We start from the raw sequence: 55,644 nt of genomic DNA, 5'->3' as shown, positions 1-55,644 counted from the left end.
TCCAGGTTGGAGTTACCCCGCGCGATCAGTTGCAACACCTCCAGCTCCCGCTGACTCAACGGGTTGGCCCCTGGCGCCGCCACTGCCTCCTGAGGCTCAAGCCCCAACTCACTGAGCAGCCCCGGCTGGCGCAAGCGCAGTTCACGCACGGCCTGCTGCACCTGGCAGCGCGCCGCCAGGGCAAGCCCGGTTTGCAGCGAGCGCACCGCCAGGACTTTTTCCCCTTGTTGCTAGGCCACCTCGCCCAACACCAGGTGCAACTCCACCTCCAGGCACTGCATGCCCCGCTCGCGGGCGGTATCGAGCAAGGCTATGAGGCGCTGGATGGGTTGCTCGGCCCGGTGCAGTCTGACCTGGGCCAGTACCAGCAGGTATTCCAGGCGGGGGATCAGCTCCAGGGTCGCCGGCGGCGCCTGCTTGGCCTGGGGGCCGTGATAGTGGCGCAGCACTCGGCTGAGCGCTTCCAGGGTCAGTTCGGCACGCCCCTGTTGCAGCCAGAAATGCCCGCTGAGCAACAGCAACACCGCCCGATACACGGTGTCGGGCACCTGCCGGCGCTGCATCAGGCGCTCGGCGTCGCGCAACTGGATAAACGCCTGGGCGTAGTCACCGCGGTTGGCCGCCAGCATCGCCAACCCGAGGAAGCCGTAGAGCACGCGCTTGTCCTGGCTGTGCAGGCACATGCCCAGGCCGGCTTCGAGGCACTCGGTGGCCAGGGCATCATGCCCCTGGCGCAAAGCCAGGTGCCCACGGCGCAGAGCAATCCGCCCCATCAACGGCCCGGCCTTGAGACGTTGCTGGATCAACATGGCCTGTACACTTTCCAACAGGCTCTGGGCCCGATACGGTGCGCCCCGCTGTTCCAGCAATTGCGCATGATCAAGCTCCAGCAGCGCCTCCAGCAGCAACGAACCATGGGCCCGCGCCAGGCACAGCGCCTCGCGGTTCAGGGCCTGGGCCACCTCCAGTTCGCCGCGCAACAGCGCTTGCTGGGTCAGCCCGGACAGGCACATCAGGCGCGATGTCCAGGCGCTGTCCGGCAAATCATTCAGTGCCTCCAGAAAATGCTCACGCGCAGGCACCGCGTCCCCCCCAAGATGCAACAACCACCCCCACTGCGCCTGCCAACGCGCCAACAGGTGCCGTTGCAAGGCGGCCGTGGGTTGCGGGGTGAAGCGCGCCAGTTGATCGATGCATTGCGCGGCCTGGTCGAAACGCCCGGCAAACAGCAAGGCAGCCGTGACCAGCCCCACTAGTTGCGCCGAGCCGAGCATCAACTCGTCGCCATGTTGCTCATGCAGGCGCAACAACAGCACGGCGTTCTGCTGACGGAACAGGTCTTCAAAACTGAAGTGTTCCAACAGGCTGACCGCCACTTCGTACTCCTCGGCGAGCAACGCCTGCTCGAACGCCGCCTGCCAATCCTGCTGCGCGGTAAACCATTGGCAGGCGCGCCGGTGCCAGGAGCGTCGGGCCGGCCACGGTTCATCGCGCAGCAGCTGGGCCAGGGGCGCGAAGACCTGCAGCCAGTCCGGCGAATCTTCCCAGGGCTCGATAAACGCGCCCAGGGCCTGAAGATCGCGCAGGTAGTCGGCGCCATCGCCAAACCCGAACAGGTGCTCGCACAGCCCAGGGTTGAAGCGTGGCAGGTGCGCCAGTACCCGCCAGGCTTCCTCCAGCTCGCTGGGCAAGGTGCTGAACAGTTCGTGTTGCAGGTAATCGAGCAGGGTCTGGGAGCGCCCATGCCAGGCGCCGCTGTCGGGATGGCTGTCACCTTCGAGCAGGGCGATACGCACGCCGGCGCACCAGCCGGCGCAGAACTGCAAGACCTTGTCGGCGGTCTGCATGCCCACGGCGTGATGATCGAGCAATTGCTGGACCTCGCGCTGATCGAACGCCAACTCGGTGCCGCCGCACTCCCACAACTCATCGTCGAGCAACAGCCTTGGCCAATTGCAGGCCGGCCGGCGCCGCGCGCCCAGCCACCAGATCAAGGCCGGGCTGCTGGCCGCCAGCACCCGATCGAGCAAGGCATCCAGGGCTGGCGCCGATACCCGGCAATAGTCATCGAGAAACAACCAGGCCGGCCCTTGCCAGCGGCTCAGGTCGAGCAACAAGCTGGCTTCATCGACAAACGCCAGCCCCAGGCTTTGGGCCAGGCGCTGGCACAAATCCAGGGGGGCCAAGGCTGCACCGTTGAGTGGCAGCCAATACACCTGGCAGCTCGCCGGGGCCTGCAGGGCGCATTCGGCCAACAAGGCACTCTTGCCACTGCCGGCCGGCGCGCACAGCAACCGAACCCGCGCCTCCGCCCCCCGCAACGGTTCGGCCAGGCGTGGGCGCAGCACATGGTGGGAAGACAGACGTGGCATGAATCCAGGGCGATCCAGGCGACGGGGCATGGCGGTCATTACAGCGTCCCTTTTTTATTGTTATGCGGCGTGCGATCTACCGTAGTCCTGTCAATGGGCGTTGTTGAAGAAGTATTCAGCGGGCTGATTGCCGGGCATAAAAAAGCCGGGCTTCATTTGAGCCCGGCACAGGATTGACAGGTTAAAACACGCCCTATGTGGGAGCTGGCTTGCCTGCGATGGCGGTGGGTCAGGTTGATGGGTTTTGCCTGGTCCACCGCCATCGCAGGCAAGCCAGCTCCCACAGTGATTGGGTTTACAACCTTAGATCAGCGTACGCCCGAGGCGCGCAAGGCCGCCGGAGTGTAGTCCGCCGCCTTGGCGTTGAAGCCGAACACGAAGCTGCTCTTCTCTTCGTTCTTCATGCCCAGGGCGATGTAGCGGCCGGCGATGAGGTCGTACAGGGTCTCGACGGTGTAGGCCGGGGTCTGGTGGTGGTAGTAGAACTGCGCATGGCCTTCGGCCACGCGCCACAGTTGGCCACGGCCGTCATAGTGGTCCACCAGCGCCACCTGCCAGCTGTCTTCGTCGAGGTACATGTGGCGCTTGGCGTAGATGTGCCGTTCGCTGGGCTTGACCGTGCCCACCACTTCCCAGACCCGGTGCAGCTCGTAGCGGGTCAGGTCCTGGTTGATGTGGCCGGCCTTGATGATGTCGTCGTACTTGAGGGACGGCGAATCAAGCTTGTAGGCGTTGTAGGGAATGTACATTTCCTTCTTGCCCACCAGTTTCCAGTCGTAGTGGTCTGGCGCGCCGGAGAACATGTCGAAGTTATCCGAGGTGCGCAGGCCGTCGGAGGCGGTGCCCGGCCCGTCGTAGGCCACTTGCGGTGCACGGCGCACGCGGCGTTGGCCGGCGTTGTAGATCCACGCCAGGCGCGGCTCCTTCACCTGGTCGAGGGTTTCGTGCACCAGCAGCACGTTACCCGCCAGGCGCGCGGGCGCGGTGACCGACTGCTTGAAGAAGGTCAGCACGTTGGCGCCCTTGGCCGGGTCCATATCCGGGATCAGCTGCGGCACCGCCACTTCTTCCTCGAAGCGGATCGGCGTGTAGCTGCCGTTGGTCTGCGGTGTGGCCTGAGTGATGATGCGCCGCAGGTTGCCGCCGTGGTAGCGGGTGATGTGGTTCCACAACACCTCGACGCCATTCTTCGGAATCGGGAAGGCGTAGTAGCGGTTGCCGGTGAAGTTCTCCAGGCCGTTGCCGTCGTTGATCGCCTTGACGTTCAGCGCGCTGCGCTTGATCGATTCGTAGATAGCGTCGGGCAGGTTGACCGTGCGGTGGGTGGGGTAGACCGGGATTTTATAGGTCTCGGGGTAGCGTTTGAACATCGCCACCTGGCCATCCGACAGTTTGTCCTTGTACTTGTCGACCGTGGCCGCGGTGATCACGAACAGCGGTTTTTCATTGGCGAACGGGTCGGCCAAAAAGCCCTTGCTGTCCACCGCGCCGGCGTTTTTCGGGAGGCCACCGGTCCAGGCCGGGATCGAGCCATCGGCATTGCCGGCCTTCTCGGCGCCCACCGGGGTCAGGGTGGTGCCGAGCTTGGCGGCTTCCTCCACAGACACCGCGGCCATCACGTTGGCGGCCAACAGGCTGAGGGCCAGTACGCCGCACTGCAAAATCACTTTACGCATGGTTGTTGTCCTTCTTTTTAAGCCAAATCAGAAGTTCACGCCGAAGCTGAGGGCGAGGAAGTCACGGTCGGTCAGGGTGTTGTAGTCACCGCCAAAAAAGTCGGTGTAGCTCAGGCTCGCGGTGTAGGTGTTGCGGTAGTCCGCATCGACCCCGACGCTGAGGGCCTTGGCCCCTTCGTTGAACAGGCCGTTGGGGCCATAACCCTTGACGTCATGGGACCAGGACAGGTTGGGCTTGAGGTTGATCCCGGCGATCACGTTGTTGTAGTCGAGGATCGCCCGGGCGCGATAACCCCAGGAGGTGGCCGTGACGAAACCGTCGGTGTCTCCGCCAAAGCCGTATTGGCCGTAGACCGAATCGCGGCCGTAGCGCAGCTTGGTTTTGTTCTCCAGCCCGCCCACCCGCACGATGGCCGCCTCGCCCACCACGGTCAGGCGTTCGGCGCCCAGCACCTGGTCGAAAAACTGCGTCATGGTGGTCTGGAACTGGGTGATTTCCTTGCGCCGGTAGCCGGCGTTGTCGGCACCGAATGAGCTTTTGATCGGCGACGCGGCGTTGCCGGCTATCGGGTTGACCAGGGCCAGGGTCAGGTCGGTGGTGTTGAGTTGCACCGGGGCGTTGGGGCGGTAGCTGATTTCCCCGGTCCAGGCCGTGCCGGTGGGCAGGGTCGTGGCGAAGCTGGCGCCGTACAGGCGGATATCTTCCGGGTAATCCAGGTAATACTGGCCGCGCCCGAGCATCACGCTCTGCGCCAGGCCCGCGCCACTGCCGGGGGCAATGCCGTTGGCCGCATTGATGATATTGCCAATGGTCGCCAGGTTGGTGTTGGCCGTAAGGGTGCCCACGGTCGGCGTGCGGCTGTGGTAGTTCATGAAGTACAGGCCGTACTCGGTGTCATCGCCCAGCCAGCGCAAGGCCATGCCGAACTGCCCGGAATCCCGTGCGTCACGGTCGGCGGCGCGGCGTACGATCACCCCCTCGTTGGCGACGCCAAAACCCTGGCCGAACGCGGCGGCCACCGGTTGCAGCGGGCGGATCGCCGGGCTGCCGACGGTGTAGTTGTCGGTGCAGCCATCGGCCGCCACGTCGCCACCAAAGTAGGTGCCGCAGTTGTCCAGCACGGTCTGGTCCCATTCCAACTGGTAGAAACCTTCCACTGTCAGTTGGTTGGTCAGGCCCTGGGAGGCGAACAGCATGTTGACTGGAATCAGGCCTTCCTTGATCTCGGCGCCCGGTCGGCGGAAGGCCGAGACGTCGATGGGGTTGATGCTGTTGATGGAGTTGCCGATGAAGGTACTTTCGCCCCAGCTGACCACCTGTTTACCGGCACGCACGGTGCCCGGCAGGTCGCCCAGGGAATAGTTGTGATAGACGAAGGCATCGAGGATCTGCGCCCCGCTGGACTTGGCGCCTTCCTTGCGGTTGTGGTCGCTGATCGGCTTGAACTCGCGGTCTTCGTCCTTGAGCTCGAAGTCGTACCAGTATTTGCCCCGCACAAACACACCGGTATCGCCGTACTTGAGCTCCAGGTCGTGCAGGCCCTTGAAGATTTTCGAGAAGGTCTCGCCCTTCTTGAAGTTCAGGCGCCCGTCATCCCCGGTAGAGGCCTGGCCACTGCCGCCATTGACCGTGCCCACCAGCTTGCGGTCGGCATCGCGCATGCCCCAACTGGCCCCGACCGACAGCGACGAATCGAATTGCCCCTCGATCTCGCCAATATTGAATGAAACAGCCTGCGCCTGGACGCAGCACCCCAAAGCAACCGCAGCGGCCAGCGCCTGTGGCCTGAAGATGGCGCGCATTGTTGTTTTTGTCATGCGTCTTCCCCGGTGGTGTGACAGAAGGCCCCACCCTACTGCCCGCCATCAGGAGCGATAAGCGCACCAAGGAGGTATTCGTTGTGTCGCTCGAAAGGATTAACACAGGCTCTAGCGTGGGTATTGGCGGGGCTATCGACACAGTGGATAGAGCGCCATCAAGCGAATGGATACCCCCGCGCCTACAGGGGCAGGTACTGTTGTTGATTTGGTAACAGTCCTTGTCCTGAATCAGTATTCTCTATTCCGTTACAAGGGACTATTCTTACCGGGCTTTCAGGACAATCCTACTGATTACCTGAAGCCACTTTTTGCTGGATTGAAGCGTATTTTCAGTCTGTTACCGGTGTTCACTGACGTTGATTTGTAGCTCCTTGATCCAACGTCTTACTTCGGCCGCTGCGTATGCAGCGGCCTTTTTTATGCCTGAAATACAGCGGGGCGCCATCAGCGCCCCGCAGGATTGACTGTTTTTCAGGTAATGATCAGAGGCTGTATTTGTGCAGGTTGTCCATCATCTCCTTCAAGGCTTCGATATTGTCCTTGGGATGGGCCGCCCCTTCAAAGTTGCAGATCTGCTGCCAGTGCGCCGCCACATCCTCTGGCGAGAAGCCCGCCTCGGGATCAAACCCCACGCCCAGGCTGCGCTCCCAGCGGGTCTTGCCGATCCAGCCGCCGCCCACTTCAAACAGCCCCGAGGTTTCCTGGCAGGCCTCGCTGCCCAGGTACACCACCAGCGGGCTGACCAGCTCGGGCTTGAGGCGCTCGAACACCTGTGGCGGGATCAGGCCTTCGGTCATGCGCGTACCGCCCGTGGGCGCGATGGCATTGACCAGGATGTTGTTCTTGCGCCCTTCCAGCGCCAGGGTGCGGGTCAGGCCATACAGGCCGAGCTTGGCCATGCCATAGTTGGACTGGCCGAAGTTGCCGTAGATGCCCGACGTGGAGGCGGTGAAAATCACCCGGCCATAGCCTTGCTCGCGCAGATGCGGCCAGGCGGCGCGGGTCACTTTGTAGGCACCTTCGACGTGCACGCGGTACACCAGGTCCCAGTCGCCGTCCTCCATTTTATGGAAGGTCTTGTCACGCAGGATCCCGGCGTTGTTCACCACCACGTCGATGCGGCCAAACACGTCGAGAGCGTGCTGCACGATCTTTTCGCCATCGGTCACCGAATCGTGGTTGGCCTCGGCAATCCCACCGGCCTCGCGGATCTCGGCCACCACGCGGTCGGCCGCCGAGGCATTGGCGCCTTCGCCCTGAGTCGAGCCGCCAAGGTCGTTGACCAGCACCCTGGCCCCGTGCCTGGCGAACAGCAGCGCATGGGCACGCCCCAAGCCACCCCCGGCCCCGGTGACGATCACGACTTTATCTTGGAACTGCACAGACTCACTCATAGGGAACTCCAGCGAAGACAGTGGACGATGGGTTGAGTGTCAGGCACGGGGCTTGTGGTCACAATAAATACGGGCGGGGGTGAATGGTGCGCAATAAGGCACAGGGATGATCGGACAGGTCATAGAGGCTGGTTGGTGTGGGAACTGGCTTGTGTGGGAGCTGGCTTGCCTGCGATTGCATCACCTCGGTACAACTGATTTACCGAGGTGTGCCCATCGCAGGCAAGCCAGCTCCTACACAAGCCAGTTCCCATAGGCGATCTTGGTTGCTTTCAATGCCCTCGCGAAACGCCAGGTAATGCTTGAGCACCTGCACCGGCGCTTCGATCTGTGGGTAGTGGCCGATCTTGGCCAGCAACACCGTGTCGGCATCCGCTATCAACTCGCGGTAACGCGCGACCATGTGCGCGCCGGAGATCGGGTCGACTTCGCCATCGATCACCCGCAACGGCACTTCGCCGCGCTGCATGGCCGCCACCCAGCGCTCGCGTTGGCGGCGGCGCTGGGGGATGTAGGCGATGAGTTTATGCAGGATCCGCGGGCCATCGTTGTTTTCGATCAGGCTCCAGAAGTCATCCAGCGCGCTTTCGCTGGGGCGGGTGTCGGGGCCGAAGATCTGCTTGAAGCTGTCGGCCAGGGCGTTGCGCCCGAATGCACGGCCGATCATCCACCCCAAGGGGCTGAGCAACAGTTTTTGCACCAGCGCCGCGCGATGGGTCTCGGGGAACAGCCCGCCATTGAGAAACACACAACTGGCCAGCTGGAACCGCCCCTCGTAGTGCCGGGCGAGCAGTTCCTGGGCCACGCTGTCACCGTAGTCATGGGCCATGACATGCACCGGCTGCTGGATCCGCAGATGGGCCAGCAGGGCTTCTTGCAGGTCGGCCTGTTCCAACAGGCAATAGGTGTGGTCCAGAGGCTTGGCCGAGTCGCCGAAGCCGAGCATGTCGCAGGCGATCACCTGATAACGCTGGGCCAGGGGCTGCCACAGGTAATGCCAGTCCCAACTGGCGCTGGGAAAGCCGTGGATCAGCAGCAAGGGTTGACCCTGCCCCGCCACCCAGTAACGGATGGTCTGCCCGCGAAACACAAAACTCTGCCCACGCTTGCGCCAGGCACTCAGGGGGATTTCGGCCAGTGGCATCAGAGTCGGTATCCAGGGTCGTGTTGATCGAGCTTGCGCAGCAGCGCCGGCCAGGCCAATGCGCCGCCCATGCCTTGGGCGCTCTTGGTCACGCCGGCAATCATCGCCTTGGCCCCCGCCAGAATCTGCGGTTCGATGGCGATCAATTCGGCCCCGCCGTTTTGCGCCAGCACCTGGATGTCGCAGGCGCGCTGGAAGGTGAACATCATCAGGAAGGTATCGGCGATGGTCGAGCCGCAGGTCAGCAGGCCATGGTTGTGCAGCATCAGGAAATGGTTCGGCCCCAGGTCGGCTTGCAGGCGGGCCTTTTCCTCGTGGTTCAGCGCCACGCCTTCGTAGGCGTGATAGGCCAGGCTCGACAGCACGAACAGCGACTGCTGGCTAATGGGCAGCACGCCCTGCTTCTGCGCCGATACGGCCACGCCGGCTGCGGTATGGGTGTGCAGCACGCAGGCCACGTCGTGGCGTACTTCGTGGACCGCGCTGTGGATGGTGTAGCCCGCCGGGTTGATGTCGTAGGGGCTGTCCATCAGCTTGTTGCCGGCCTGATCGACCTTGACCAGGCTGGAGGCGGTGATTTCGTGGAACATCAGCCCGAACGGGTTGATCAGGAAGTCTTCGGTGCCCGGCACCTTGGCCGAGATATGGGTGAAAATCAGATCATCCCAGCCATGCATGGCCACCAGGCGATAGCAGGCGGCCAGGTCGATACGGGCCTGCCATTCGGCGGCGCTGACCTGGTCTTTTACACTCTGTGTCGATTGAACGGGGGCTAGGCTCACGGCAAGGACCTCGACGCGGTGGTGTTCTTATTGTTTTTTGGGCTGAGGGGCCAGTCTAGTCAGAGCTCGGGCCTGCTGTAGTTGCGTTGGCAGCCAGCTTGATGACCGAGCGGGTCAATTGTGAGGATAGTTCGGATTCGTACAATGTGGTGTCAGAGAAGCAACGCCAATAAAGGCGCGGCAAACAGGTTGAGCAAGCCGGTCAGGACCATCACCAGCCCGGCCACCGAGCCTTCTTCGCCGCCCACTTCATGGGCGCGGCTGACACCGGCCCCGTGGGCGCCCACCCCAAACAATGCACCGCGCGCCAGGGCACTGCGCAACGGCAACCACTTGAGCAGCACCCCGCCGAGCATGGCGCCGAACACGCCGGTGAACATCACGAACACCGCCGTCAGTTCCGGCACGCCCCCCAGGTCGTGGGCCAGGGGCATGGCAAAGGGCGTGGTGATCGAGCGCGGCACCAACGACATCGTCACCGCGCTGTCCAGGGCCAACGCCCTGGCCAGGCCGAAGGAGGTGCCGATGGACGCGGCGCTACCGGCCAGCATCCCCAGGAGCAACGCCGACCAGTGCCGCATCAACAGTTGGCGCTGCTGCCAGATCGGGATGGCGAATGCCACCGTGACCGGGCCCAATACCTGCATCAGCCAATGGGTGTCGGTGGCGTACTCGGCATAGGCGGTGTTCAGCGGCACGGCCACCGCCAGCAGCAGCGCGGGCACCAAAATCAGCGGCGACAGCAGGTAGCGCCCGGTACGCCGGTAGAGCCAGCGGCTCAAACCATAGGTCAGCAGGGTCAGGGCCAGCCAGAACAGTGGCATCCATTCAAGCTTCATGGCGCAGCTTCCAGCGGCAGACCAGTTCGACGGTAAACGCCGTGACCAGCATCACCATCAGGGTACTGAGGGCGATCACCAGCATGATCCGCCAGCCGTCATGGCGCAGCAGGCCGCCGTAATCAAGCAGGCTCATCAAGGCCGGGATAAAGAACAACAACATCTCCGCCATCAGCAGGCCAGCGCCCAATTGCAGGGCCGCCGGTTTGATCAGGCCACTGGCGAACACCAGCAGCAGCAGGCCCAGGCCAATCACCCCGCCGGGGATCGGCCACGCCAGCCATACGGCCACTTGGCAGCCCAGCAGGTAAATCGCCAGCAATACCAGCAGCTCAACCAGCAGCCGGCCCAGGTGTTTGAAGGTGAAACGTTTAATAGACATGGGTTCCTCGCAGGCCCTTATTTTAAAGAGCCCCCTGGCATCCCCAAAGCGAATTGTTAGACTGCAAGCCATTCCAAACTGGAATTAGTGCAATGGAATTCAAACAGCTGCGCAGTTTTATCGAAGTGGTGCACCGGGGCGGTTTTACCCAGGCCGGGAAAACCCTGCATATCAGCCAGTCCGCCGTGAGCAAGCAGGTGGCACAACTGGAACACAGCCTGGGTACGCCTCTGCTCGACCGCATCGGCCCGCACGTGCGCCTGACCGCCGCCGGGCAGGTGGTGCTGCAACGGGCCGAAGCCATGTTGCGCCTGCAGACCGAGCTGGTGAGCGAGCTGGACGACCTGAATCAATTGACCCGTGGCGAGCTGCGCATGGGCCTGCCGCAACTGGGGGGCGATACCCTGTTTGCCGGGCTGTTTGCCGAATATCGCCGGCGCTATCCCAATGTCAGCATCCAGTTGCTTGAGGGCGGCAGCCGCAATATCGAGCAGGCCATCCTCGCCGGTGAGCTGGACATCGGCGGCAGCCTGTTGCCCACCGACCCGGCGTTTGCCTGGCAGGCGTTCTGTGATGAACCGCTGGATGCGCTGCTGCCCCTGGACCATCCGCTGGCGCGGCACACGCAGATTGGCCTGGAGCAATTGGCCGACACGCCGTTCTTGATGTACCAGCGCAGCTTTGTGCTCAACGACCGGTTGCTCCAGGCCTGCCAGCAACTGGGCTTCACGCCCCGGGAAAGTGGGCGCAGCGGTCAGGCGGATTTTCTCGTCGCCTTGGTGGCCGCAGGCCAGGGCGTGGTGCTGTTGCCCAGCGTGGTCGCGCGCGGCCTGGAGCGCCCAGGTGTAGTGCGCCTGACCCTCAGGGCCCCCGATTTCCTACGCTGGGATATCGCCTTTATCTGGCGCAAGGGCGCCTATCTGTCGAAAGCCGCCCAGGCCTGGCTCGCGCTTTTGCGCGAGTACCCGATCAGCCGCGCAGTGCCGTGACCAGCTCTGCCAGCCAGGGCTCGGCGTCTGCTTCCGGGGTGACGCTTTCGCTGGCATCCAGGCGCAGCATTGGCAGCACTTCGCGCACGCCCAACTCAGCGAACAACTCGCGCATCTGCTCGCCGCCGCCGCAGAAGGTGTCGCCGTAGCTGGCGTCGCCCAGGCCGATCACCGCGCCCGGCAAACCGCGCCAGGCGGCGGGCAGTTGGTCGCGGATGGTCGAATACAAAGGCTGCAGGTTATCGGGCAATTCGCCCATGCCGGTGGTGGAGGTGACGGCCAGCAAGGCGTCCGGGGCGAAGGCCTGCACATCGGCCAGGGTCGCCCGCGAGTTGTGCCAGGCCTCGAAACCGGCGGCGTTGAGAATACCCATGGCGTGGCGGGCAACTTCTTCTGCCGTGCCATAGACCGAGCCGGAAAGGATGGCGACTTTCATCAATCTGATCCTGTAGTTGAGTGAAAACCTGGGATATTAACAGTTGGCGGCCGGGTGGGCTGCCCTACACTCAGAAATCCACAAACACGCCATGGACCGCTCAATGATCAACGCCAAGCTGATGCAGATAGTCATCAACGCCTCCAACGACGGGATCGTTGTGGCCGAAAGGGAAGGCAAGGACAAGCCCCTGATTTACGTGAACCCGGCCTTTGAACGCCTGACCGGCTACAGCCTGGACGACATCCTTTACCAGGATTGCCGCTTCCTGCAGTCGGGCGACCGCGACCAGCCGGCCCTGATGGCTATTCGCGAAGCCCTGGACAGTGGCGGCGCCTGCCGGGAAATCCTGCGCAACTACCGCCAGGACGGCACGCACTTCTGGAATGAACTGTCATTATCGACGGTTTACAACCAGGCGGATGGGCAGACTTACTTCGTCGGCGTGCAAAAAGATGTAACGGTTCAGGTCAAGGCCCAGCAGCGTATTGCCAAGCTCGAAGCCCAGGTGGCGCAGCTTACAGCCGAGCTGGACGCGCTCAGTGCGACGAGCGGATCTAACAAACTTTAGAAAACACGGTCTTTAGGGTGATAATCAGTTTAATCACGCATTTCCTTGAGCCACATCAATGCAACGCGACGCGCTTTTGACCCAGGACGAGCTGGACTTCATCCAGAACATGCACCACAACCCGCAGCTTAATGTGCGGGATGTGTCGTCGAGCCTGACGGTCAACGGCGGCGCGCAGATCCGCGACCTGCTCACGCGCCTGGCGGCCCATGAGCATGTGACGATCCAGGCGCAGTTCGATAACCAGCAAATGACCTTTCCACTGCAACTGGTGGAAGACGAGTTCCATGCCCTGCACTTGCGCCTTGGGGTGCCGAGCATTTTCGAGGACGGGCCGATGATCCGGCCCTGGCGCCTGGTGCTCGAAGAACCGGTGGCCCTGGAAAACGTCAAGGGCCAGCCGGGTGTGTTGTGGGTGCATGAAGTCTCGTTCAAGGGCCTGCTGGTGCAGTGCCGGGGCCGCAGCAAACCACCACGCACGTTCTCGATGTGGTTCAGCCCATCCGGCTACGAACGGATTGCGGTGCGTGGCACCCTGGAGCGCGAAACGGCGCGTGGCCTGTTTGCCTACCGCCTGAACCAGGGGGATGTGGATGAAACCGAGCGCCTGCGCCAGTTCATCCTGCAACAGCATCGCCTGGCCCACCCCGAAGTGCATGCCTGATCTCAGGTAGCCAGGGTTCCACTGAGAAACTGCTGCAAGCGCCGCGGCATCAAGCGCCCTTCATTGCCCAGGCAGCCGATGGCAGTCCCTGCCAGTTGCTGTTCGGCCATGTCCGAGGCATCACCGGCCAGCAGCAACGGGCATTCCAGGGTCAGGGCCAACCGCTCCAACCGCTTGGGTAGCTCATGGCTCGGTGAACGGTTGGAGAACAGCACCAGCACCTGCGGGCGGATCTTCTCGCAGACCAGCGTCAACTCATCCAAGGGGTGGCCCACGCTCAGCACATGAACCGCCAGTTCATCACCGCTGAGCATAAGCCCCGCCACCAGCAACTCCAGCTCTCGGCATTCGCCGGCAATGGCTGCCAGCAATACCTGCGGCGTGCGGCCAGCACGAGCGACCTGCAGGCGCTGGACAATCCGCGCGCGCAGGAAACTATCGAAAAACAGCCATTCGCTGGCTTGGCCGAAACGCCCCTGATGGCGCAACAACTGGTGCCAAAGGGGCATCAGGATGTCCTGGAACACCACGACGGCGGGGTACGCCGCAAAAATCTGCCCGTACAGGCGCTCCAGTTGCCGGTCATCAAACGCGCCGATGGCGAGCTGCAACTGCTGCTGCCACTGGACCCACTCATGCTGACCGTCGCCTTCCTGCAACGTGCGCAGGGAAGACGCTTGCGCATCGTCACGTGCGAGGATCCTGCCGACTTTGCTCACTGCGACCCCGCGTTCGATCCAGTCCAGGATGCGATGAACCGTCTCGATGTCCTTCTGCGTGTACAGGCGATGCCCGCTTTCGGTGCGAATCGGCTGGATCAAGCCATAACGCCGCTCCCAGGCCCGCAGGGTGACCGGGTTGATTCCTGTCAATCTCGCGACTTCGCGAATCGGGAACAACTCATCTGCCGCGCATAGAGCGCCTGGCTCAATACCTTGGAAGGGTGCTGTGATTACAGGCATCGCGGGACCAAAACTTATACGAACTTGGATCCCATTTAACGCTTTTATACCTGTCTTTTTCAAGGGACCCGGCCAGCGGTCCAATGTCGCTGGCGTATTTCGTCAAATCAGGAATAATCCTTGCCTGTTTTTTTTGCGTCGCCGCCCTACCCCCGCGGCTTCGCCAGGGACGCCACCTACCCGGTGCTGCGCGCCCACACATTCGGAGATACACAATGTCTACCCTCCCCGTCACCTTGATGGTTGCGCGCCGCGCTGCCCAAGGCCGCTATCAGGACATGATGAGCTGGCTGCGCGAAGGCGAGCAACTGGCCACTGACTTCCCCGGCTACCTGGGTTCCGGCGTGCTTGCACCGCCCGCCGACGGTGGCGAATTCCAGATCATCTTCCGCTTCGCCGACGAGCAGACCCTGCACGCCTGGGAGTTCTCGGCCTCGCGCAGCGCCTGGCTGGGCCGTGGCAGCGAATTGTTTGCCGACCCCATGGAGCATCGCGTCAGCGGCATGGAAGGCTGGTTTGGTGCCGTGGGCCAGCGCCCACCGCGCTGGAAACAGGCCGTGGCGATCTGGCTGGCGTTTTTTCCGGTGTCGTTGCTGTTCAATTTTGGCCTTGAGCCACTGTTGGCCGAGCTGGGCCTGTTCAGCCGTGTGCTGGTCAGCACCCTGGCCCTGACGCCGTTGATGGTCTATCTGTTCATTCCGCTGTCCACCCATTTGCTGGCAGGCTGGCTCAATCCTGCCCCGCAGCGGGTAAAACCTGCCGAAGCCACCGTTTGAGCCGAGCCGCAACAGGCCGGGCGCTGGTATAGTTTTAGCCTGCCAGCGACCCGAGCCTCCCATGACCTCTCCCGCCCCGATCCTGATTACCGGTGCCGGCCAACGTGTCGGCCTGCACTGCGCCCTGCGCCTGCTGGACGACAACCAGCCGGTGATCTTCAGCTATCGCAGTGAACGCCCCGGCGTACAGGCCCTGCGCGAGCGTGGCGCAATTGGCGTGTTTGCCGACTTTTCCTGCGAGGACGGCATCCTGGCCTTCATCAGCGAACTCAAGACCCATACCGACCGCCTGCGGGCAATCATCCACAATGCCTCGACCTGGGCCGCCGAAACACCCGGTGACGAAGCCCATGCCTTTATCGATATGTTCAGTGTGCACATGCTTGCGCCGTACCTGATCAACCTGCATTGTGCAGACTTGTTGCACCACTCGGTGCCGGCCGACATTGTGCACATCAGCGACGACGTGACCCGCAAGGGCAGCCGCCAGCATATTGCCTACTGTGCCAGCAAGGCCGGGCTCGACAGCCTGACCCTGTCCTTCGCCGCCCACTACGCGCCCCGGGTCAAGGTCAATGGCATCTCGCCGGCCATGGTGATGTTCAACGACGGCGACGACGCGACCTATCGCGCCAAGGTCCTGGCCAAGTCGGCACTGGGCATCGAACCCGGGCCCGAGGTGATTTACCAGAGTGTGCGTTACCTGCTGGACAACCCTTATGTGACCGGCACCACCCTGACCGTCAACGGCGGGCGACATGTCAAGTAAACCCGAACACCAGCCGCTGGGGTTCCTGCAACTGATTGGATGGAGCAAGTAGCAATGCCACAACTTCAACCAGGTATGGCGCGCATCCGGGTCAAGGACCTGTGTCTGCGTACCTTCATTGGCATCAACGAGGATGAGATCCTCAACAAGCAGGATGTGTTGATCAACCTGACCATCCTGTATGCCGCACAAGACGCCGTGCGCGACAATGACATCGACCACGCCTTGAACTACCGCACCATCACCAAGGCCATCATCGCCCACGTCGAAGGCAACCGCTTTGCCCTGCTCGAACGCCTGACCCAGGAACTGCTGGACCTGGTGATGGGCAATGAGTCGGTGCTGTATGCCGAGGTCGAAGTCGACAAGCCCCATGCGCTGCGCTTTGCCGAGTCGGTGTCGATTACCCTGGCGGCCAGCCGCTAATCCCCTGAATCTGTGTGAATCCCATGACCGATCAACAACGCCTGGAACTTGAAGCCGCCGCCTTTCGCCGGCTGGTCGCCCACCTGGACAGCCGCAAGGACGTGCAGAATATCGACCTGATGAACCTCGCCGGCTTCTGCCGCAACTGCCTGTCCAAGTGGTACAAGGCCGAAGCCGACGAACGCCAGATCGAGGTCAGCCTCGATGATGCCCGCGAAGTGGTCTACGGCATGCCGTATGCCGAGTGGAAAGCCCAATACCAGCAAGAAGCCAGCGCCGAACAACAAGCGGCGTTTGCCAAAGGAAAACCCCATGACTGACCTGAACACCCTGCGCGCCAGCCTCGACAGCGGCGCACACGCGTTTGCCGACACCCTGGCCTTTATTGCCGCCGGCTACGACTACCAGCCACAGGCCTTCAGCAACGGCGGCGTAGAAAACGCCGCCGGGCAGAACGAAGGCTCATGCAAGACCCTGGGCCTGGCGCTGCTGGAAGGCTTGAGCGACCAGCAGGCTTTGCTGGCGTTCGGTGAGCATTACCGTTCGGTGTTGGCGACGCCTGAGGGCACGGATCACGGCAATATCCGCGCGTTGATCGAGCATGGGTTGGCGGGTGTGAAGTTCAGCGCCCAGCCCCTGACTCGAAAATCCTGAGCCAAACACCGACCCAAAATGTGGGAGCGGGCTTGCTCGCGATAGCGGAGTGTCAGTCACTGTCTGTGTTTCTGATACACCGCTATCGCGAGCAAGCCCGCTCCCACATTTGAATGGCGGTACTTATCAAATCCCGCCCATAAAAAAACCGGCCTCGCAGCCGGTTTTTTGAGTGCAGCGCTTTAGCAGGAAACGTCTTTCAAGCCATCGAGGTAACGCTCGGCATCCAGGGCCGCCATGCAGCCGGCGCCGGCCGAGGTGATGGCCTGGCGGTAGACGTGGTCAGCCACGTCGCCGGCGGCAAAGATGCCTTCGAGGTTGGTCGCGGTGGCATTGCCTTCACGGCCGCCCTGCACCACCAGGTAACCGTCTTTGGCGGTCAGCTTGCCTTCAAACAACGAGGTGTTCGGGGTGTGGCCAATGGCGATGAACACGCCGTCGACTTTCAGCTCGTCAAAGCTGCCATCGTTGTTTTTCAGGCGCGCACCGGTCACGCCCATGGTGTCGCCCAGGACTTCATCCAGGGTGGCGTTGAGCTTGAGGATGATCTTGCCTTCGGCAACCCGCGCGTGCAGCTTGTCGATCAGGATCTTCTCGGCGCGGAAGGTTTCGCGGCGGTGCACCAGGGTCACAGTGCTGGCGATGTTGGCCAGGTACAGTGCCTCTTCTACAGCGGTGTTACCACCCCCGACCACGGCCACCGGCTTGTTGCGATAGAAGAAGCCGTCGCAGGTCGCGCAGGCGGAAACGCCCTTGCCCATGAACGCTTCTTCCGATGGCAGGCCCAGGTAACGGGCGCTGGCGCCGGTGGCGATGATCAGCGCGTCACAGGTGTACACGCCGCTGTCGCCGGTCAGGCTGTAGGGCTTTTTCGAGAAGTCCACGGCATTGATATGGTCGAAGACGATTTCGGTCTCGAAACGCTCGGCGTGTTCTTTCATACGCTCCATCAGCACCGGGCCGGTCAGGCCGTGGACATCGCCCGGCCAGTTGTCGACTTCAGTGGTGGTGGTCAACTGACCCCCCGCCTGCATGCCGGTGATCAGCAACGGCTTGAGGTTGGCCCGGGCCGCGTAGACCGCAGCGCTGTAACCGGCAGGGCCGGAACCGAGAATAATCACTCGCGAATGACGGGTATCAGACATGACTCACTCCTATCGACCGCCCGGACTACAGAGCGGCTGGAATAAAAAAGGACCGCGAAGCACTTGGGGAAGGCTTGAACTCGCAGGCCCTGAAAATAATGGGTGCAGCGTATAGAGGGGGGCAAGATTAAGGAAATACGGATTAACAATCCAGCTCATAGGTGGTCTCTATTCTGTGACACCGATTAATCAACATGTTTGTTACCGTTAATGTCGGCTTGCTGAGCGTGCTTTCACCCTACCGGCAAAGCCGGTAAGGTCGGCGCGTTCGCCCTTTTGCCCGGAGTTTTTCCATGCCCGCCCCCGTTCTGTCAGGCCCACAATACCTGCGTGAAGGCCTGAAACTGGTCTTGAGCCCAGGCCTGCGCCTGTTCGTCCTGCTACCCCTGGCGATCAACCTGATATTGTTCGTCGGGTTGATCTATTTCGCTGGCCATCAGTTCAGCCTGTGGGTCGATACCCTGATGCCGACGCTGCCCAGCTGGCTGAGCTTCCTCAGCTACATCCTGTGGCCGCTGTTTGTGCTGCTGGTGGCGTTTATGGTGTTTTTCAGCTTCACCATGCTCGCCAATATCATCGCCGCGCCGTTTAACGGCTTTCTTGCGGAGAAAGTCGAAGTGGTGGTGCGCGGTACCGATGACTTCCCCGCCTTCAGCTGGGCCGAGCTGTTCGCCATGGTCCCGCGCACCCTGGCCCGGGAAATGCGCAAGCTGGGCTATTTCCTGCCCCGGGCCATCGGCCTGTTTATCCTGTCCTTCATCCCGGTGGTCAACCTGATTGCCGCACCGCTGTGGCTGCTGTTCGGGGTGTGGATGATGGCGATCCAATACATCGACTACCCGGCCGACAACCACAAGCTGGGCTGGAACGAAATGCTCGCCTGGCTGCGCCAGAAGCGCTGGCAGAGCATGAGCTTCGGCGGCATCGTCTACCTGGTGCTGCTGGTGCCGGTGGTCAACCTGCTGATGATGCCGGCGGCGGTGGCCGGGGCGACGTTGTTCTGGGTGCGTGAACGCGGCGCTGAAACGATGCTGGCGCAAAAGCCCTGACCCAATGGATTGACCTGGATCATGGTGATTTGCCCATACAGAGCACATGGTTATTAACACTATAAGCCTGTGGGGAGCACACCATGTACAGACCGTTGATGCTGATGTTCGGATTGATGTTGGGCGGCGAGGCCTGGGGGGCCGCCGCCGCCAATGAGCCCATCCTGCCAGTGCAACCGGCGAAGATCACCGATGCCGACAAGGTCGAGTTGGGCAAGCAATTGTTCTTCGACCCGCGCTTGTCCAAGTCCGGCTTCATTTCCTGCAACTCGTGCCACAACCTGAGCATGGGTGGCAGCGACAATCTGCCCACCTCCATCGGGCACAACTGGCACCAGGGGCCGATCAACTCGCCGACGGTGCTCAACTCGAGCATGAGCGTCGCGCAGTTCTGGGATGGGCGCGCGGCCACCCTGCAGGAGCAGGCCGGTGGGCCGATCGCCAACCCCGGCGAGATGGGCTTTACCCACGACCTGGCCGTGGATGTACTGCGCTCGATCCCGCAATACCAGGCCTCGTTCAAAAAAGTGTATGGCGATGGCGGCATCAAGTTCGACGATGTGACCAACGCCATCGCGGCCTTTGAAGAAACCCTGGTTACCCCCAACGCCCCGTTCGACCGCTGGTTGCTGGGCGATAAAAAAGCCATCAGCGCCACCGCAGCGCAGGGCTACCAGTTGTTCAAGAGCATCGGCTGCGTGGCATGCCACAACGGCGAGGCGGTCGGTGGCAGCACCTTCCAGAAAATGGGCATGGTCGAACCCTATGCCACCCAGAACCCGGCCCAGGGCGTGGCGGGCCTGACCGGCAAGGATCAGGACCGGATGATGTTCAAGGTGCCGACCTTGCGTAACGTCGCCCTGACCTACCCCTACTTCCACGACGGTGCCTACTGGAACCTGAGCGAAGCCGTGGACGTCATGGCCCGCCTGCAACTGGGGCGCAAGTTGAGCACCGATGAAGTCGGCCAGATTGTCGCGTTCCTCGACACCCTGACCGGCGACCAGCCGGACTTCAAGTTGCCGGCCCTGCCGCCGTCTTCGGCCAAGACTCCGCGCCCCACGCCGTTCAACTGAGCCAATACCGGGCCGTGTCGTCATAAATCCGTCATGGCGATGACACAATGACGACACGGCCCACGCCGACACTGGCTGCATGACGACAGCTTTCCTGAATATCACCCTGATTACCGAAACCTTCCCGCCGGAAATCAACGGCGTGGCCAACACCCTTGGCCGCCTGTGCGAAGGACTGCGAGCACGCGGCCACCAGGTAGAGCTGATCCGCCCCAGGCAAGACAGCGATCAAAGCCGGCCCAGCGATGACGGCCTGCTGCTGTGCCGTGGCTGGCCGCTGCCGGGCTATCCGGGCCTGCAATGGGGCCAATCGTCGATGCACAAGCTGTTGCGGCGCTGGAAGCGCCAGCGCCCGGACGTGCTGTATATCGCCACCGAAGGCCCGCTGGGCCTGTCGGCACTGCGTGCGGCACGGCGCCTGGGCATCAGCGTGGTCAGCGGTTTTCATACCAATTTCCAGCAATATTCCAACCAATATGGCCTGGGCATGCTCAGCCGTGTCCTGACCCATTACCTGCGCTGGTTCCACAACCGTTCCACCCTGACCCTGGTGCCCAGCGTCAGCCAGCGCCTGGAACTGGAACGCCGCCACTTCGAGCGCCTGGGCATGCTGGCGCGTGGGGTGGACAGCCAACTGTTCCATCCGGTCAGGCGCGATAACACCTTGCGTGAAGGCTGGGGCCTGGGCAATGACGCTATCGCCGTGCTGCATGTCGGGCGTTTGGCCCAGGAAAAGAACCTGGGGCTGCTCAAGCGCTGCTTCGACTCACTGCAAGCCACTTATCCACAGCGCCCCCTGAAGCTGGTCATCGTCGGCGATGGCCCGCAACGGGCGAGCCTGGAGAAAGCGCTACCCGAGGCGATTTTCTGCGGCAGCCGGCGCGGTGAGGACCTGGCCAGGCACTACGCCTCGGGCGATCTGTTTCTGTTCCCCAGCCTGACCGAGACCTTTGGCAACGTGGTGCTGGAGGCCATGGCCTCAGGGCTTGGCGTAGTGGCCTACGATCAGGCAGCCGCCACCCAGCATATCCGCCACGGCTACAGCGGCGCACTGGCGATGCCCGGGGATGAGGCGGCGTTTTGCGACGCGGCCAACTGGCTGTTGGATGAACAGGAGAACTTGCGACGGGTACGCCTCAATGCCCGGCAGCATGCCAGCCGTCAGGGATGGCCAGCCATTATCGAGCAGTTCGAGTACCAGTTACGCAGCGTATGCGATGAGGAACGGGGGATGACGGACCGCTCGCGCCTGGTGTGATGTATAGCGTTACCTTGGACATGGAACCAACTGCGCATAAACAGCCATACAAGGTGTGTAGTGCGTTCACGCCTGCGCAGACAATCATTTGATGGAGTCATGACCATGGTAAGCCTCGACCAGTTAGCGTTCCAGCCTAACCTATCCGGCCCCCTGCTGCCCGAAAGCCGCCGGGATCCAGGGCAGTATGAACATCTATGGCAAAAACATGGCCGGGATATGGAGCCCTATTCCGCCGCCGAGCAGAGAATATTTAACAGTGGCCGATTCAATCGCCTCACCCTTGACGCAGACAGCCCGGCCGAAGAAGCCCTGAAAGCAAAGATGGGTCGTAATGATCTTCGGATGCAGTTAGGGGTATCGTCAAAAAATCCTCCAACCCCGTTTGTCGACATTTCCAGGGCTCCCTTTCAACGACCTTTCCCCGTCACAGGCGACCCCTACCGCGGTTAAAGCTGAGCCCAGGCCATACCCCCTTGAGGTATTCGATAGCACACCGCCACAACTGACTCAATGCCTCAGGATCTGGACAACCCTGATGTCGGGCGCAGTTGACATGCTCTGCGCCCCTCTCAGGTGAGCCGGGTTACACCAGGGTCATCAACGCCTCACGGCTGAACGGCAAGATATCGCCCTCACGCCCTTCACGCACTTTCAGCGCCCAATCCGGATCCACCAGTAGCGCACGGCCCACGGCTACCAGGTCGAACTCGTCGTTGTTCAAGCGCTCCAGCAGTTTTTCCAGGCTGGCCGGCTGGGCAATTTTGTCGGTGTTGACCATGAACTGCAGGAACTCGCCATCCAGGCCGACACTGCCCACGGTGATGGTCGGCTTGCCGGTGAGCTGGCGGGTCCAACCGGCCAGGTTCAGCTCGGAACCCTCGAACTCCGGCTCCCAGAAACGCCGGGTGGAACAATGGAAAATATCCACGCCCGCGTCAGACAACGGCTTGAGGAACTCACCCAATGCCTCGGGGGTTTGCACCAGGCGCGCGGTGTAATCCTGCTGCTTCCATTGGGAGAAGCGGAAAATGATCGGGAATTGGGGGCCGACCGCCGCACGTACAGCTTGAATCAACTCGATGGCGAACCGCGAACGCTTGGCCTGGCTGCCGCCGTATGCATCCGTACGCGGGTTGCTGGCGTCCCAGAAGAACTGATCCACCAGGTAACCGTGGGCACCGTGGATCTCCACGCCGTCCATGCCGATGGCCTGGGCATCCTTGGCGGCCTGGGCGAAGGCGGCGATCACGTCCTGGATGTCCTGGGCCGTCATGCCGTGGACCACCACCTTGCCGTCCTTGAGCTTTTCCACCGGGCCATAGGCCGGCACGCTGGCATCCGGCTCGGTGCCAAGGCGGCGTACGCTGCCGACATGCCACAACTGCGGGACGATCTTGCCCCCTTCGGCATGCACCGCATCAACCACCTTCTTCCAGCCGGCCAATGCCGCTTCGCCGTAGAAGTGCGGCACGTTCGGATAACCATTAGAAGCCGGGTGGCCCACCACCGTGCCCTCCGTGATGATCAGGCCGACGCCGGCCGCCGCGCGACGGCGGTAGTACTCGATCACTTTGGAGTTGGGTACGCCACCCGGGGAAAACGAACGAGTCATCGGCGCCATCACCACACGGGACGGCAATTGCAGCGCACCGAGCTGGAACGGTTTGAACAAGGCTTGGACAGGCATGGGAGCACTCCGCACGAGAGGGATTTTATGATGCGGATAATATGGAGTGCGGACAGGGTGGGATAGCACTATTGATTGCGGTGATTAAGGGGTAAAAGCCGTGAGCCACACAAAACACGGTAGGAGCCGGCAAGCCAGCCCCACCAACAAGCTCAGGCCAGGGCCTTTTCGATGGCCTGGGTGACACTCGGATCATCCGGCGCGGTACGCGGGGAAAACCGCGCCAGTACCCGCCCATCCTTGCCCAGCAGGAATTTCTCGAAATTCCAGGTGATATCCCCGGGAAACTCCGCGCCCTCCCCCGCCAACAGGCGGTACAACTGGTGGCGCTCGGGACCGTTCACCGAAAGCTTGCTGCCCAGGGGAAAGCTCACGCCATAGTTGAGGCTGCAGAACGCCTGGATCTCGTCTTCGGTCCCCGGTTCCTGGCCTGCAAACTGATTGCATGGCAGGCCCAGCACAGTGAAGCCCTGGCCCTTGTATTGCTGGTAGAGGTTTTCCAGCGCGGCATATTGCGGGGTCAGCCCACATTTGGAGGCGACATTGACCACCAGCACGACTTGCCCCTTGTAGGGCGCCAGAGGCAGCTCCTGACCATCCAGGGCTTTGAGTTTAAGGTCGTGGAAAGCACTCATGACAAACTCCAGATTTCCCATATTCTGTGTAACGGCCATCCGAGATTACAGCCGCCCAGCCGGCAAGAATAGCCGCCAATCAAAAAAGGCGCCCGAAGGCGCCTTTCTTTTCAATTGACCGGGCGTACCCCGTCAATCAATGGTGGTGACCACCTTCGCCGTGCACGTGGCCGTGGGCCACTTCTTCCTGGGACGCGTCGCGGATGGCCACGATCTTGACCTGGAAGTTCAGGCGCTGGCCCGCCAGCGGGTGGTTGCCGTCGACGGTGACATCGTCGCCGTCCAGGTCGCGAATGGTCACGATCTGCATCTGGCCGTCCGGTGCGGAGGCGTGGAACTGCATGCCCACTTCCAGTTCGTCGACGCCTTCGAACATGCTGCGGCTCAGGGTGCTGACCAGTTCGGCCGAGTACTCGCCGTAGGCATCTTCGGGTTCTACGGCAACGGTCAGCTCATCACCTACCTCTTTGCCTTCCAGGGCCTTTTCCAGGCCCGGGATGATGTTCCCTGCGCCTTGCAGGTAGACCAGCGGCGCGCCGCCGGCGGAGCTGTCGATGACCTCACCAGCGTCGTTGGTCAGGGTATAGTCAATGGAGACAGCCTTGTTGGCGGCGATCGGCATGGGGCGAGACCTTTTGCATAAGAATGAAGAACGGACAAGTCTAAACAAGGATTTGCCCGAAAGCGAACAGAACCCGGACAGACGGGGGCAATCCAGTGACTCGACAGTCGTCGGATTTCATCAGGACGCGCACGGCCACTGGGTCGCGGCGCTGTCCTGCGGCCATACGCAGCACCTGCGCCACCAGCCGCCCTGGCAATCCCGGGCCTGGGTGGTTGACCCAGCGCAGCGCCTGGCAAAAATAGGCCAGCCCTTTGCCTGTGGCTGGTGTGCGCAGCGCCCGGATAACGATACCCTTGGCAGCTGATTCCCGGTCGGCGCGCAGCCATAGCGCACCACCCAAGCCATGCACCTTCAGAGAATTCGCATGCAGACTTTTTTTATCGCGCCCACCGATTTTGGTGTGGGTCTGACCTCCATCAGCCTTGGGCTGGTGCGCACCCTTGAGCGGGCCGGGCTGAAAGTCGGCTTTTTCAAGCCCATTGCCCAGCCCCATCCCGGCGACACCGGGCCTGAACGTTCCACCGAACTGGTGGCGCGTACCCACGGCCTGAAACCACCCCAACCCCTGGGCCTGGCCCATGTCGAGCGGATGCTCGGCGATGGCCAGCTCGATGAGCTGCTCGAAGAAATCATCACCCTGTACCAGCAGGCCGCCGTGGGCAAGGACGTGCTGATCGTCGAAGGCATGGTGCCGACCCGCAGCACCAGCTATGCGGCACGGGTCAACCTGCACCTGGCCAAAAGCCTGGATGCCGAAGTCATTCTGGTCTCGGCCCCGGAAAACGAAGTGCTGACCGAACTCTCCGGCCGTGTGGAGTTGCAGGCACAACTGTTCGGCGGCCCGAAAGACCCGAAAGTGCTGGGGGTGATCCTCAACAAGGTGCAGACCGACGAGAGCATGGAGGCCTTCGCCGCCCGCCTCAAGGAGCATTCGCCGTTGCTGCGCAGTGGCGATTTCCGCCTGCTCGGCTGCATCCCGTTCCAGCTCGAGCTCAACGCCCCGCGCACTCGCGATGTGGCCGACCTGATGGGCGCGCAAGTGCTCAACGCCGGCGACTATGAAACCCGGCGCATGAACAAAATCATCATTTGCGCGCGCACCATGCGCAACACCGTGGAACTGCTCAAGCCCGGCGTGCTGGTGGTGACGCCGGGGGATCGCGACGACATCATCCTCGCCGTCAGCCTGGCGGCGATCAATGGCGTGCCCCTGGCCGGCCTGTTGCTGACCAGCGACACCCTGCCCGACCCACGGATCATGGACCTGTGCCGTGGCGCGTTCCAGGCCGGGCTGCCGGTGTTGTCGGTGAGCACCGGCTCCTACGACACCGCCAACCAGCTCAACAGCCTGAACAAGGAAATCCCGATTGATGACCGCGAACGCGCGGAGATCATCACCGATTTCGTCGCCAGCCACCTGGACGCCCGCTGGCTGCACCAGCGTTGCGGCACGCCACGGGAAATGCGCCTGTCGCCGGCGGTGTTCCGCTACCAGTTGATCCAGCGCGCCCAGGCCGCCAACAAGCGCATCGTGCTGCCCGAAGGCAGCGAGCCGCTGACCGTGCAAGCCGCCGCCATCTGCCAGGCCCGGGGCATTGCCCGCTGCGTGCTGCTGGCCAAGCCGGCCGACGTCGAGGCCGTAGCCCGCGCCCAGGGCATCGAGTTGCCCGAAGGCCTGGAGATTCTCGACCCGGACCTGATTCGCGAGCGCTATGTCGAGCCAATGGTGGCGCTGCGCAAGAGCAAAAGCCTCAACGCACCGATGGCCGAGCAGCAACTGGAAGACACCGTGGTGATCGCCACCATGATGCTGGCGCTGGATGAAGTGGACGGCCTGGTCTCCGGGGTCATCCACTCCACCGCCAATACCATCCGCCCGGCCCTGCAACTGATCAAGACCGCGCCGGGCTGCACCCTGGTGTCGTCGGTGTTTTTCATGCTGTTCCCCGAGCAGGTGCTGGTGTACGGCGACTGCGTAATGAACCCGCACCCCAGCGCCGCGGAACTGGCGGAAATCGCCCTGCAAAGCGCCGACTCGGCCGCCGCCTTCGGCATCACCCCGCGCGTGGCGATGATCAGCTATTCCAGCGGCGATTCGGCCAGTGGCGAAGAAGTGGAGAAGGTCCGCGAGGCCACCCTGCTGGCCCATGAACAACAGAGCTCGCTGCTGATCGACGGCCCGTTGCAGTACGATGCCGCCGCCAACGAAAACGTCGCCCGGCAACTGGCGCCCAACAGCCTGGTGGCGGGCAAGGCCACAGTCTTTGTGTTCCCCGACCTCAACACCGGCAACACCACCCACAAGGCGGTACAGCGCAGTGCCGATTGCGTCAGCCTCGGGCCGATGCTGCAGGGCCTGCGCAAACCCGTGAACGACCTGCCCCGTGGGGCCCAGGTGGACGATATTGTCTACACCATCGCCCTGACTGCGATTCAAGCCGCCAACCGACCTATGGATGCCTAAATGCTGGATTTTCTGCCTGCCGCCCTGCGCGGGGTGATTGCCTCGTTACTGCTGGCGTTGAACACCCTCCTGCTGTGTTCATTTCTGTTTATCGTCGCGTTGTTCAAGGCGCTGCCGTTCGCCAAGCGCTTCAGCGAATGGTTGATGAACCACACCCATGAGGCGTGGATCAGCAACAACAAGGCCTGGATGAACCTGGTGTGCCGTACGCGCTGGCACCTCAAGGGCCTGGAAGGCCTGGACTACCAGCACTCGTACCTGGTGACCAGCAACCACCAGAGCTGGGTCGACATCATGGTGTTGCAGTACGTACTCAATCGGCGGATCCGCCCGCTGAAGTTTTTCCTCAAGCAGGAGCTGATCTGGGTGCCGGTGATCGGCCTGGCGTGGTGGGCCCTGGGTTTCCCCTTCATGAAGCGCTACACCAAGGCCTACCTGGAAAAACACCCGGAGAAAAAAGGCAAGGACCTGGAAACCACCCGCAAGACCTGCGCGAAGTTCCGCGACAACCCGGTGGGTATTTTCAACTTTGCCGAAGGCACGCGGTTTACCCCTGGCAAACATGCTCAGCAACAATCGCCGTTGCGCTATCTGCTCAAGCCCAAGGCCGGTGGCATTGCGTTTGTACTGGATGCCATGGGCGAGCAGTTGAAATCGCTGGTGAACGTAACCATTCACTACCCTGACGGGCGTCCCGGCTATTGGGATCTGCTGTGCGGCAATGTGCGGGAGGTGGTGGTGCAGTTTGAAGAGGTGCAGATCCCGGCCGAGTTCATTGGCAAGAATTATGAGCAGGACGGGGAATATCGGTTGGCGTTCCAGGGCTGGATCAACCAGTTGTGGGAAGACAAGGATGCCTTACTGAGCCGGCTTCACATCGAGTACTCAGGCAACTGATCGTTCCCACGCTCTGCGTGGGAATGCATCCCCTGACACTCCGCGTCACCACCTCAAGAGCGGACGCGGAGCGTCCAAGGCGGCATTCCCACGCGGAGCGTGGGAACGATCAGCAAACGTACCGAAACAGTATTGTTGGCAACTGATTTTCCAGGCTCTCCCACTCAGCCATACGCCCGGTTTAAACACCGGGTATCTGGATCGCGCACATCTGTGCCCTGAAAAATGATTACGGGAGCCAACTCTATGACCATCACCTCTTCATCCCCAATACTTCCTGCAACACCACAGCCAACCGCAGAAAACCAGACACAGCCGGCTTATAAACGAACCTATGAAGACGGCAACCTGACAATCAGCGCAGACTTCGATCTCGCGGACGTGAACAGTCAGGACAACTATAGAAACGTCACTATTAACACCGGCAACCACAACGACCGCATTCACCTGCGCCTGGACCCTGACCAAAAGTTGACGGCCGATATCAACGGCAAAAGCTATCCGCTAAACATGCCCAACCAACCGCTCTCTACAATCACGATCAATACCAACGGCGGCGACGACCGTGTGAGTGTTGATGACAACGTAAAAAGTATCCTCGAGATCAATACCGGAGACGGTAACGATTTCTTCAAGGGCGGAGGCGGTATTGCAAGCGTCCACTTGGGTGACGGGGATGACCAGGCCTACCTGGGTCTAGGCGGTACGCTTCATGGCGAAAACGGTAACGACTTCCTGGCCGGAGGTCGGGGTTGGCGGAACAACCTGCTGGGGGGGAGCGGCAGTAACATCATGATAGGCGCAAAAGTCGGTAACCTCGACCAGAAAACCTCTATCACAGGCAGCGGGGATCACGACACAATGACCGTGCTTTCTGGAAAATTTTCTATCAGCAGTGGTGCCGGAACATCCTTCATCACCACCGAAGGCGTTGGTGAAATCAAGATAGGCAAGGGCCACAACATAATCGATACCACCTCGCAAGCAGATATCTACGGAACCAAAGACACTGACGTACTCAACCGGGTCGAAGTGTCTGATGGCAAATCGGCCTAATCCCTAGATATAAAAAAGCCCGCCACCGATCACTCGATGGCGGGCTTTTAGCTTGCCGCTTAAAGCTTGCCGCTAACCCGCAGCAACTCCAGCACCTGCTTGACGCTGTCCTCCAGCGACAATGCCTGCGTATCAATCACCAGGTCGGCATTCAACGGCACGTCGTACGGGAACGACTCGCCAGGGATGTTATCCCCACCGGCGGCGTACAAGCCTTGCGGGTCACGTTCGGCACACACCAGCGGCGAGGCCTGCACGTAGACCGTGAGCAGGCGATCACTGCCGATCAGCGCCTTGGCCTGTTCGCGGCCTTCGGCATCCGGCGCCACGAAGGCGGCCAGGGTCAGCAGGCCGGCTTCGTTGAACTGCCGCGCCACGTGGGCGGCACGCCGCCAGTTCTCGGTGCGCCCGGCACGGTCCTGTGGCAGGCCTTTATTGAGGTCATGCCGCAGGTTCTGCCCATCGAGCACAAACACCGCACGGCCCATGTCGAACAGCTTGCGCTCGACGGCATAGGCCAGGGTGCTCTTGCCCGCGCCCGACAGGCCGCTGAACAACACGGTAGCCGGCTGCTGGCCAAAGCGCTGGGCGCGCTCCTCGGTGGCCACGTGGGCCAGTTTGCCGTGCTGCGCAGCACCGCCATGGCTGGCCGGTGGCGCGATGATCATGCCCGCCGCCACGGTGCCGTTGGTCAACCGGTCGATCACGATAAAGGCGCCGGTGGTGCGGTTGCTGGCATAGCCGTCCAGGGCAATGGCCGCGTCGAGGCTGACCTTGACCCGGCCGATTTCGTTCAACTGCAAGGCACTGGCCGGGCCTTCCTCCAGAGTGTTCACATCCACGCGATGCACAATGCTGGCAATGGAACCCGGCACATAACTGGTGGCGCGCTTGATGTCGTATTTCTTGCCCGGCAGCATCGGCTCCTCGGCCATCCACACCAGCATGGCGTCGAAGGCGTCGGTGACTTGCGGCACGTTGTCGGCATGCACCAGCAGGTCGCCACGGGAGATGTCGATCTCGTCTTCCATGGTCAGGGTCACCGCCTGGCCGGGGCCTGCGTGCTCCAGCTCACCGTCGAAGGTGACGATGGATTTGACGCGGCTGCTCTTGCCCGACGGCAGCACCACGACTTCGTCGCCCTTGTGCACGATGCCGCTGGCCAGGGTCCCGGCAAAACCCCGGAAGTTCAGGTTCGGCCGGTTGACGTACTGCACCGGGAACCGCAGGTCGGTGTAGTTGCGGTCGTTGGCGATCTCGACGGTTTCGAGGATCTCCATCAGTGACTGGCCGGTGTACCACGGCGAACGCTCGCTCTTGTTCACCACGTTATCGCCCTTGAGCGCCGACATCGGCACAAAGGCCATGGTGCTCGGCTTGAACGCGATGCCCTCGGCAAACTTCAGGTAGTCGGCCTTGATCGACTCGAAAATGCTTTCGTCGAAACCGTTGAGGTCCATCTTGTTGATGGCGATGACGATGTGCTTGATGCCCAACAGCGAGGCGATAAAGCTGTGGCGACGGGTCTGGGTCTGCACGCCGTAGCGCGCGTCCACCAGGATGATCGCCAGGTCACAGGTGGACGCACCGGTGGCCATGTTGCGGGTGTACTGCTCATGGCCCGGGGTGTCGGCGATGATGAATTTGCGCTTGGCGGTGGAGAAATAGCGGTAGGCCACATCAATGGTGATGCCCTGCTCACGCTCGGCCTGCAGGCCGTCGACCAGCAAGGCCAGGTCGATATCGTCACCGGTGGTGCCGACTTTTTTCGAGTCGCGGGTGATGGCTTCCAGATGGTCTTCGTAGATCATCTTCGAGTCGTGCAGCAGGCGCCCGATCAGGGTGCTCTTGCCGTCATCGACGTTGCCACAGGTCAGAAAGCGCAGCATTTCCTTGCGTTCGTGCTGGCCCAGGTAGGCGAGGATGTCCTCGCTGATCAAATCAGATACGTGCGACATGACAACCCCTTAGAAATAACCCTGACGTTTTTTATCTTCCATGGAGCCGGCGCCATCGTGGTCGATGACCCGGCCCTGGCGCTCGGAAGTTCGCGTCAGGAGCATTTCCTGGATGATGTCCGTCAGCGTCTCGGCTTCGGACTCCACCGCGCCCGTCAGCGGGTAGCAGCCAAGGGTACGGAAACGGACTTTCTTCTTGACGATACGGGCTTTGTCTTCGTCGGACAGGTGTTCGAGGATGCGCTCGTCATCGATCATGATCAGCGTGCCGTTCTTCTCGATCACTTCACGTTCGGCGGCGAAATACAGCGGCACGATCGGGATGCCTTCCAGATAGATGTACTGCCAGATATCCAGCTCGGTCCAGTTGGACAGCGGGAACACGCGGATCGACTCGCCCTTGTTGACGTTGCCGTTGTAGACGTTCCACAACTCCGGGCGCTGGTTTTTCGGGTCCCAGCGGTGCTTGCTGTCGCGGAACGAGTACACGCGCTCCTTGGCGCGGGATTTCTCTTCATCGCGACGGGCGCCGCCGAACGCGGCGTCGAAACCATGCTGGTCCAAGGCCTGCTTGAGGCCTTCGGTCTTCATGATATCGGTGTGCTTGGCGCTGCCGTGGGTGAACGGGTTGATGCCCTGCGCTACGCCGTCCGGGTTGACGTGGGTGATCAGCTCCAGGCCCAGCTCCTCGACCATGCGGTCGCGAAACTTGTACATTTCCTGGAATTTCCACTGGGTGTCCACATGCATCACCGGGAACGGCAACTTGCCCGGAAAGAATGCCTTGCGCGCCAGATGCAGCATCACGGCGGAGTCTTTGCCGATGGAGTAGAGCATTACCGGGTTGTCGAACTCAGCGGCAACCTCACGGATGATGTGGATGCTCTCCGCCTCCAGCTGTTTGAGATGCGTCAGTTTATCGACCATGGCTACTCACGGAAAAACGATTCTTTTTGGACGGCCTGCGGGCCGTGTTCGAGCGAGGCATGCTAGCACAGCACCTGCTTCTATTCAGGGAGCTGGCTAGATCGAAACGGTATATGGATATACCTCTCGGTTTGCCCGCAATGGCGGGCCTGTGGGAAGGCTTAGATCGGGTTGGGACAGTCGATAAACAGGTGCTCCAGGGCAAAGCGCCGGGCCAGGTAATCGCCCAGGGCCTGCACACCATAACGCTCGGTGGCGTGATGGCCGGCGGCGATAAAGCTGATGTCGTTTTCCCGGGCGCTGTGGAAGGTTTGCTCCGACGCTTCGCCACTGAGATACAGATCGACCCCGGCCAGCACGGCCTGATCGATGTAACCCTGGCCACCGCCCGTGCACCAGCCCACGCGGCGGATCATCGCGCTGCCTTCGATCAGCAGCGGTTCGCGGCCCATGGCTTCCTGCACGCGGCGGGCGAAATCCCGCGCCGACAGCGGCTCGGCCAGGGAGCCCACCAGCCCCACGACCTTGAGGTTGTCCGGGTCCAGCGGGCCCTCGACGGTGATGTCCAACTGGCGGGCCAACTGCACGTTGTTGCCCACGTCTGGGTGCAGGTCCAGCGGCAGGTGGTAGGCCAAGAGGCTGATGTCGTGCTTGAGCAGGGTCTTGAGGCGGCGCTGCTTCATGCCGGTGATGCACGGGCTCTCGCCCTTCCAGAAATAGCCGTGGTGCACCAGCACCAGGTCGGCCTTGGCCTCTACCGCCGCGTCGAGCAGCGCTTGGCTGGCGGTCACGCCACTGACAATGCGCAACACCTGTGGCCGGCCTTCGACCTGCAGGCCATTGGGGCAGTAGTCGGCAATTTTTGCGCTGTTCAAGTAGCGATCCGCTTCTTCAACCAGGGTGCTCAGGGCAACGGCCATACAAAGACTCCTAAATATCCCGTTCAGAGGCGCTCGCGGCCTCGTATAATGCGCGACATTATGGGCGCTCCCACGCCCCCTGCAACCTGTCAGGACTTACTTGATGCTCAAGGCGCTGCGTTTTTTTGGATGGCCATTGTTGGCCGGCGTGCTGATCGCGATGCTGATCATTCAGCGTTATCCGCAATGGGTCGGCCTGCCAAGCCTGGACGTCAACCTGCAACAGGCACCGCAAACCAGCGCAGTGCAACAGGGCCCGGTGACCTACGCCGATGCCGTGGTGGTGGCCGCGCCTGCGGTGGTCAACCTGTACACCACCAAAGTCATCAATAAACCGGCGCACCCGTTGTTTGAAGACCCGCAGTTCCGGCGCTTTTTCGGCGACAACTCGCCCAAGCAGCGCCGCATGGAGTCGAGCCTGGGCTCCGGGGTGATCATGAGCCCGGAAGGCTACATCCTCACCAACAACCATGTCAGCACCGGGGCCGACCAGATTGTGGTGGCCCTGCGTGATGGCCGCGAAACCCTGGCGCGGGTGGTGGGCAGCGACCCGGAAACCGACCTGGCCGTTTTGAAAATCGACCTCAAGCACCTGCCGTCCATCACCATCGGCCGCTCCGAAGGCCTGCGCGTCGGCGATGTGGCGCTGGCGATCGGCAACCCGTTCGGTGTCGGCCAGACCGTGACCATGGGCATCATCAGCGCCACCGGGCGCAATCAGTTGGGCCTCAACAGCTACGAAGACTTTATCCAGACCGACGCGGCGATCAACCCGGGCAACTCCGGCGGCGCACTGGTGGACGCCAATGGCAACCTGACCGGCATCAACACCGCGATCTTCTCCAAGTCCGGTGGCTCCCAGGGCATCGGTTTCGCGATCCCGGTGAAGCTGGCGATGGAAGTGATGAAGTCGATCATCGAACACGGCCAGGTGATCCGTGGCTGGCTGGGGATTGAAGTGCAACCGCTGACCAAGGAGCTGTCGGAATCCTTTGGCCTGACCGGGCGCCCGGGCATCGTCATCGCCGGCATCCTGCGTGGCGGCCCGGCAGAAAAGGCCGGGATGCAGGTCGGCGATGTGATCCTCAGCATCGACGGCGAACCGGCGGGCGATGGCCGGCGTTCGATGAACCAGGTCGCGCGGATCAAGCCCACGGAAAAGGTCGCGATCCAGGTCATGCGCAACGGCAAGGAGATCAAGCTGCTGGCCGAAGTGGGCCTGCGCCCGCCGCCCGCACCGGTGAAAGAGCAGGAATAAAGGGCAACCCTTAAAGAGAGACACTCTCAATAGTCATGTTATATTATTTCAATATTGATATTGGAATGTTAGACCATGACGTCTCGAAAGTTTGCGCCCCTGGCCGGTCTCGCCTTGGGATTGCTGGTGGACCCGGTGTTTGCAGAAGACACCACCCCCCTTGAATTGGCCACCACCAGCATCACCGGCGAGGCCTATGAATCCGCCACCGGCCCGGTCAAGGGCTACCGCGCAACCCGCTCGGCCAGCGCAACCAAGACCGACACCGCCCTGCGCGATATCCCACAATCGATCAGTGTAATTCCCGCCACGGTGCTCAAGGACCTGGGCAGTCACAATGTCGAGCGCGCCCTGGAATTTGCCGGCGGCGTGTCCAAACAGAACAACTTCGGTGGCCTGACTCTTTACGAATACAGCATTCGCGGCTTCACCACCTCGGAGTTCTACCAGGACGGGTTCAGCGCCAACCGTGGCTACCCCAGCACCCCGGACACGGCCAATATCGAACGCATCGAGGTGCTCAAGGGCCCCGCCGCCAGCCTGTATGGCCGTGGCGATCCCGGCGGCACCGTGAATATCGTCACCAAGAAGCCCCAAGCCGAAGCCTTCACCACCGTGCAGACCAGCGCCGGCAGTTGGGACCGCTACCGCACCGCCGTGGATATCAACACCCCGCTGGACAGCGAAGGCCGGGTGCTGTCGCGGGTCAATCTGGCGGTAGAGGACAACCACAGTTTCCGCGATCATGTGCAAAGCAAACGGGTGTTTGTCGCCCCTTCGTTCAGCTGGCAACTGGACCCGGACACCAGCCTGCTGGTGGAAAGTGAGTTTGTGCGCCACAGCTCCACATTCGACCGGGGCATCGTTGCCCCCAACAACCGCTGGGGCGGCATGTCCCGCTCGACCTTCCTTGGCGAGCCCAACGACGGCGATATCGATAACCACAACAACCGTCTGCAAGCCACCCTCGAACATCACTTGAACGATGCCTGGAAACTGCGCCTGGCCAGCCACTACAAACAGGGCAGCCTGTGGGGCGAAGCCTCGGAAAACCGCGCGCTGAATGCCGACGGCCGTACCATCAACCGCCGCTACCGCCAGCGCTCCATGGGCTGGCACGACAGCATCACCCAGTTGGAGCTGCGTGGCCTGTTCGAGATCGGCAGTTGGCAGCATGAAGTGCTGATCGGCACCGAGTACGAGGACTACCGCAAGAAAGAACGGGTGACCGCCATCGCCGGCAGCTACCCCATCGACATCTATAAGCCGGTCTACGGCCAGCCCAAGCCCAATGGTCTGCGCTCGGGCAGCGATTTTTTCACCCAGGTGAAAAGCCAGGCGCTGAACCTGCAAGACCAGATCATCTTTACCGACCGCCTGCGCGGGGTGGTGGGCGTGCGCCTGGAGCACGTCGAGCAAAGCTCGCAGGACTACACCCGCAACGGTGCCAAGAGCCAGAAAACCCACGATGTCATGACCCAGCGGGCCGGCCTGCTGTATCAACTGACCCCGCAAGTGGGCCTGTTTGCCAACGCCTCCACCTCGTTCAAACCGCAAAGCGAGCTGGACGCAGCCGGCAATTTCCTCAAGCCCGAGGAAGGCATTGGTTATGAAGTCGGCATCAAGAGCGAGCTGTTCGACGACCGCCTGAGCGCGACCCTGGCCGCCTTCCATATCGAAAAGGAAAACACCCTGGCCACCGACCCGGCCACCGACACCAAACGCGCCATCGGCAAGGCCCGCAGCCAGGGCTTGGACCTGCAAGTGAGCGGGCAACTGACGGATGCCGTGCGAGTGATTGGCGCCTTGGCCTACATCGACGCCGAAGTGACCAAGGGCGACAAGGAGATCCCCACCGGTAGCCGCATTCTCGGCGTGGCCAAACGCAGTGGCAGCCTGTTGGGCGTGTATGAGTTCCAGGATGGCGCCCTGCGTGGCTCGGACCTGGGCGCGGCGTTTACCTATGTGGGCGACCGTTCAGGCGAGGCCGGTAAAAGCTTCGAGTTGCCGGCCTACCACACCGTCGACCTGCTGGCCCATTACAAGGCCAGCGATAACCTCACCGTGGGCCTGAATCTCAACAACCTGTTCGACGAAAAGTACTACGAGCGCTCCTACAGCAACTACTGGGTCAACCCCGGAGAGCCGCGCAACTTCACCGTCAGCCTGACCCTCAACCTGTAAAAGGACCTCACCATGCAAGCGCTCAAATCATTGGCTGTGCTCGGCCTGCTGTTCGCCACCCAAGTCTCGGCCCATGGCCTGTGGACCGAACAACGCCGCGGCCATCTCGAAGTGATCTACGGCCACGGTGCCGAAGACGAAGCCTTCAAGGCCAGAAAAGTCAGCGGCGCCTGGGCCTATGACGCCGGTGGCCGGATGATCCCGGTGACCGTACAACGCCTGGTCGACCAGGCGCGCCTGCAACCGCTNCGCCTGCAACCGCTCAACCCGCCCGCCGTACTGGCGGTGGCGTTTGATAATGGCTTGTGGTCGCAAACCCCGGACAAGAAATGGGTGAACCAGGGCCACAGCCAAGTCCCCGGCGCCGTCGAAACCACCCAGGCCCTGAAATACAGCCTGGCGATCTACCAGGCCGGGGCGAAACTGCCCAAGCTGGATCAACTGAGGATGGTGATCGTGCCTGAAGTCGACCCGCTGACCGTCGGCCCCGGCCAATCGCTGCCGGTGCGGGTATTGATCGACGGCAAACCCGCCGCCGGGATCAAGTTGATTGGCGACTACCGTAGCGCACCGAATACCTTGAGCACCGAGACCGACCAGGATGGCCGGGCCCGGGTGCTGGTGCGCAACGAGGCGTTGAACGTGATTGCGGCGCAGGCGCAAGTACCGGTCAAAGGTAATAGCGAGATTCAGACCCGTGCACTGTTCAGCTCACTGACCTTCCTGGGCCAACCGCACCACGAATAAACACCGCTGAACCCCTGTGGGAGCTGGCTTGTGTGGGAGCTGGCTTGCCTGCGATGCAGGCACCTCGGTGTGTCAGTCATACCTCGGTGATGCTATCGCAGGCAAGCCAACTCCCAGACAAACCAGTCCCAGGCAAGCCCCACACTAGCCAGCGGCCACATTAGAGGCTGACAGGCGCTCTTTCGCATAAGCTATTAAGCGCCGCCGCCCACTGTGGATCATCATTGAGGCACGGCACCAGCACCAGCTCCTCGCCCCCGGCTTCGCGGAACTGTTCCAGGCCGCGATCACCAATCTCTTCCAGGGTCTCGATACAATCGGCGACAAACGCCGGGCACATCACCAACAGCTTCTTCACCCCTTGCCGGGCCAAGGCCTCCAGGTGGGCCTCGGTGTAGGGTTCGATCCACTTCGCCCGGCCCAGGCGGGACTGGAACGCCACCGACCATTTATCGTCCGCCAGGCCCATGCGCGCGGCAAAGTCGCGGGCGACGCTAAAGCACTGCCCGCGATAACAGGTGGTGCGCACCTGCGGCGAGGCATTGGCGCAGCAGTCGCCCGTGCCGTCGAGGGCATGCCCGGGGTTGAGCTTGTTCAAATGCCGCTCCGGCAGGCCGTGGAAGCTGAACAACAGGTGATCGTAATCCTGCTGCAAATGCGGCCTGGCACTGGCCACCAGGGCGTCGAGGTATTCCGGCTGGTCGTAGAACGGTTGCAGGATCGAGAACTGCAGGTCGAGTTGTTTATCCCGCACCACCCGCCGCGCCTCTTCAATCACCGTGGTCACGGTGCTGTCGGCAAACTGTGGGTACAACGGCGCCAGCGTGACCTTGTGGATGCCCTGGCCGGCCAGGCGGGTCAGCACGCTCTCAATCGACGGTTCGCCATAACGCATCGCCAGTTCCACCGGGCCCTGGGTCCACTGGGCGGTCATCTGCTGCTGCAAGCGGCGACTGAGCACCACCAGCGGTGAGCCTTCGTCCCACCAGATCGAGGCGTAGGCATGGGCCGATTGCTCGGGACGCTTGATCAGGATCAGCGACACCAGCAAACGCCGCACCGGCCACGGCAGGTCAATCACATACGGGTCCATCAAGAACTGATTGAGGTAGCTGCGCACATCGGCCACCGAAGTGGACGCCGGTGAACCCAGGTTGACCAGTAATAACGCGTGATCCGTCATGCAACATCCTATCTCTCAGAGGCGGCTGGACAAGTCATCCAGGGCCGCGTGCAACTCAGTGAACTGAAAAGTGAAACCGGCGGCCAGCAACCGCTCGGGTAGTGCCTTCTGCCCGCCCAGCAACAGGCCGGACAACTCCCCCAACAAGGCCCGCAAGGCAAACGCCGGCATCGGCATGAAAGCCGGGCGGTGCAGCACCTGGCCCAGGGTCTTGGCGAACTCGCGGTTACGCACCGGCTGGGGCGCGCAGGCATTATAAGGACCGCTGGCGTCAGGTTTGTGCAGAAGAAAATCAATCAGGGCGATTTGATCCTTGATATGTACCCACGGCATCCACTGCCGGCCGTTGCCGATAGGCCCGCCCAGCGCCAGTTTAAAGGGCAATAGCAACCGCGACAAAAAGCCGCCCTCGGCCGCTAGCACCAGGCCAGTACGCACCAACACTACCCGCAGGCCTAAGGCTTCGGCGCGCTGGGCGGTTTCTTCCCAGGCGATGCACAACTGGCTGGGGAAATCATCCAGCACCGGGCCACTGGTTTCGGTCAGCTCACGTTCACCGCCATCGCCATACCAGCCCACCGCCGAACCGGAAATCAATACCGCAGGTTTCACCGCCAGGCCCTCAAGCCAGGCCAGCAGGGTTTCCGTAAGGCTGATGCGGCTGCTCCACAGCAAGGCCTTGCGCTTGTGGGTCCAGAGGCGGTCGGCAATCGGCGCGCCGGCCAGGTTGATGACCGCGTCCACCGGCTGTGTGATGTCCTGCAAACGGGCTACACCCTGCACCTGCGCACCGCACAACCTGGCGACCTGCGCGGGGTGGCGGCTCCACACTGTCAACCGATGCCCCTGGGCGCTCCAGTGCTGGCAGAGCTGGCGGCCGATCAGACCCGTACCGCCGGTCAGCAAAATATGCATGAGATCTTCCTCCTGTAACGTTGGCCGGGCATCGCTGGTCTATTTTATAAGCAGGGATCTTTTTAATCGGCGCGACCTGGGTTTAACCATAGGCCACGCCACACGTTAAGGCATGCCGAAACTTATACCAAAAAACAATATTGTACAGCTATTGGTGTCGGCGTAGTCTGTACCCAACGGTAAAACGAGGCCTCCCATGACTGTTCCCATCGCGATCATCGGTACCGGCATCGCCGGACTTTCAGCCGCCCGCGCGTTAAAAGATGCCGGGCACGTTGTCCAACTCTTCGATAAAAGCCACGGCAGTGGCGGGCGCATGTCCAGCAAGCGCAGCGAGGCCGGCGCGTTGGATCTGGGCGCGCAGTATTTCACGGCCCGCGACCGGCGCTTCGTCAATGAAGTACAACGCTGGCAAGCCAATGGCTGGGCCGCCGAGTGGGAGCCGCAACTCTACAACTTCCAGTCCGGGCAACTGAGCCCCTCCCCCGATGAGCAGACCCGCTGGGTCGGCACCCCGCGCATGAGCGCCATCACCCGCGCCTTGCTCGATGACCTGCCGGTGGAGTTTGGCTGCCGTATCACCGAAGTGTTCCAGGGCCAACAACACTGGAACCTGCTGGACGCCGACGGCGACAACCATGGCCCTTTCAGCCACGTGATCATCGCCACCCCGGCGCACCAGGCCACCGCCCTGCTGGCGGCGGCGCCCAAGCTGGCGAGCACCGCCGCCGGGGTGAAAATGGACCCGACCTGGGCCATCGCCCTGGCCTTCGATACGCCGCTGGATACGCCGATGGAAGGTTGCTTCGTACAAAACAGCCCCCTCGACTGGCTGGCCCGCAACCGCAGCAAACCAGGGCGGGACGCCACGCCGGACACCTGGATCCTGCACGCCACCAGTGCCTGGAGCAAACAGCACCTGGACCTGCCCAAGGACGCCATTATCGAGTTGCTGCACGGCGCCTTTGCCGAACTGCTGCACTGCAGCATGCCGGCGCCCGTCTTCAGCCTGGCCCATCGCTGGCTGTATGCACGCCCCGCAAGCGGTCATGAATGGGGGGTATTGGCGGATGCCGACCTGGGCTTGTATGCCTGTGGCGACTGGTGCCTGTCGGGACGGGTCGAAGGGGCCTGGCTCAGCGGCCAGGAAGCGGCGCGGCGCCTGGTCGAACATTTGCGCTAAGCCGCTGCAATCGCTGCTATCCCGTCAGCAGGGAATGATCGGCCTATAAAACCTATACAAAATATTTGACTTGTACACAGCAAAACCTATGATGAAATTAGTTGTACAGAAAATAAAATCTGTACAGGAGTCTTGCAGAGGTTTGCCATGTCCAGTCCCCTGTCCGCCATCGGCAAACCGAAAATCGCCATCAGCGCCTGCCTGCTTGGCGAGAACGTGCGCTTCAATGGCGGGCACAAGCAATCCTCCCTGTGCCGCCAGACACTCAGCGCCTACTTCGACTTCGTGCCACTGTGCCCGGAAGTCGCCATCGGCCTGGGCATCCCCCGCGAGCCGATTCGCCTGGTGGGCGACCCGCAGCAGCCGCAAGCCGTGGGCACGGTGCATCGTGAACTGAACGTGACCGCCGCGCTGCACGCCTACGGCCAGGACATGGCCGCCGAGCACAGCGACCTGTGCGGCTACATCTTTATGCAGAAGTCACCGTCCTGTGGCCTGGAACGGGTCAAGGTCTACCGCGACAACGGCACCCCGGTCGAGGGCGGCGGGCGTGGTATCTATGCCCAGGCCTTCTGTGCCCGCCACCCCAACCTGCCGGTGGAGGAAGATGGCCGCCTGCACGACCCGGTGCTGCGCGAAAACTTCCTGACCCGGGTATTTGTCTACGCCTCGTGGCAGCAATGGCTGGCCGAGGGCCTGACCCGTCATCGTCTGCTGGCCTTCCACTCGCGCTATAAATACCTGCTGATGGCCCACAGCCCGGCCCACTACAAAAGCCTCGGCCATCTGTTGGGTAGCATGGGCAAGGACTGCGACCTGCCAACCCTGGCCGCCGAGTATTTCAGCGAGTTGATGACCGCGCTGCAAAGGTGCGCCACCCGTGGCACCCATTCCAACGTGCTGCAACATATCAGCGGCTACCTCAAGCAGGCCCTCAGTGCCGCAGACAAGCAGGAAATGCAGACCCTGATCGGCCAATACCGCCACGGCATCGTACCGTTGGTGGTGCCGCTGACCTTGCTCAAGCATCACTTTCGCCACCACCCGGACCGCTACATCGCGCAGCAGGCCTACCTGCAACCGCACCCGGAAAACCTCAGCCTGCGTAATGCGATCTAACCCATGAATGCGTCCCTGCAACCTCCCGCCCACCCCGTCGCCAACCTGGCCCTGGAACAAGGCTGGCTGCCGATTCGCGAGGTGTCCCGCCAGACCGGGGTCAACGCGGTGACCCTGCGTGCCTGGGAGCGGCGCTACGGCCTGATCGTGCCGCAACGCACGCCCAAGGGCCACCGGCTGTTCGGCGCCGACCATGTGCAGCGCATCCAGACCATCCTGACCTGGCTCAACCGTGGCGTGCCGGTCAGCCAGGTCAAGCAACTGATCGACAACGCCCAGCCGGTGGACGCCAGCGCTGAAAACGAATGGCAGGGCCTGCGCCAGACCCTGGTGCAAGCCATCGGCCAACTGGCCGAGCGCCGGGTGGATGCGGTGTTCAACCAGGCCATGGCCCTCTACCCGCCGCGCACCCTCTGCGAGCACCTGTTGTTGCCGCTGCTCAAGGAGCTGGACCAACGTTGGCAAGGCCAGTTCGGCGCACAGATGGAGCGGGTGTTTTTTTATTCCTGGCTGCGCAGCAAATTCGGCGCGCGGCTGTATCACAACAATCGCCAGCTCAGTGGCCCCCCTTTATTGCTGATCAATCATTCCGACCGACCACTGGAGCCGCACCTGTGGTTGAGCGCCTGGCTGGCCAGCAGCGCCGATTGCCCGGTGGAAGTCTTCGACTGGCCGCTGCCCACCGGCGAGCTGGCCCTGGCGGTCGAACACCTGCAACCACGCGCCGTGCTGCTGTACTCCAGCAAGGCCCTCCATTTGGCAGGCCTGCCGAAACTATTGAGCGGTGCCCGTTGCCCAATTCTGATCGCCGGCCCCACGGTCTGCATCCACCAGGCCGAGTTGTCCGTCTTAACCCAGGACATCCCCGGGCTGTTGTTGGCCGAAGACCCGTTGTCGGCCCATCAGCTCCTGATCCAGCGTGGGCTTCTCTAATGCATCTGATCTGGCTGCGCAGCGACCTGCGCCTGCATGACAACACCGCCCTCGCCGCCGCCTGCCAGCGCGGGCCGACGGCGGCGGTGTACCTGATCACCGCCGATCAGTGGCTGGCCCATGACGATGCGCCGTGCAAGGTGGACTTCTGGCTGCGCAACCTCAAGGCCCTGAGCCTGGCCCTGGGAAAGCTGAATATCCCCCTGCTGATCCGCCATGCCGACACCTGGGACCAGGTGCCGCTGGTACTGGTGGAGGTGTGCCAGAGCCTGTCGGTCGAGAGCGTCCACGCCAACGAAGAATACGGGATCCACGAAAGCCGGCGTGACGCCGCCGTGGCCAGGGCCCTGGCAACACAAGGGGTGAGTTTTCAGCGTTATCTGGACCAGTTGCTGTTCCAACCCGGCAGTGTGCTGACCAAGACGGGCACCTACTTCCAGGTGTTCAGCCAGTTTCGCAAGGTCTGCTACAACCGCCTGCACACGGCCCTGCCGCGCCGGGTGGCGACGCCCAAGGCCCAGGCCGCCTTGGCCTTGGCCAGCGATGCCGTGCCCGGGCAGGTCAAGGGCTTTGCCCCGCCCAGCGACACCCTGCGCGCCCTTTGGCCGGCCGGTGAAGATGAGGCGCAGCGGCGCCTTGCACAGTTTGCCGACGCACAGATCAGCTATTACAAGGACGAACGCGACTTCCCGGCCAAGCCCGGCACCAGCCAACTGTCGGCGTACCTCGCCGCTGGCGTGGTGTCGCCGCGCCAGTGCCTGCACGCGGCGCTACAAAGCAACCAGGGTGAATTTGAAAGCGGCGATACCGGCGCCATTACCTGGATCAACGAGCTGCTGTGGCGCGAGTTCTACAAACATATCCTGGTGGGCTACCCACGGGTGTCGCGTCATCGCGCGTTTCGCCCGGAAACCGAAGCCGTGGCCTGGCGCCACGCCCCCGCAGACCTGGCCGCCTGGCAGGAAGCGCGCACCGGCCTGCCGATCATCGATGCCGCAATGCGCCAACTCTTGGCAACCGGTTGGATGCATAACCGCCTGCGCATGGTGGTGGCGATGTTTTTGACCAAGAACCTGTTGATCGACTGGCGCGAAGGCGAGCGCTTTTTTATGCGCCACTTGATCGACGGCGACCTGGCGGCCAACAACGGCGGCTGGCAATGGAGCTCGTCCACCGGCACCGATTCGGCGCCGTACTTCCGCATTTTCAGCCCATTGAGCCAGTCCGAGAAGTTCGACGGCGAAGGGCGCTTCATCAAGCAGTGGCTGCCGCAACTGGCGGGCTTGAACAAACAGCAAGTGCACCATCCCGCCGCCGCCGGCGATCTGTTTGGCGTGGCCGACTACCCGCAGCCCATTGTCGACCTCAAGCATTCCCGTGAACGCGCGTTGGCGGCCTTTCGCGCCCTGCCCTCGCGCCAGGCGGCGGGAGACATATATGAGTGATGGCCTGCGACAGTTCGCCGATTCCTTCGCCCCCCTGGGCACACACAACCGGCACCGGCTCGACAACCTGTACAGCCAGGACATATCGTTTACCGATCCACTGCATCAGGTCCGCGGTATCAGCGCGCGGTGTTACGAACATCTGCTGGTAGTTGGCCGGCCGGTCCGTTGGTTGAAAGGGAGAATGGCATGAGCCTGACATCGCCACGCCGTTATTGGCTGACCGGGGCAAGCAGTGGCCTTGGCGCCGCCCTGGCCGAGGTGTTGCTCGACAGCGGCGCCCGGGTGGCGCTGAGTGCGCGTGCCAAGGCACCGCTGGAGCAACTTGCCCAACGCTATCCTGGGCAAGTGCTGGTGGTCGCCGGCAACTTGACCAACAGCCAGGTCGTACGGGAAATCGGCGAGCAGATCGCGCAAACCTGGGGGGCCCTGGACACCGTGCTCCTGAATGCCGGCACCTGCGAATACGTGGATGCCAAGCAGTTCGATGCGTCGATTATCGAACATGTGGTGCGCACCAACCTGCTGGCCAGCAGTTATTGCATCGAAGCCGCCTTGGCGCTGCTGCGTGCCGGGCAAACCCCGCACCTGGTGGGCGTCGCCAGTGCGGTCACGTACCTGCCGATGCCCCGTGCAGAAGCCTATGGCGCGTCCAAGGCCGGCCTGCGTTCCCTGTTTGAAGCCCAGCGCCTTGACCTGTCTCCCGAAGGCATTGACGTCACGGTTGTCAGCCCCGGTTTCGTCGATACGCCGCTGACCGAACACAATGACTTTCCAATGCCCTTGAGCTGGCCGGCCGACAAGGCCGCGCGGCATATTGTCGGCAAACTGGAAGAGCGCCCCCTGGAGATTGCCTTCCCGGCGCTGTTTATCGCCACCCTGTGGCCGTTGTCGACATTGCCGAACCGCGCGCGACTGATCATCGGCAAGCGCATGCTGCGCAGCCCGCCGCCGCACAAGGACAACCTGTGAAGATCGCCATTGTCGGCAGCGGTATTTCCGGGCTGACCTGCGCCTATCTGCTCAGCCGCCGCCATGACATCAGCGTATTTGAAGACGGCGTGGTCAGTGCCCTGCGCGTGGCCCAGGCGTTTGGGCAAACCCTGTAAACCGTGATGCAGGAGCGACGCGCTTGCCTGCCGGCGGCGCGCCGAAAAAAACCTGGAGCCGGTCGGCTTTTACTTGCAGCTTGACGCTTGAACCTTGAAGCTGCCCCCCATGACCACCATCCCCCACACCCAAATCGCCGAACCCGCCGTCACCTGTTCCACCTGTGCAGCCTGCTGCTGCCAATTGGAAGTCATGCTGATCACCGACACCGGCGTGCCTGATCGCTTTATCGACACCGACGACTGGGGCGGCGAAGTCATGCTGCGCCTGGACGACGGCTGGTGCGCGGCGCTAGATCGCGACACGATGATGTGCACGATCTATGAGAAGCGACCATTGATTTGCCGGGAGTTCGAGATGGGCGCGCCGGAGTGCCTTGAAGAGCGCCAGGGGATTGCGACGGTCTACCGCTGAACCAAGGCCAATGAAGATCCCATGTGGAAGCGGGCCTATGTGGAAGCTTGTGTGGGAGCTGGCTTGCCTGCGCTAGCATCACTACGGTGTAACTGATACACCACAGCGCCTGCATCGCGGGCAAGCCCGACTCCCACACCAGCCCACACACATAGGTTCTGCAGTGCCTGGGGAATATCAGAGCGGCATTGTGTAGTTCAACGAATAGCTCTCGACACCATCGTTGCGGCTGCTGATACCGGCGTTGGAATAGTGCGTGGCCCGGATCCCCACCTGATGCCCGCCGGCAAAACGCAAGCCCAAGCCCAGGCGGTCTTCAAACTGGAAAGCCCCGCCGATATTGTTGTCTTCGACCCGGCTGCGTGAAAACAGCGCCATGCCGATCCCCGCTTCGATGTAGGGCTTCACCGACTCGCCGGCGAACTCATACACAAACACCGGCGAAAACGACAGGCTGCTGACACTCGCACGTTCGTCCCCCTCCCAGAAGGTATAAGCGCCGCTCCAGTAGCCGGTCAGGCGGCCGACATCGCTCTGCCACCAGCTCTTGTCCCAGTCCGATTGCAGGCCCAGGCGATACGTCATGGTCGAATCGCTGGTATGCCCCACCGCAAACTCCAGGCCGGCTGCCTGGGCCGAAATCGAATGCCCCACCACAACGGCTGCAATCGCAGCCAAACAGAACAAGCGCTTCATAAGAAACATCCTTTCCAAACGAATTTGTATGATTTTTTACCGCTAATCAGGAGCTATAGAAATCACGGAGTAAGCAGAAGTTCAGTTAAAAAAACCCGCTGTTTCACGAATTTTTTACCGCTCGAAACTGCGCACAACGCCGCTGGAGTTCCAGAGTGTGGGTAGGATATTTCTTAGGTGCTGCGGCTCGCCGCTGGTCCAGAATTGCGCGGTACGGGGGGTGCCATCGGCCAGCAGTTGGCGCTCACCCAGCAGACGCTGTAGCTGGCGCGCCACTGCTGCGCCGGTATCGATCAGGATGATCGACGGTGGCAGCATCGTCGCCAGCAATGGCTTAAGGAAAGGATAGTGGGTGCAACCAAGGATGAGCGTGTCGCAGCCGGCCTCGACCAGCGGCGCGACATACCCTTGCAGCAACTGGCGCAGCACCGGGCTGCCCAGGTCGCCGGCCTCGATCAGCTCGACCAGCCCCGGGCATGGCTGGGTAATCACCCGTACATCGGTGGCAAAGCGATCCAGCAACGCGGCAAACTTGGCGCTTTGCAGGGTGCCCGTGGTGGCGAGTACGCCGACCACGCCACTGCGGGTCGCGGCAGCCGCCGGTTTGACCGCCGGCTCCATGCCCACCAGCGGCCAATCCGGGTAATCGCTGCGCAAATCCGCGACCGCCGCCACGGTTGCCGTGTTGCAGGCAATCACAAAGGCCTTGGCGCCCTGCTCGCGGAAAAACTCTGCGACCACCCGCGAACGTTCGCGAATGAAGGCCGGGGTTTTCTCGCCATAGGGGATATGCCCGCAATCGGCCACGTACAGCAGCGACTCCTGGGGCAATAAACGATGAATTTCGTCCAGCACCGACAGGCCGCCGACACCGGAGTCGAACACACCAATCGGTGCATCCTTAACCATGCTGGCTACCGCAGACGCTGCAACCGGGATCGCGCTTGACCCGCAGTTCGCGAAAACGCGTGCCCAGGGCATCGATCAACAGCAGGCGCCCGACCAGGGGGGTGCCAAAGCCGGCCAGCAGTTTCAGGGCTTCCAGGGCTTGCAGGCTGCCGACCAGGCCCACCAGCGGGCCGACAACGCCGGCTTCGCTGCAGGTCAGTTCGGTGTCGCTGCCGTGCCCATATAAACAGTGGTAGCACGGGCTTTCCGGGCGGCGTGGGTCGAACACCGAGAGCTGGCCTTCGAGGCGAATCGCCGCGCCGCTGACCAGGGGCTTGCCCGCCGCCACGCACGCCGCGTTCACCGCTTCGCGGGTGGCGAAGTTGTCACAGCAGTCGAGCACCAGGTCTACATCGGCCACGGCGGCGGCCAACGAGTCCGCGTCCAGCGCCGTGCGGTGGGCCACCAGCCGTACCTCAGGGTTGATCGCACTCAGGCGGCGGATGGCCGAATCGACCTTGCTCAGACCCACGCTGTCAGTGTCGTGGATGATCTGGCGTTGCAGGTTGGTCAGGTCGACGGTATCAAAGTCCGCCAGATGCAGCTGGCCCACGCCGGCCGCCGCCAGGTACAGGGCCACCGGCGCGCCGAGGCCACCAAGGCCGACGATCAGCACGCGGCTGTTTTTCAGGCGCAACTGGCCGTCAATGTCGACCTGTTGCAACAGGATCTGCCGGCTATAGCGCAACAGCTCCTGGTCGGTCAGCACGGCCGGCGTCCCAGGCTGATGCGCTCATGGCCGCCGAGGTCAATACGGCTATGGACCTCTTCAAAACCTTGCGTCAGCAGCAGGTCACGCACGGCCGGGGCCTGGTCGTAACCATGCTCGAGCAACAACCAGCCACCGGCCTCCAGGTGCTGCGGCGCCTGGGCGATGATCAGGCGCAGGTCGTCCAGGCCGTCGTGACCGGCCACCAAGGCGCTGGCCGGCTCGAAGCGCACATCGCCCGCCACCAGGTGCGGATCGCTGTCGGCAATATAGGGCGGGTTGCTGATGATCAGGTGATAGGTGTGATCTTTGAGGGCGCTGAACCAATGACTGTTGAGCACCGTGACGTTATCCAGGTGCAGGCGCTGGCGATTACGTTCGGCCAGGGCCACGGCTTCGAGCACGCGATCCACTGCCGTCACGCGCCAGGCCGGGCGCTCGCTGGCCAGGGCCAGGGCGATGGCGCCGCTGCCGGTGCCCAGGTCGAGCACAGTGGCCGGGGTGGCGGGCAACAACTCCAAGGCCGCCTCCACCAGCAGCTCGGTGTCCGGGCGCGGGATCAGGGTGTGGGGCGCGACTTCCAGGTCGAGTTTCCAGAAGCCTTGCTGGCCGAGAATATAAGCCACCGGCTCACCACTGCGGCGACGTTGCAGGTAGTCGGCAAAACGCAGCGCGTCTTCGCTGCTGACGATTTTTTCCGGCCAGGTGTGCAGGTAGCTGCGGGACTTGCCCAGGGCTGCGGCCAGCAACAACTCCACATCCAGGCGCGCGGTCGGCGAGTCGGGCAGGTCGGCGGCGCGCAACAAGCTGGCAATAATGGTCATTTATTCACCTATCGCGGCCAGTTGGTCGGCCTGGTATTCGGCGAGCAACGGCTCGATCACTGCGTCCACGCCACCGGCAAGGATTTCGTCCAGGGAATACAGGGTCAGGTTGACCCGATGGTCGGTGACCCGCCCTTGGGCATAGTTATAGGTGCGAATGCGCTCGGAGCGGTCACCCGAGCCCACCAGCAACTTGCGCTCGCTGGCAATGGCGTTGGCCGCAGCGCTGGTCTGTTGGTCGTTGAGCTTGGCCGACAGCCAGGACATGGCCCGCGCCCGGTTCTTGTGCTGGGAACGTTCTTCCTGGCACTCCACCACAATGCCGGACGGCAAGTGGGTGATGCGGATCGCCGAGTCGGTCTTGTTGACGTGCTGGCCACCGGCGCCCGACGAGCGGTAAGTATCGACGCGCAAGTCCGCCGGGTTGATCTCGATGGCTTCCTGCTCGTCGGGTTCGGGCAACACGGCCACGGTGCACGCCGAGGTGTGGATACGGCCCTGGGACTCGGTGGCGGGTACACGCTGTACGCGGTGCACGCCGGACTCGAATTTCAGCTTGCCGTAGACGTTCTCGCCTTCGACCCGGGCGATGATTTCCTTGTAGCCGCCGTGTTCCCCCTCGTTCTGCGAGAGGATTTCCACGCGCCAGCCGCGACGCTCGGCATAGCGTGAGTACATGCGGAACAGGTCGCCGGAAAAGATCGCCGCCTCGTCGCCACCGGTGCCGGCGCGGATTTCCAGGAAGACGTTGCGCCCATCGTTAGGGTCTTTGGGCAGCAGCATGCGTTGCAGGTCGCCTTCAAGCTCGATGAGCTTGTCTTTGGCTTCGCGGACTTCTTCCACGGCCATTTCCCGCATGTCCGGGTCGCTGTCCTTGAGCAGCGCCTGGGCGCCTTCGAGGTCGGCCTGCACCTTGAGCAGTTGCGAATAGGTGGTCACGATCGGCTCAACTTCGGCGTATTCCTTGGAATAGGCGCGGAACTTGGTCTGATCGGAAATAACCTCGCCGTCGCCGAGCAAGGCGGTCAGTTCTTCGAAACGGTCCTGGAGCACATCCAGTTTATTGAGCAGTGACGCTTTCATTGCGGTTTTTTATCCGAAGAGCTGTCTGACGCGCCCTCACCGAGGGCAAAGAGTTCCTGGGCCATGGCCAGCGCATCGAGGCGGCCTTCGGCTGTCAGTTTTTTAAGCTGTACGCTGGGAGCATGCAACAGCTTGTTGGTGAGGCCACGGGCCAATTGCATCAAGATGTCTTCAGCGTTGCCGCCATTGGCCAGCAGGCGCTGGGCCTTGATCAATTCTTCATCGCGCAGGCGCTCGCCCTGTTGGCGATAGGCCTTGAGCACATCCACGGCGGCCAGCTCGCGCAGGCGCACCATAAAGTCATCGGCGCCGATGGCGACCATTTCCTCGGCGGCCTGGGCAGCGCCCTGGCGGCTCTTGAGGTTTTCGGCGACCACTTCGTGCAGGTCGTCGACGCTATACAGGTAAACGTCGTCCAACTCGCCGACTTCGGGCTCGATATCCCGGGGAACGGCGATATCCACCATGAAAATCGGTTTGTGCTTGCGCAGCTTCAGGGCGCTTTCCACCGCGCCCTTGCCGAGGATCGGCAACTGGCTGGCGGTGGAGCTGATCACGATATCGCTGCGCACCAGCTCGGCCGGGATGTCGGCCAGCAACACCGCGTGGGCACCGAACTCTTCAGCCAGGATGCTCGCGCGCTCCAGGGTCCGGTTGGCCACCACGATGCGCTTGACACCCAGGTCATGCAGGTGCCGGGCGACCAGGGTAATGGTCTCGCCCGCGCCGATCAGCAGGGCCTGACTGCGTTGCAGGTCGCTGAAGATCTGCTTGGCCAGGCTGACGGCGGCAAACGCCACGGACACCGGGTTTTCGCCAATCGCCGTATCGGTACGCACCTGCTTGGCCGAATTGAAGGTGGCCTGGAACAGACGCCCCAGCAACGGCCCCACGGTCCCGGCTTCACGGGCCACGGCGTAGGCCGATTTCATCTGGCCGAGGATCTGCGGCTCACCCAAAACCAGGGAGTCGAGCCCGGATGCCACACGCATCATGTGACGAACTGCCGCATCATCTTCATGCACATAAGCGCTGGCGCGCAGGTCATCCAGGCTCAAATGATGGTATTCAGCCAGCCAGCGCAGTACCCCATCCGACGAAAGATGTTCCTGCTCTATATAGAGCTCGCTGCGATTGCAGGTGGAAAGGATCGCAGCTTCGCGGCTGTCGGTGAGCCGGCACAGCTGCTGCAAAGCCTCAACCAATTGCTCCGGGGTAAACGCCACGCGCTCGCGGACGTCTACAGAAGCAGTCTTGTGGTTGATACCCAGAGCAAGGAAGGCCATTCAATATCGCTGATGATGTCGAGAAGCCGACAATTGTCCTACTTCGACTGATTCAGAACAACCACCGTCGTCTATTGTCCTAATGCCTTGTGTCTATAAAGGCGCCAATTGAGACTCGGTTATGTTTGGCCGAGGGCTTGTGTCATGATGATCCGACCGCAGGTTAGTCGTCCTCTTCCTATATGAATAGATCTTCCGCGTTGCTCCTTGCCCTTGCCTTCCTCGGCGGCTGCCAGTCCATGGCCCCCGTATCGCCGCAGAGCCCTGCGCCGGTGGAAGACAGCACCCCCGCCCCTGAAAAACCCAAGGTTTATGCCTCGTTCAGCGAAGAAACGGTGTTCAGCCTGCTGAGCGCGGAGCTGGCCGGCCAGCGCAATCGTTTCGACATTGCCCTGGATAACTACGTGACCCAGGCCATCAACACCCAGGACCCGGGGATTTCCGAGCGGGCGTTTCGCATCGCCGAATACCTGGGCGCCGACCAGGCCGCCCTGGATACCGCGCTGATCTGGGCCAAAAATGCCCCGCAAGACCTGGAAGCCCAGCGCGCTGCGGCAATCCAGCTGGCCCGTGCCGGGCGCTACGACGACTCCATGGTCTACATGGAGAAAGTCTTGCAGGGCAAGGGCGACACCCATTTCGACTTCCTCGCCCTGTCGGCCGCCGATACCGACCAGGACACCCGCGATGGCCTGATGAAAAGCTTCGACCGTCTGCTGCAAAAGCACCCGAGCAATAGCCAGTTGGTCTTTGGCAAGGCGTTGCTGCTGCAACAGGATGACGAACCGCAAGCCGCCCTCAAGCTGCTGGAGCAAAACCCGCCGGAAGAGGGTGAAGTCGCCCCGCTGCTGCTGCGCGCGCGCCTGCTGCAAAGCCTCAACCGGGGCAAGGAAGCCTTGCCACTGCTGCAAAAAAGCATCAAGAAGTACCCGGACGACAAGCGCCTGCGCCTGACCTACGCCCGCATGCTGGTGGAACAGGACCGCATGGAAGACGCCAAGCTGGAGTTCGCCAGCCTGGTCCAGCAATACCCGGACGATGACGAATTGCGTTACTCCCTGGCGCTGGTCTGCCTGGAAGCCAAGGCCTGGGAAGAGGCCAAGGGCTACCTGGAAGACCTGATCGCGCGGGAAAGCCATGTCGATTCGGCCCACCTGAACCTGGGACGCATCGCCGAGGAACGGGATGACCCGCAAGGCGCGCTGATCGAATACGCCCAGGTCGGCCCCGGCAACGACTACCTGCCGGCACAACTGCGCCAGGCCGATATCCTGATGAACAACGGCCGCACCGACGAAGCCGAAAAGCGCCTGGCCGCTGCCCGCGATGCCGAGCCGGACTATGCCATCCAGCTGTATCTGATCCAGGCCGAGACCCTGTCGGCCAACAATCAGGGGGAGCGCGCCTGGAAAATCCTCGCCCAGGCCCTGCTGCAATACCCCGACGACCTGAACCTGCTGTACACCCGCGCCATGCAGGCCGAAAAACGCAATGACCTGGCCCAGATGGAAAAAGACCTGCGCCTGATCATCAAGCGCGACCCGGACAATGCCATGGCACTGAACGCCCTGGGCTACACCTTGTCAGACCGGACGACGCGCTATGCCGAGGCCAAGGCCCTGATCGAACAGGCGCACCAGCTCAACCCGGAAGACCCGGCGGTGCTCGACAGCCTGGGCTGGGTGAATTACCGCCTGGGCAACCTCGATGAGGCCGAACGCCTGCTGCGCCAGGCCCTGGAGCGGTTCCCCGACCAGGAAGTGGCCGCGCACCTGGGCGAAGTGCTCTGGGCCAAAGGCAACCAGCGCGAAGCCCGACAAATCTGGGCCAAGTTCCTCAAGGAACAACCCGACAGCCCTATCCTGCGCAGCACCATCAAGCGCCTGACCGGATCCGAGACTCTTTAATTCTATGTTTTTGCGCCACGCCATCGTTTTCAGTTTTATCGCCCTGCTCGCCGGTTGTGCGGGCTTCGGTGCCCGTGAATCCGTCGAAGGCCAGGGCAACCCGGCACAGTGGCGCCAGCACAAGGATCAGCTCAGCAGCATTGATGGCTGGCAGATCGAGGGCAAGATCGGGGTTCGCGCACCGAAGGATTCGGGCAGCGGCACCTTGTTCTGGCTGCAACGCCAGGACTATTACGATATCCGCCTCTCTGGGCCCCTGGGCCGTGGCGCCGCACGCCTGACCGGCCGACCGGGGCAAGTGAGCCTCGAAGTGGCCAACCAGGGCCGCTATGAAGCGCCCTCGCCGGAGGCCTTGCTCGAAGAGCAGGTCGGCTGGAAGCTGCCGGTTTCCCATCTGGTCTGGTGGGTTCGCGGCCTGCCCGCGCCTGACAGCAAGAGCCGCCTGAGCCTCAATGGCGACAGTCGCCTGGCCACCCTGGAACAGGATGGCTGGCAGGTCGAGTACTTAAGCTATGTGGAACAAAGCGGCTACTGGCTGCCCGAGCGCATCAAGCTGCACGGCTCCAACCTTGATGTCACGCTGGTGATCAAGGACTGGCAACCACGCAAGCTGGGGCAATGACATGCGCGAACGTCTGACCCTGCCCTCCCCGGCCAAGCTCAATCTGATGCTGCACATCCTCGGCCGTCGTGCAGACGGCTACCACGAGTTGCAGACGCTGTTTCAATTTCTCGACTACGGCGATGAGATGACCTTCGCCGTGCGCGACGATGGCGTGATCCAGCTGCACACCGAATTTGCCGATGTGCCCCACGACAGCAACCTGATCGTGAAGGCCGCCAAAAAACTTCAGCAGCAATCCGGCTGTACCCTGGGCATCGATATCTGGATCGATAAAATCCTGCCCATGGGCGGCGGTATCGGCGGTGGCAGCTCGAATGCCGCCACCACCCTGCTCGGTCTCAATCACTTGTGGCAGCTGGGCTGGGATGAAGATCGCCTGGCCGCACTGGGCCTGACCCTGGGCGCCGACGTCCCGGTTTTTGTGCGTGGACACGCCGCATTTGCTGAGGGTGTCGGGGAAAAACTCACCCCTGTAGACCCCGAAGAGCCGTGGTATGTCGTGCTTGTCCCGCAAGTATCTGTAAGTACAGCAGAAATTTTTTCAGATCCGTTGTTGACACGTAACTCTTCTCCCATTAAAGTGCGCCCCGTTCCCAAGGGAAACAGTCGAAATGACTGCTTACCGGTGGTAGCAAGGCGTTATCCAGATGTACGTAACGCATTGAATTTGTTAGGTAAATTTACCGAAGCAAAACTCACCGGAACTGGAAGTTGTGTGTTTGGGGGCTTCCCAAACAAAGCTGAAGCTGATAAAGTCTCGGCCCTTCTTACAGAGACCCTTACAGGGTTTGTAGCAAAGGGAAGCAACGTTTCGATGTTGCATCGCAAGCTGCAAAGTCTGCTCTAAAGGAACCGAGTACTGGGTACTCGTTGCAACAGATACAGGGGCGTCGCCAAGCGGTAAGGCAGCAGGTTTTGATCCTGCCATGCGTTGGTTCGAATCCAGCCGCCCCTGCCATTTTCTATACTCATCCAGGTTACCCTCAGCCTCTAGGTACTGCGCGTGTCCAAGATGATGGTCTTTACGGGGAACGCTAACCCCGATCTGGCTCGGCGTGTTGTACGTCAGCTGCATATCCCTCTCGGTGACATCTCTGTCGGTAAGTTCTCCGACGGCGAAATTACAGCCGAGATCAATGAAAATGTCCGCGGTAAAGATGTTTTCATTATTCAGCCGACTTGCGCTCCGACCAACGACAACCTGATGGAACTCGTCGTGATGGCTGATGCCTTCCGCCGCTCCTCAGCGACTCGAATCACAGCTGTAATCCCTTACTTTGGTTATGCCCGTCAGGATCGCCGTCCGCGTTCTGCACGTGTGGCGATCAGCGCGAAAGTCGTCGCTGACATGCTGACCGTGGTAGGTATCGACCGTGTTCTCACGGTTGACCTGCACGCTGACCAAATCCAGGGGTTCTTCGATATTCCGGTAGATAACATCTACGGCTCCCCCGTCCTGGTGGATGACATCGAAGACCAGCGCTTTGAAAACCTGATGATCGTGTCCCCGGACATTGGTGGCGTCGTGCGTGCACGGGCTGTTGCCAAATCCCTGGGCGTGGACCTCGGGATCATCGACAAACGCCGTGAGAAAGCCAATCACTCTGAAGTGATGCATATCATCGGTGATGTCGAAGGGCGTACCTGTATTCTGGTCGATGACATGGTCGATACCGCCGGCACCCTGTGCCACGCGGCAAAAGCCTTGAAAGAGCACGGTGCGGCTAAAGTCTTCGCCTACTGCACACACCCTGTGCTGTCGGGCCGAGCGATCGAGAACATCGAGAACTCTGTGCTGGACGAACTGGTGGTGACCAACACCATCCCGTTGTCCGCAGCTGCTCAAGCCTGTGCACGTATCCGTCAACTGGATATCGCACCGGTTGTTGCTGAGGCGGTTCGCCGTATCAGCAATGAAGAATCGATCAGCGCGATGTTCCGCTAAGGGTCACCCCTTGGCGGCATCAACCTGACGAAAAGCGCCCCGCCCCAGCACCCTGCTGGGGCGGGGCTTTTTTGCCCATATCGCCTTTAGCGCTGGTCGCAAACGCTGGGGCGAATGTGGTTATTTTGGAGATACAACATGAACAACTTTACTTTGAATGCTGAACTGCGTTCCGACCTGGGGAAAGGTGCGAGCCGCCGCCTGCGTCGTCTCGCAAGCCTGGTTCCAGCTGTAGTCTACGGTGGCGAAAAAGCCCCTGAGTCCATCAGCATGCTGGCTAAAGAAATTGCCAAACTGCTGGAAAACGATGCGGCCTACAGCCACATCATCGAGCTGAACGTCGGTGGCAAAAAGCAAAACGTCATCATCAAGGCCCTGCAACGTCACCCAGCTAAAGGCCACGTGCTGCACGCTGACTTCGTACGCGTCGTAGCGGGTCAGAAACTGACCGCTATCGTACCTGTGCACTTTGTTGGTGAAGAAGCTCCGGTCAAGAAAGGCGGCGAAATCTCGCACCTTATCGCCGAGATCGAAGTGACCTGCCTGCCTAAAGACCTGCCTGAGTTCATCGAAGTCGACCTGTCGGCCCTGGAAATCGGTGACATCGTTCACCTGTCCGACCTCAAGGCCCCTAAAGGCGTTGAGTTCGTTGCCCTGGCTCACGGTGATGACAAGGCTGTTGCCAACGTTCACGCGCCACGTGTTGCTCCAGAAGCTGAAGAAGGCGCTGCAGAGTAATTCACTCTGTAATGCCGGAGCTTGAGGAAACATCG

Annotated in this window: 55 protein-coding genes, 1 tRNA gene and 2 pseudogenes (1 of these 58 cut by a window edge); 33 read left to right on the top strand and 25 right to left on the bottom strand. The window is 61.9% G+C overall.

Annotated elements, in window-relative coordinates; genetic code table 11:
- From AO268_RS04335 to AO268_RS04300, 8 genes and pseudogenes are all read right to left on the bottom strand, one after another.
- A pseudogene (locus AO268_RS04335) lies at positions 1-2,411 on the bottom strand (LuxR C-terminal-related transcriptional regulator) (it extends 130 nt beyond the left edge of the window).
- Between the two features lie 269 nt (positions 2,412-2,680).
- On the bottom strand, positions 2,681-4,048 hold the full coding sequence (locus AO268_RS04330; RefSeq protein WP_099167980.1) for a DUF1329 domain-containing protein: 1,368 nt from the start codon (positions 4,046-4,048) through the stop codon (positions 2,681-2,683).
- Positions 4,049-4,075: 27 nt separating this feature from the next.
- Positions 4,076-5,866: a DUF1302 domain-containing protein gene (locus tag AO268_RS04325; protein WP_076962814.1), complete on the bottom strand. Its 1,791-nt coding sequence runs from the start codon at positions 5,864-5,866 to the stop codon at positions 4,076-4,078.
- A 485-nt stretch (positions 5,867-6,351) separates the two neighbouring features.
- Positions 6,352-7,263 (bottom strand): SDR family oxidoreductase, encoded by a 912-nt coding sequence (locus AO268_RS04320; protein WP_076962815.1) that lies wholly within the window; start codon positions 7,261-7,263, stop codon positions 6,352-6,354.
- A gap of 199 nt (positions 7,264-7,462) precedes the next feature.
- On the bottom strand, positions 7,463-8,407 hold the full coding sequence (locus AO268_RS04315; RefSeq protein WP_076962816.1) for an alpha/beta fold hydrolase: 945 nt from the start codon (positions 8,405-8,407) through the stop codon (positions 7,463-7,465).
- Positions 8,407-9,189, bottom strand: a complete 783-nt coding sequence (locus AO268_RS04310; RefSeq protein ID WP_099167979.1) for a class II aldolase/adducin family protein — start codon at positions 9,187-9,189, stop codon at positions 8,407-8,409. Before AO268_RS04310 ends, AO268_RS04315 begins: the two co-directional genes overlap by 1 nt.
- A 152-nt stretch (positions 9,190-9,341) precedes the next feature.
- Positions 9,342-10,028 (bottom strand): LrgB family protein, encoded by a 687-nt coding sequence (locus AO268_RS04305; RefSeq protein ID WP_099167978.1) that lies wholly within the window; start codon positions 10,026-10,028, stop codon positions 9,342-9,344.
- Positions 10,018-10,410, bottom strand: coding sequence for a CidA/LrgA family protein (locus AO268_RS04300; protein WP_076962819.1), 393 nt, complete (start codon positions 10,408-10,410; stop codon positions 10,018-10,020). Before AO268_RS04300 ends, AO268_RS04305 begins: the two co-directional genes overlap by 11 nt.
- A gap of 92 nt (positions 10,411-10,502) precedes the next feature.
- Here AO268_RS04300 and AO268_RS04295 point away from each other — a divergent pair, with 92 nt between their 5' ends.
- Positions 10,503-11,399 (top strand): LysR substrate-binding domain-containing protein, encoded by an 897-nt coding sequence (locus AO268_RS04295; RefSeq protein WP_076962820.1) that lies wholly within the window; start codon positions 10,503-10,505, stop codon positions 11,397-11,399.
- Here the strand turns inward: AO268_RS04295 and AO268_RS04290 are convergent.
- Positions 11,380-11,835 carry a flavodoxin gene (locus tag AO268_RS04290; protein ID WP_076962821.1) on the bottom strand — a complete coding sequence of 152 codons (456 nt, stop codon included), beginning with the start codon at positions 11,833-11,835 and terminating at the stop codon, positions 11,380-11,382. The genes AO268_RS04295 and AO268_RS04290 overlap by 20 nt on opposite strands.
- Positions 11,836-11,938: 103 nt before the next feature.
- Between AO268_RS04290 and AO268_RS04285 the strand changes: the two genes are divergently transcribed.
- Together AO268_RS04285 and AO268_RS04280 are read left to right on the top strand one after the other, a co-directional pair.
- Positions 11,939-12,406 carry a PAS domain-containing protein gene (locus tag AO268_RS04285; RefSeq protein ID WP_099167977.1) on the top strand — a complete coding sequence of 156 codons (468 nt, stop codon included), beginning with the start codon at positions 11,939-11,941 and terminating at the stop codon, positions 12,404-12,406.
- Positions 12,407-12,464: 58 nt separating this feature from the next.
- Positions 12,465-13,070, top strand: coding sequence for a hypothetical protein (locus AO268_RS04280; protein WP_076962823.1), 606 nt, complete (start codon positions 12,465-12,467; stop codon positions 13,068-13,070).
- A gap of 2 nt (positions 13,071-13,072) precedes the next feature.
- Here AO268_RS04280 and AO268_RS04275 read toward each other — a convergent pair whose 3' ends face one another.
- The gene (locus AO268_RS04275; protein WP_099167976.1) at positions 13,073-14,032 is read right to left on the bottom strand and encodes a MerR family transcriptional regulator; all 960 of its coding nucleotides are present in this window, start codon (positions 14,030-14,032) and stop codon (positions 13,073-13,075) included.
- 215 nt (positions 14,033-14,247) lie between these two features.
- On the opposite strand from AO268_RS04275, the gene AO268_RS04270 reads away from it, so the two are divergent.
- The 5 genes from AO268_RS04270 to AO268_RS04250 all read left to right on the top strand — a co-directional run bounded on the left by AO268_RS04270 (position 14,248) and on the right by AO268_RS04250 (position 16,657).
- Entirely contained in the window at positions 14,248-14,808 is a 561-nt protein-coding gene (locus AO268_RS04270) for an antibiotic biosynthesis monooxygenase (protein ID WP_076962825.1), read from the top strand.
- A 61-nt stretch (positions 14,809-14,869) separates the two neighbouring features.
- The gene (gene folM, locus AO268_RS04265; protein ID WP_099167975.1) at positions 14,870-15,577 is read left to right on the top strand and encodes a dihydromonapterin reductase; all 708 of its coding nucleotides are present in this window, start codon (positions 14,870-14,872) and stop codon (positions 15,575-15,577) included.
- 54 nt (positions 15,578-15,631) lie between these two features.
- Positions 15,632-16,003 carry a dihydroneopterin triphosphate 2'-epimerase gene (gene folX / locus AO268_RS04260; RefSeq protein ID WP_076962827.1) on the top strand — a complete coding sequence of 124 codons (372 nt, stop codon included), beginning with the start codon at positions 15,632-15,634 and terminating at the stop codon, positions 16,001-16,003.
- 23 nt (positions 16,004-16,026) lie between these two features.
- On the top strand, positions 16,027-16,323 hold the full coding sequence (locus AO268_RS04255; RefSeq protein ID WP_057437796.1) for a DUF1244 domain-containing protein: 297 nt from the start codon (positions 16,027-16,029) through the stop codon (positions 16,321-16,323).
- Complete coding sequence (locus AO268_RS04250; protein ID WP_076962829.1) at positions 16,316-16,657, top strand: HopJ type III effector protein; 342 nt, start codon at positions 16,316-16,318, stop codon at positions 16,655-16,657. Before AO268_RS04255 ends, AO268_RS04250 begins: the two co-directional genes overlap by 8 nt.
- A 182-nt stretch (positions 16,658-16,839) precedes the next feature.
- Here the strand turns inward: AO268_RS04250 and trxB are convergent, their stop codons facing one another.
- Positions 16,840-17,802, bottom strand: coding sequence for a thioredoxin-disulfide reductase (gene trxB / locus AO268_RS04245; protein WP_076962830.1), 963 nt, complete (start codon positions 17,800-17,802; stop codon positions 16,840-16,842).
- Positions 17,803-18,095: 293 nt separating this feature from the next.
- On the opposite strand from trxB, the gene cysZ reads away from it, so the two are divergent.
- The 4 genes from cysZ (at position 18,096) to AO268_RS04225 (ending at position 21,638) form a co-directional block, all read left to right on the top strand.
- Complete coding sequence (gene cysZ / locus AO268_RS04240; RefSeq protein ID WP_029295586.1) at positions 18,096-18,851, top strand: sulfate transporter CysZ; 756 nt, start codon at positions 18,096-18,098, stop codon at positions 18,849-18,851.
- An 83-nt stretch (positions 18,852-18,934) separates the two neighbouring features.
- Complete coding sequence (locus AO268_RS04235; RefSeq protein WP_099167974.1) at positions 18,935-19,927, top strand: cytochrome-c peroxidase; 993 nt, start codon at positions 18,935-18,937, stop codon at positions 19,925-19,927.
- 79 nt (positions 19,928-20,006) lie between these two features.
- Positions 20,007-21,185, top strand: coding sequence for a glycosyltransferase family 4 protein (locus tag AO268_RS04230; RefSeq protein WP_099167973.1), 1,179 nt, complete (start codon positions 20,007-20,009; stop codon positions 21,183-21,185).
- A gap of 105 nt (positions 21,186-21,290) precedes the next feature.
- On the top strand, positions 21,291-21,638 hold the full coding sequence (locus AO268_RS04225) for a hypothetical protein (RefSeq protein WP_076962833.1): 348 nt from the start codon (positions 21,291-21,293) through the stop codon (positions 21,636-21,638).
- Positions 21,639-21,771: 133 nt separating this feature from the next.
- On the opposite strand, the gene AO268_RS04220 is transcribed toward AO268_RS04225, so the two are convergent.
- The 3 genes from AO268_RS04220 to AO268_RS04210 form a co-directional block, all read right to left on the bottom strand.
- A complete protein-coding gene (locus tag AO268_RS04220; protein WP_099167972.1) occupies positions 21,772-22,875 on the bottom strand; it encodes an NADH:flavin oxidoreductase in 1,104 nt (367 codons plus the stop codon).
- Positions 22,876-23,027: 152 nt separating this feature from the next.
- The gene (locus AO268_RS04215) at positions 23,028-23,510 is read right to left on the bottom strand and encodes a glutathione peroxidase (RefSeq protein ID WP_099167971.1); all 483 of its coding nucleotides are present in this window, start codon (positions 23,508-23,510) and stop codon (positions 23,028-23,030) included.
- A 136-nt stretch (positions 23,511-23,646) separates the two neighbouring features.
- Positions 23,647-24,132, bottom strand: coding sequence for an FKBP-type peptidyl-prolyl cis-trans isomerase (locus AO268_RS04210; RefSeq protein ID WP_017476012.1), 486 nt, complete (start codon positions 24,130-24,132; stop codon positions 23,647-23,649).
- Here AO268_RS04210 and AO268_RS04205 point away from each other — a divergent pair.
- The 4 genes from AO268_RS04205 (at position 24,101) to AO268_RS04190 (ending at position 28,552) form a co-directional block, all read left to right on the top strand.
- On the top strand, positions 24,101-24,439 hold the full coding sequence (locus tag AO268_RS04205; RefSeq protein WP_076962865.1) for a DUF3565 domain-containing protein: 339 nt from the start codon (positions 24,101-24,103) through the stop codon (positions 24,437-24,439). The two genes, AO268_RS04210 and AO268_RS04205, sit on opposite strands and share 32 nt — an antisense overlap.
- A 60-nt stretch (positions 24,440-24,499) precedes the next feature.
- Positions 24,500-26,599 carry a phosphate acetyltransferase gene (pta, locus tag AO268_RS04200; protein WP_099167970.1) on the top strand — a complete coding sequence of 700 codons (2,100 nt, stop codon included), beginning with the start codon at positions 24,500-24,502 and terminating at the stop codon, positions 26,597-26,599.
- On the top strand, positions 26,600-27,496 hold the full coding sequence (locus AO268_RS04195; RefSeq protein ID WP_099167969.1) for an acyltransferase: 897 nt from the start codon (positions 26,600-26,602) through the stop codon (positions 27,494-27,496).
- Between the two features lie 246 nt (positions 27,497-27,742).
- On the top strand, positions 27,743-28,552 hold the full coding sequence (locus AO268_RS04190) for a hypothetical protein (RefSeq protein WP_099167968.1): 810 nt from the start codon (positions 27,743-27,745) through the stop codon (positions 28,550-28,552).
- Positions 28,553-28,611: 59 nt separating this feature from the next.
- Here AO268_RS04190 and cysN read toward each other — a convergent pair whose 3' ends face one another.
- The 3 genes from cysN to AO268_RS04175 form a co-directional block, all read right to left on the bottom strand.
- On the bottom strand, positions 28,612-30,510 hold the full coding sequence (gene cysN / locus AO268_RS04185; protein ID WP_076962840.1) for a sulfate adenylyltransferase subunit CysN: 1,899 nt from the start codon (positions 30,508-30,510) through the stop codon (positions 28,612-28,614).
- A 9-nt stretch (positions 30,511-30,519) separates the two neighbouring features.
- Positions 30,520-31,437, bottom strand: coding sequence for a sulfate adenylyltransferase subunit CysD (cysD, locus tag AO268_RS04180; RefSeq protein WP_057437780.1), 918 nt, complete (start codon positions 31,435-31,437; stop codon positions 30,520-30,522).
- Between the two features lie 161 nt (positions 31,438-31,598).
- Positions 31,599-32,357 (bottom strand): Nif3-like dinuclear metal center hexameric protein, encoded by a 759-nt coding sequence (locus tag AO268_RS04175; RefSeq protein WP_057958314.1) that lies wholly within the window; start codon positions 32,355-32,357, stop codon positions 31,599-31,601.
- Positions 32,358-32,460: 103 nt separating this feature from the next.
- Here AO268_RS04175 and algW point away from each other — a divergent pair, with 103 nt between their 5' ends.
- The 3 genes from algW (at position 32,461) to AO268_RS04160 (ending at position 36,546) form a co-directional block, all read left to right on the top strand.
- A complete protein-coding gene (algW, locus tag AO268_RS04170; protein WP_076962841.1) occupies positions 32,461-33,615 on the top strand; it encodes a Do family serine endopeptidase AlgW in 1,155 nt (384 codons plus the stop codon).
- A 75-nt stretch (positions 33,616-33,690) separates the two neighbouring features.
- Positions 33,691-35,799: a TonB-dependent siderophore receptor gene (locus AO268_RS04165; protein WP_099167967.1), complete on the top strand. Its 2,109-nt coding sequence runs from the start codon at positions 33,691-33,693 to the stop codon at positions 35,797-35,799.
- Between the two features lie 12 nt (positions 35,800-35,811).
- Positions 35,812-36,546, top strand: a complete 735-nt coding sequence (locus tag AO268_RS04160; protein ID WP_099167966.1) for a DUF4198 domain-containing protein — start codon at positions 35,812-35,814, stop codon at positions 36,544-36,546.
- Positions 36,547-36,706: 160 nt separating this feature from the next.
- On the opposite strand, the gene hemH is transcribed toward AO268_RS04160, so the two are convergent.
- Together hemH and AO268_RS04150 are read right to left on the bottom strand one after the other, a co-directional pair.
- Positions 36,707-37,729, bottom strand: coding sequence for a ferrochelatase (gene hemH / locus AO268_RS04155; protein ID WP_076962844.1), 1,023 nt, complete (start codon positions 37,727-37,729; stop codon positions 36,707-36,709).
- Positions 37,730-37,744: 15 nt separating this feature from the next.
- Entirely contained in the window at positions 37,745-38,644 is a 900-nt protein-coding gene (locus AO268_RS04150; protein WP_076962845.1) for a TIGR01777 family oxidoreductase, read from the bottom strand.
- Between the two features lie 196 nt (positions 38,645-38,840).
- Here AO268_RS04150 and AO268_RS04145 point away from each other — a divergent pair, with 196 nt between their 5' ends.
- The 8 genes and pseudogenes from AO268_RS04145 (at position 38,841) to AO268_RS04110 (ending at position 44,848) form a co-directional block, all read left to right on the top strand.
- Positions 38,841-39,827 carry an NAD(P)/FAD-dependent oxidoreductase gene (locus AO268_RS04145; RefSeq protein WP_099167965.1) on the top strand — a complete coding sequence of 329 codons (987 nt, stop codon included), beginning with the start codon at positions 38,841-38,843 and terminating at the stop codon, positions 39,825-39,827.
- A 147-nt stretch (positions 39,828-39,974) separates the two neighbouring features.
- Positions 39,975-40,946, top strand: coding sequence for a YbgA family protein (locus AO268_RS04140; protein WP_373562112.1), 972 nt, complete (start codon positions 39,975-39,977; stop codon positions 40,944-40,946).
- Between the two features lie 3 nt (positions 40,947-40,949).
- Complete coding sequence (locus AO268_RS04135; RefSeq protein ID WP_099167964.1) at positions 40,950-41,879, top strand: MerR family transcriptional regulator; 930 nt, start codon at positions 40,950-40,952, stop codon at positions 41,877-41,879.
- Positions 41,879-43,324, top strand: coding sequence for a deoxyribodipyrimidine photo-lyase (gene phrB, locus AO268_RS04130; RefSeq protein ID WP_099167963.1), 1,446 nt, complete (start codon positions 41,879-41,881; stop codon positions 43,322-43,324). Before AO268_RS04135 ends, phrB begins: the two co-directional genes overlap by 1 nt.
- Positions 43,317-43,517, top strand: coding sequence for a hypothetical protein (locus AO268_RS04125; protein WP_099167962.1), 201 nt, complete (start codon positions 43,317-43,319; stop codon positions 43,515-43,517). Before phrB ends, AO268_RS04125 begins: the two co-directional genes overlap by 8 nt.
- Positions 43,514-44,296: an SDR family NAD(P)-dependent oxidoreductase gene (locus AO268_RS04120; protein ID WP_099167961.1), complete on the top strand. Its 783-nt coding sequence runs from the start codon at positions 43,514-43,516 to the stop codon at positions 44,294-44,296. The genes AO268_RS04125 and AO268_RS04120 overlap by 4 nt, the downstream gene beginning before the upstream one ends.
- Positions 44,293-44,379: pseudogene (locus AO268_RS04115) on the top strand (NAD(P)-binding protein); the annotation flags it as partial. The gene AO268_RS04120 and the pseudogene AO268_RS04115, both read left to right, overlap by 4 nt.
- A gap of 163 nt (positions 44,380-44,542) precedes the next feature.
- Complete coding sequence (locus tag AO268_RS04110) at positions 44,543-44,848, top strand: YkgJ family cysteine cluster protein (protein ID WP_076962851.1); 306 nt, start codon at positions 44,543-44,545, stop codon at positions 44,846-44,848.
- Between the two features lie 177 nt (positions 44,849-45,025).
- Here the strand turns inward: AO268_RS04110 and AO268_RS04105 are convergent, their stop codons facing one another.
- The 6 genes from AO268_RS04105 to hemA all read right to left on the bottom strand — a co-directional run bounded on the left by AO268_RS04105 (position 45,026) and on the right by hemA (position 50,394).
- On the bottom strand, positions 45,026-45,544 hold the full coding sequence (locus AO268_RS04105) for an acyloxyacyl hydrolase (RefSeq protein ID WP_076962852.1): 519 nt from the start codon (positions 45,542-45,544) through the stop codon (positions 45,026-45,028).
- Positions 45,545-45,658: 114 nt separating this feature from the next.
- Positions 45,659-46,453 carry a glutamate racemase gene (gene murI / locus AO268_RS04100; protein WP_099167960.1) on the bottom strand — a complete coding sequence of 265 codons (795 nt, stop codon included), beginning with the start codon at positions 46,451-46,453 and terminating at the stop codon, positions 45,659-45,661.
- A complete protein-coding gene (locus AO268_RS04095) occupies positions 46,446-47,201 on the bottom strand; it encodes a molybdopterin-synthase adenylyltransferase MoeB (protein ID WP_099167959.1) in 756 nt (251 codons plus the stop codon). The genes murI and AO268_RS04095 overlap by 8 nt, the downstream gene beginning before the upstream one ends.
- Positions 47,195-48,025, bottom strand: coding sequence for a peptide chain release factor N(5)-glutamine methyltransferase (gene prmC / locus AO268_RS04090; RefSeq protein ID WP_099167958.1), 831 nt, complete (start codon positions 48,023-48,025; stop codon positions 47,195-47,197). Before prmC ends, AO268_RS04095 begins: the two co-directional genes overlap by 7 nt.
- On the bottom strand, positions 48,026-49,108 hold the full coding sequence (gene prfA / locus AO268_RS04085) for a peptide chain release factor 1 (RefSeq protein WP_076962856.1): 1,083 nt from the start codon (positions 49,106-49,108) through the stop codon (positions 48,026-48,028).
- Positions 49,105-50,394 carry a glutamyl-tRNA reductase gene (gene hemA, locus AO268_RS04080; RefSeq protein ID WP_099167957.1) on the bottom strand — a complete coding sequence of 430 codons (1,290 nt, stop codon included), beginning with the start codon at positions 50,392-50,394 and terminating at the stop codon, positions 49,105-49,107. The genes prfA and hemA overlap by 4 nt, the downstream gene beginning before the upstream one ends.
- A gap of 182 nt (positions 50,395-50,576) precedes the next feature.
- Here hemA and AO268_RS04075 point away from each other — a divergent pair, with 182 nt between their 5' ends.
- From AO268_RS04075 to AO268_RS04050, 6 genes are all read left to right on the top strand, one after another.
- Positions 50,577-52,301 (top strand): tetratricopeptide repeat protein, encoded by a 1,725-nt coding sequence (locus AO268_RS04075; RefSeq protein WP_076962857.1) that lies wholly within the window; start codon positions 50,577-50,579, stop codon positions 52,299-52,301.
- Between the two features lie 4 nt (positions 52,302-52,305).
- Positions 52,306-52,923: a lipoprotein insertase outer membrane protein LolB gene (gene lolB / locus AO268_RS04070; RefSeq protein WP_070996768.1), complete on the top strand. Its 618-nt coding sequence runs from the start codon at positions 52,306-52,308 to the stop codon at positions 52,921-52,923.
- A 1-nt stretch (position 52,924) separates the two neighbouring features.
- Positions 52,925-53,773: a 4-(cytidine 5'-diphospho)-2-C-methyl-D-erythritol kinase gene (ispE, locus tag AO268_RS04065; RefSeq protein WP_099167956.1), complete on the top strand. Its 849-nt coding sequence runs from the start codon at positions 52,925-52,927 to the stop codon at positions 53,771-53,773.
- A gap of 36 nt (positions 53,774-53,809) precedes the next feature.
- A tRNA-Gln gene (locus AO268_RS04060) sits at positions 53,810-53,884 on the top strand.
- A gap of 45 nt (positions 53,885-53,929) precedes the next feature.
- Positions 53,930-54,871, top strand: a complete 942-nt coding sequence (locus tag AO268_RS04055) for a ribose-phosphate pyrophosphokinase (protein ID WP_003171603.1) — start codon at positions 53,930-53,932, stop codon at positions 54,869-54,871.
- 138 nt (positions 54,872-55,009) lie between these two features.
- Complete coding sequence (locus AO268_RS04050) at positions 55,010-55,609, top strand: 50S ribosomal protein L25/general stress protein Ctc (RefSeq protein ID WP_076962859.1); 600 nt, start codon at positions 55,010-55,012, stop codon at positions 55,607-55,609.
- The last annotated feature ends 35 nt before the right edge of the window (positions 55,610-55,644 follow it).

This window comes from Pseudomonas sp. ICMP 8385, from assembly GCF_002699915.1.
GTDB classification, from domain to species: domain Bacteria; phylum Pseudomonadota; class Gammaproteobacteria; order Pseudomonadales; family Pseudomonadaceae; genus Aquipseudomonas; species Aquipseudomonas gessardii.
This window is presented reverse-complemented; position numbering and strand designations above follow the sequence as displayed.

Excerpts from the sequence above, each read along its gene's own strand:
- AO268_RS04330 (WP_099167980.1), bottom strand. The coding sequence starts at position 4,048 with ATGCGTAAAGTGATTTTGCAGTGCGGCGTACTGGCCCTCAGCCTGTTG.
- AO268_RS04325 (WP_076962814.1), bottom strand. The coding sequence starts at position 5,866 with ATGACAAAAACAACAATGCGCGCCATCTTCAGGCCACAGGCGCTGGCC.
- AO268_RS04320 (WP_076962815.1), bottom strand. The coding sequence starts at position 7,263 with ATGAGTGAGTCTGTGCAGTTCCAAGATAAAGTCGTGATCGTCACCGGG.
- AO268_RS04315 (WP_076962816.1), bottom strand. The coding sequence starts at position 8,407 with ATGCCACTGGCCGAAATCCCCCTGAGTGCCTGGCGCAAGCGTGGGCAG.
- AO268_RS04305 (WP_099167978.1), bottom strand. The coding sequence starts at position 10,028 with ATGAAGCTTGAATGGATGCCACTGTTCTGGCTGGCCCTGACCCTGCTG.
- AO268_RS04300 (WP_076962819.1), bottom strand. The coding sequence starts at position 10,410 with ATGTCTATTAAACGTTTCACCTTCAAACACCTGGGCCGGCTGCTGGTT.
- AO268_RS04295 (WP_076962820.1), top strand. The coding sequence starts at position 10,503 with ATGGAATTCAAACAGCTGCGCAGTTTTATCGAAGTGGTGCACCGGGGC.
- AO268_RS04290 (WP_076962821.1), bottom strand. The coding sequence starts at position 11,835 with ATGAAAGTCGCCATCCTTTCCGGCTCGGTCTATGGCACGGCAGAAGAA.
- AO268_RS04285 (WP_099167977.1), top strand. The coding sequence starts at position 11,939 with ATGATCAACGCCAAGCTGATGCAGATAGTCATCAACGCCTCCAACGAC.
- AO268_RS04280 (WP_076962823.1), top strand. The coding sequence starts at position 12,465 with ATGCAACGCGACGCGCTTTTGACCCAGGACGAGCTGGACTTCATCCAG.
- AO268_RS04275 (WP_099167976.1), bottom strand. The coding sequence starts at position 14,032 with ATGCCTGTAATCACAGCACCCTTCCAAGGTATTGAGCCAGGCGCTCTA.
- AO268_RS04270 (WP_076962825.1), top strand. The coding sequence starts at position 14,248 with ATGTCTACCCTCCCCGTCACCTTGATGGTTGCGCGCCGCGCTGCCCAA.
- folM (WP_099167975.1), top strand. The coding sequence starts at position 14,870 with ATGACCTCTCCCGCCCCGATCCTGATTACCGGTGCCGGCCAACGTGTC.
- folX (WP_076962827.1), top strand. The coding sequence starts at position 15,632 with ATGCCACAACTTCAACCAGGTATGGCGCGCATCCGGGTCAAGGACCTG.
- AO268_RS04255 (WP_057437796.1), top strand. The coding sequence starts at position 16,027 with ATGACCGATCAACAACGCCTGGAACTTGAAGCCGCCGCCTTTCGCCGG.
- AO268_RS04250 (WP_076962829.1), top strand. The coding sequence starts at position 16,316 with ATGACTGACCTGAACACCCTGCGCGCCAGCCTCGACAGCGGCGCACAC.
- trxB (WP_076962830.1), bottom strand. The coding sequence starts at position 17,802 with ATGTCTGATACCCGTCATTCGCGAGTGATTATTCTCGGTTCCGGCCCT.
- cysZ (WP_029295586.1), top strand. The coding sequence starts at position 18,096 with ATGCCCGCCCCCGTTCTGTCAGGCCCACAATACCTGCGTGAAGGCCTG.
- AO268_RS04235 (WP_099167974.1), top strand. The coding sequence starts at position 18,935 with ATGTACAGACCGTTGATGCTGATGTTCGGATTGATGTTGGGCGGCGAG.
- AO268_RS04230 (WP_099167973.1), top strand. The coding sequence starts at position 20,007 with ATGACGACAGCTTTCCTGAATATCACCCTGATTACCGAAACCTTCCCG.
- AO268_RS04225 (WP_076962833.1), top strand. The coding sequence starts at position 21,291 with ATGGTAAGCCTCGACCAGTTAGCGTTCCAGCCTAACCTATCCGGCCCC.
- AO268_RS04220 (WP_099167972.1), bottom strand. The coding sequence starts at position 22,875 with ATGCCTGTCCAAGCCTTGTTCAAACCGTTCCAGCTCGGTGCGCTGCAA.
- AO268_RS04215 (WP_099167971.1), bottom strand. The coding sequence starts at position 23,510 with ATGAGTGCTTTCCACGACCTTAAACTCAAAGCCCTGGATGGTCAGGAG.
- AO268_RS04205 (WP_076962865.1), top strand. The coding sequence starts at position 24,101 with ATGGAGACAGCCTTGTTGGCGGCGATCGGCATGGGGCGAGACCTTTTG.
- AO268_RS04210 (WP_017476012.1), bottom strand. The coding sequence starts at position 24,132 with ATGCCGATCGCCGCCAACAAGGCTGTCTCCATTGACTATACCCTGACC.
- pta (WP_099167970.1), top strand. The coding sequence starts at position 24,500 with ATGCAGACTTTTTTTATCGCGCCCACCGATTTTGGTGTGGGTCTGACC.
- AO268_RS04195 (WP_099167969.1), top strand. The coding sequence starts at position 26,600 with ATGCTGGATTTTCTGCCTGCCGCCCTGCGCGGGGTGATTGCCTCGTTA.
- AO268_RS04190 (WP_099167968.1), top strand. The coding sequence starts at position 27,743 with ATGACCATCACCTCTTCATCCCCAATACTTCCTGCAACACCACAGCCA.
- cysN (WP_076962840.1), bottom strand. The coding sequence starts at position 30,510 with ATGTCGCACGTATCTGATTTGATCAGCGAGGACATCCTCGCCTACCTG.
- cysD (WP_057437780.1), bottom strand. The coding sequence starts at position 31,437 with ATGGTCGATAAACTGACGCATCTCAAACAGCTGGAGGCGGAGAGCATC.
- AO268_RS04175 (WP_057958314.1), bottom strand. The coding sequence starts at position 32,357 with ATGGCCGTTGCCCTGAGCACCCTGGTTGAAGAAGCGGATCGCTACTTG.
- algW (WP_076962841.1), top strand. The coding sequence starts at position 32,461 with ATGCTCAAGGCGCTGCGTTTTTTTGGATGGCCATTGTTGGCCGGCGTG.
- AO268_RS04165 (WP_099167967.1), top strand. The coding sequence starts at position 33,691 with ATGACGTCTCGAAAGTTTGCGCCCCTGGCCGGTCTCGCCTTGGGATTG.
- hemH (WP_076962844.1), bottom strand. The coding sequence starts at position 37,729 with ATGACGGATCACGCGTTATTACTGGTCAACCTGGGTTCACCGGCGTCC.
- AO268_RS04150 (WP_076962845.1), bottom strand. The coding sequence starts at position 38,644 with ATGCATATTTTGCTGACCGGCGGTACGGGTCTGATCGGCCGCCAGCTC.
- AO268_RS04145 (WP_099167965.1), top strand. The coding sequence starts at position 38,841 with ATGACTGTTCCCATCGCGATCATCGGTACCGGCATCGCCGGACTTTCA.
- AO268_RS04140 (WP_373562112.1), top strand. The coding sequence starts at position 39,975 with ATGTCCAGTCCCCTGTCCGCCATCGGCAAACCGAAAATCGCCATCAGC.
- AO268_RS04135 (WP_099167964.1), top strand. The coding sequence starts at position 40,950 with ATGAATGCGTCCCTGCAACCTCCCGCCCACCCCGTCGCCAACCTGGCC.
- phrB (WP_099167963.1), top strand. The coding sequence starts at position 41,879 with ATGCATCTGATCTGGCTGCGCAGCGACCTGCGCCTGCATGACAACACC.
- AO268_RS04125 (WP_099167962.1), top strand. The coding sequence starts at position 43,317 with ATGAGTGATGGCCTGCGACAGTTCGCCGATTCCTTCGCCCCCCTGGGC.
- AO268_RS04120 (WP_099167961.1), top strand. The coding sequence starts at position 43,514 with ATGAGCCTGACATCGCCACGCCGTTATTGGCTGACCGGGGCAAGCAGT.
- AO268_RS04110 (WP_076962851.1), top strand. The coding sequence starts at position 44,543 with ATGACCACCATCCCCCACACCCAAATCGCCGAACCCGCCGTCACCTGT.
- AO268_RS04105 (WP_076962852.1), bottom strand. The coding sequence starts at position 45,544 with ATGAAGCGCTTGTTCTGTTTGGCTGCGATTGCAGCCGTTGTGGTGGGG.
- murI (WP_099167960.1), bottom strand. The coding sequence starts at position 46,453 with ATGGTTAAGGATGCACCGATTGGTGTGTTCGACTCCGGTGTCGGCGGC.
- prmC (WP_099167958.1), bottom strand. The coding sequence starts at position 48,025 with ATGACCATTATTGCCAGCTTGTTGCGCGCCGCCGACCTGCCCGACTCG.
- prfA (WP_076962856.1), bottom strand. The coding sequence starts at position 49,108 with ATGAAAGCGTCACTGCTCAATAAACTGGATGTGCTCCAGGACCGTTTC.
- hemA (WP_099167957.1), bottom strand. The coding sequence starts at position 50,394 with ATGGCCTTCCTTGCTCTGGGTATCAACCACAAGACTGCTTCTGTAGAC.
- AO268_RS04075 (WP_076962857.1), top strand. The coding sequence starts at position 50,577 with ATGAATAGATCTTCCGCGTTGCTCCTTGCCCTTGCCTTCCTCGGCGGC.
- lolB (WP_070996768.1), top strand. The coding sequence starts at position 52,306 with ATGTTTTTGCGCCACGCCATCGTTTTCAGTTTTATCGCCCTGCTCGCC.
- ispE (WP_099167956.1), top strand. The coding sequence starts at position 52,925 with ATGCGCGAACGTCTGACCCTGCCCTCCCCGGCCAAGCTCAATCTGATG.
- AO268_RS04050 (WP_076962859.1), top strand. The coding sequence starts at position 55,010 with ATGAACAACTTTACTTTGAATGCTGAACTGCGTTCCGACCTGGGGAAA.